Source organism: Streptosporangium sp. OZ121, assembly GCF_051918885.1.
Lineage (GTDB): Bacteria > Actinomycetota > Actinomycetes > Streptosporangiales > Streptosporangiaceae > Streptosporangium.
The window spans coordinates 113,916-169,307 of record NZ_JBPXMC010000001.1 but is presented as its reverse complement, the minus strand read 5'-3'; the positions used below and the strand labels follow the sequence as shown (position 1 = coordinate 169,307).

General features: G+C 70.6%; 53 protein-coding genes (2 of these 53 running past the window's edge). 30 read left to right on the top strand and 23 right to left on the bottom strand.

Annotated features, from left to right (window positions below; genetic code table 11):
• The 7 genes from ACTOQ1_RS00765 to ACTOQ1_RS00735 form a co-directional block, all read left to right on the top strand.
• Positions 1-494 carry the end of a sensor histidine kinase gene (locus ACTOQ1_RS00765; RefSeq protein ID WP_440063635.1) on the top strand. 703 nt of this gene lie to the left of the window's left edge, so 494 of the gene's 1,197 nt are visible here — the last part of the coding sequence; its start codon lies beyond the left edge, outside the window; it ends in the stop codon at positions 492-494.
• 104 nt (positions 495-598) lie between these two features.
• Complete coding sequence (locus ACTOQ1_RS00760; protein ID WP_440063634.1) at positions 599-1,360, top strand: LytR/AlgR family response regulator transcription factor; 762 nt, start codon at positions 599-601, stop codon at positions 1,358-1,360.
• Entirely contained in the window at positions 1,357-1,860 is a 504-nt protein-coding gene (locus ACTOQ1_RS00755; protein ID WP_440063633.1) for a hypothetical protein, read from the top strand. The genes ACTOQ1_RS00760 and ACTOQ1_RS00755 overlap by 4 nt, the downstream gene beginning before the upstream one ends.
• A gap of 139 nt (positions 1,861-1,999) precedes the next feature.
• Positions 2,000-3,499, top strand: coding sequence for a sodium/solute symporter (locus tag ACTOQ1_RS00750; protein ID WP_440063632.1), 1,500 nt, complete (start codon positions 2,000-2,002; stop codon positions 3,497-3,499).
• A gap of 279 nt (positions 3,500-3,778) precedes the next feature.
• Positions 3,779-4,960: an MFS transporter gene (locus ACTOQ1_RS00745; protein ID WP_440063630.1), complete on the top strand. Its 1,182-nt coding sequence runs from the start codon at positions 3,779-3,781 to the stop codon at positions 4,958-4,960.
• 174 nt (positions 4,961-5,134) lie between these two features.
• Positions 5,135-5,464, top strand: coding sequence for a DUF485 domain-containing protein (locus ACTOQ1_RS00740; protein ID WP_440063628.1), 330 nt, complete (start codon positions 5,135-5,137; stop codon positions 5,462-5,464).
• Positions 5,461-7,071, top strand: a complete 1,611-nt coding sequence (locus ACTOQ1_RS00735) for a solute symporter family protein (RefSeq protein WP_440063627.1) — start codon at positions 5,461-5,463, stop codon at positions 7,069-7,071. Before ACTOQ1_RS00740 ends, ACTOQ1_RS00735 begins: the two co-directional genes overlap by 4 nt.
• A 97-nt stretch (positions 7,072-7,168) precedes the next feature.
• On the opposite strand, the gene ACTOQ1_RS00730 is transcribed toward ACTOQ1_RS00735, so the two are convergent.
• The 8 genes from ACTOQ1_RS00730 to ACTOQ1_RS00695 form a co-directional block, all read right to left on the bottom strand.
• Positions 7,169-8,113: an aldo/keto reductase gene (locus ACTOQ1_RS00730; RefSeq protein WP_440063625.1), complete on the bottom strand. Its 945-nt coding sequence runs from the start codon at positions 8,111-8,113 to the stop codon at positions 7,169-7,171.
• A 111-nt stretch (positions 8,114-8,224) separates the two neighbouring features.
• Positions 8,225-9,733 (bottom strand): WS/DGAT/MGAT family O-acyltransferase, encoded by a 1,509-nt coding sequence (locus tag ACTOQ1_RS00725; protein ID WP_440063623.1) that lies wholly within the window; start codon positions 9,731-9,733, stop codon positions 8,225-8,227.
• 330 nt (positions 9,734-10,063) lie between these two features.
• Positions 10,064-11,749: a DNA polymerase/3'-5' exonuclease PolX gene (gene polX, locus ACTOQ1_RS00720; RefSeq protein ID WP_440063622.1), complete on the bottom strand. Its 1,686-nt coding sequence runs from the start codon at positions 11,747-11,749 to the stop codon at positions 10,064-10,066.
• A gap of 105 nt (positions 11,750-11,854) precedes the next feature.
• Positions 11,855-12,532, bottom strand: a complete 678-nt coding sequence (locus ACTOQ1_RS00715) for a cupin domain-containing protein (RefSeq protein ID WP_440063620.1) — start codon at positions 12,530-12,532, stop codon at positions 11,855-11,857.
• 141 nt (positions 12,533-12,673) lie between these two features.
• Positions 12,674-13,513 (bottom strand): PmoA family protein, encoded by an 840-nt coding sequence (locus ACTOQ1_RS00710; RefSeq protein WP_440063619.1) that lies wholly within the window; start codon positions 13,511-13,513, stop codon positions 12,674-12,676.
• Positions 13,504-14,535, bottom strand: coding sequence for a Gfo/Idh/MocA family protein (locus ACTOQ1_RS00705; protein WP_440063618.1), 1,032 nt, complete (start codon positions 14,533-14,535; stop codon positions 13,504-13,506). Before ACTOQ1_RS00705 ends, ACTOQ1_RS00710 begins: the two co-directional genes overlap by 10 nt.
• A 178-nt stretch (positions 14,536-14,713) precedes the next feature.
• A complete protein-coding gene (locus tag ACTOQ1_RS00700) occupies positions 14,714-15,985 on the bottom strand; it encodes a glycoside hydrolase family 30 protein (RefSeq protein WP_440063616.1) in 1,272 nt (423 codons plus the stop codon).
• A 298-nt stretch (positions 15,986-16,283) separates the two neighbouring features.
• Positions 16,284-17,294 (bottom strand): LacI family DNA-binding transcriptional regulator, encoded by a 1,011-nt coding sequence (locus ACTOQ1_RS00695; RefSeq protein ID WP_440063615.1) that lies wholly within the window; start codon positions 17,292-17,294, stop codon positions 16,284-16,286.
• A 174-nt stretch (positions 17,295-17,468) separates the two neighbouring features.
• Here ACTOQ1_RS00695 and ACTOQ1_RS00690 point away from each other — a divergent pair, with 174 nt between their 5' ends.
• From ACTOQ1_RS00690 to ACTOQ1_RS00670, 5 genes are all read left to right on the top strand, one after another.
• Entirely contained in the window at positions 17,469-18,767 is a 1,299-nt protein-coding gene (locus tag ACTOQ1_RS00690) for an extracellular solute-binding protein (protein ID WP_440063614.1), read from the top strand.
• Positions 18,768-18,785: 18 nt separating this feature from the next.
• Positions 18,786-19,766, top strand: a complete 981-nt coding sequence (locus ACTOQ1_RS00685) for a carbohydrate ABC transporter permease (protein ID WP_440063613.1) — start codon at positions 18,786-18,788, stop codon at positions 19,764-19,766.
• Positions 19,763-20,587, top strand: a complete 825-nt coding sequence (locus ACTOQ1_RS00680) for a carbohydrate ABC transporter permease (RefSeq protein WP_440063611.1) — start codon at positions 19,763-19,765, stop codon at positions 20,585-20,587. Before ACTOQ1_RS00685 ends, ACTOQ1_RS00680 begins: the two co-directional genes overlap by 4 nt.
• Positions 20,588-20,623: 36 nt before the next feature.
• Complete coding sequence (locus ACTOQ1_RS00675) at positions 20,624-22,045, top strand: glycoside hydrolase family 5 protein (RefSeq protein WP_440063610.1); 1,422 nt, start codon at positions 20,624-20,626, stop codon at positions 22,043-22,045.
• Positions 22,046-22,510: 465 nt separating this feature from the next.
• Positions 22,511-24,160 (top strand): glycoside hydrolase family 43 protein, encoded by a 1,650-nt coding sequence (locus tag ACTOQ1_RS00670; RefSeq protein WP_440063609.1) that lies wholly within the window; start codon positions 22,511-22,513, stop codon positions 24,158-24,160.
• Positions 24,161-24,262: 102 nt separating this feature from the next.
• Here ACTOQ1_RS00670 and ACTOQ1_RS00665 read toward each other — a convergent pair whose 3' ends face one another.
• The 4 genes from ACTOQ1_RS00665 to ACTOQ1_RS00650 form a co-directional block, all read right to left on the bottom strand.
• Positions 24,263-24,757: a hypothetical protein gene (locus ACTOQ1_RS00665; RefSeq protein WP_440063608.1), complete on the bottom strand. Its 495-nt coding sequence runs from the start codon at positions 24,755-24,757 to the stop codon at positions 24,263-24,265.
• A gap of 469 nt (positions 24,758-25,226) precedes the next feature.
• Entirely contained in the window at positions 25,227-25,724 is a 498-nt protein-coding gene (locus ACTOQ1_RS00660) for an HAD domain-containing protein (protein WP_440063607.1), read from the bottom strand.
• Positions 25,721-25,924 (bottom strand): hypothetical protein, encoded by a 204-nt coding sequence (locus ACTOQ1_RS00655; protein WP_440063606.1) that lies wholly within the window; start codon positions 25,922-25,924, stop codon positions 25,721-25,723. Before ACTOQ1_RS00655 ends, ACTOQ1_RS00660 begins: the two co-directional genes overlap by 4 nt.
• A gap of 231 nt (positions 25,925-26,155) precedes the next feature.
• Positions 26,156-26,623, bottom strand: a complete 468-nt coding sequence (locus ACTOQ1_RS00650; RefSeq protein ID WP_440063605.1) for an SRPBCC family protein — start codon at positions 26,621-26,623, stop codon at positions 26,156-26,158.
• 294 nt (positions 26,624-26,917) lie between these two features.
• On the opposite strand from ACTOQ1_RS00650, the gene ACTOQ1_RS00645 reads away from it, so the two are divergent.
• Positions 26,918-28,348 carry a serine hydrolase domain-containing protein gene (locus ACTOQ1_RS00645; RefSeq protein WP_440063604.1) on the top strand — a complete coding sequence of 477 codons (1,431 nt, stop codon included), beginning with the start codon at positions 26,918-26,920 and terminating at the stop codon, positions 28,346-28,348.
• Positions 28,349-28,478: 130 nt separating this feature from the next.
• Here the strand turns inward: ACTOQ1_RS00645 and ACTOQ1_RS00640 are convergent, their stop codons facing one another.
• From ACTOQ1_RS00640 to ACTOQ1_RS00625, 4 genes are all read right to left on the bottom strand, one after another.
• Positions 28,479-28,805: a hypothetical protein gene (locus tag ACTOQ1_RS00640; protein WP_440063602.1), complete on the bottom strand. Its 327-nt coding sequence runs from the start codon at positions 28,803-28,805 to the stop codon at positions 28,479-28,481.
• Between the two features lie 81 nt (positions 28,806-28,886).
• The gene (locus ACTOQ1_RS00635) at positions 28,887-29,291 is read right to left on the bottom strand and encodes a hypothetical protein (RefSeq protein WP_440063601.1); all 405 of its coding nucleotides are present in this window, start codon (positions 29,289-29,291) and stop codon (positions 28,887-28,889) included.
• Between the two features lie 112 nt (positions 29,292-29,403).
• Complete coding sequence (locus ACTOQ1_RS00630; RefSeq protein ID WP_440063599.1) at positions 29,404-29,769, bottom strand: hypothetical protein; 366 nt, start codon at positions 29,767-29,769, stop codon at positions 29,404-29,406.
• 229 nt (positions 29,770-29,998) lie between these two features.
• Positions 29,999-31,384: a phenylacetate--CoA ligase family protein gene (locus ACTOQ1_RS00625; RefSeq protein ID WP_440063598.1), complete on the bottom strand. Its 1,386-nt coding sequence runs from the start codon at positions 31,382-31,384 to the stop codon at positions 29,999-30,001.
• 279 nt (positions 31,385-31,663) lie between these two features.
• On the opposite strand from ACTOQ1_RS00625, the gene ACTOQ1_RS00620 reads away from it, so the two are divergent.
• From ACTOQ1_RS00620 to ACTOQ1_RS00595, 6 genes are all read left to right on the top strand, one after another.
• On the top strand, positions 31,664-32,446 hold the full coding sequence (locus ACTOQ1_RS00620) for a nucleotidyltransferase domain-containing protein (RefSeq protein WP_440063596.1): 783 nt from the start codon (positions 31,664-31,666) through the stop codon (positions 32,444-32,446).
• A gap of 52 nt (positions 32,447-32,498) precedes the next feature.
• A complete protein-coding gene (locus ACTOQ1_RS00615; RefSeq protein WP_440063594.1) occupies positions 32,499-32,648 on the top strand; it encodes a hypothetical protein in 150 nt (49 codons plus the stop codon).
• Positions 32,649-33,107: 459 nt separating this feature from the next.
• Positions 33,108-34,616, top strand: a complete 1,509-nt coding sequence (arfA, locus tag ACTOQ1_RS00610) for an arabinosylfuranosidase ArfA (RefSeq protein WP_440063593.1) — start codon at positions 33,108-33,110, stop codon at positions 34,614-34,616.
• A 55-nt stretch (positions 34,617-34,671) separates the two neighbouring features.
• Positions 34,672-36,033 carry an extracellular solute-binding protein gene (locus ACTOQ1_RS00605; protein WP_440063592.1) on the top strand — a complete coding sequence of 454 codons (1,362 nt, stop codon included), beginning with the start codon at positions 34,672-34,674 and terminating at the stop codon, positions 36,031-36,033.
• Positions 36,030-36,950 (top strand): carbohydrate ABC transporter permease, encoded by a 921-nt coding sequence (locus ACTOQ1_RS00600; RefSeq protein ID WP_440063591.1) that lies wholly within the window; start codon positions 36,030-36,032, stop codon positions 36,948-36,950. The genes ACTOQ1_RS00605 and ACTOQ1_RS00600 overlap by 4 nt, the downstream gene beginning before the upstream one ends.
• On the top strand, positions 36,947-37,780 hold the full coding sequence (locus ACTOQ1_RS00595) for a carbohydrate ABC transporter permease (protein ID WP_440063590.1): 834 nt from the start codon (positions 36,947-36,949) through the stop codon (positions 37,778-37,780). The genes ACTOQ1_RS00600 and ACTOQ1_RS00595 overlap by 4 nt, the downstream gene beginning before the upstream one ends.
• A 4-nt stretch (positions 37,781-37,784) precedes the next feature.
• Here ACTOQ1_RS00595 and ACTOQ1_RS00590 read toward each other — a convergent pair whose 3' ends face one another.
• Genes ACTOQ1_RS00590 through ACTOQ1_RS00580 form a run of 3 tightly spaced genes read right to left on the bottom strand, consistent with a single transcriptional unit; the run spans position 37,785 to position 40,994 of the window.
• Positions 37,785-38,714 (bottom strand): carbohydrate ABC transporter permease, encoded by a 930-nt coding sequence (locus ACTOQ1_RS00590; protein ID WP_440063589.1) that lies wholly within the window; start codon positions 38,712-38,714, stop codon positions 37,785-37,787.
• 1 nt (position 38,715) lies between these two features.
• On the bottom strand, positions 38,716-39,642 hold the full coding sequence (locus ACTOQ1_RS00585) for a carbohydrate ABC transporter permease (RefSeq protein ID WP_440063588.1): 927 nt from the start codon (positions 39,640-39,642) through the stop codon (positions 38,716-38,718).
• The gene (locus ACTOQ1_RS00580; RefSeq protein ID WP_440063587.1) at positions 39,639-40,994 is read right to left on the bottom strand and encodes an extracellular solute-binding protein; all 1,356 of its coding nucleotides are present in this window, start codon (positions 40,992-40,994) and stop codon (positions 39,639-39,641) included. The genes ACTOQ1_RS00585 and ACTOQ1_RS00580 overlap by 4 nt, the downstream gene beginning before the upstream one ends.
• 355 nt (positions 40,995-41,349) lie before the next feature.
• Between ACTOQ1_RS00580 and ACTOQ1_RS00575 the strand changes: the two genes are divergently transcribed.
• Complete coding sequence (locus tag ACTOQ1_RS00575; RefSeq protein ID WP_440063586.1) at positions 41,350-43,806, top strand: glycoside hydrolase family 3 N-terminal domain-containing protein; 2,457 nt, start codon at positions 41,350-41,352, stop codon at positions 43,804-43,806.
• Positions 43,790-44,839, top strand: a complete 1,050-nt coding sequence (locus ACTOQ1_RS00570) for a LacI family DNA-binding transcriptional regulator (protein ID WP_440063584.1) — start codon at positions 43,790-43,792, stop codon at positions 44,837-44,839. Before ACTOQ1_RS00575 ends, ACTOQ1_RS00570 begins: the two co-directional genes overlap by 17 nt.
• On the opposite strand, the gene ACTOQ1_RS00565 is transcribed toward ACTOQ1_RS00570, so the two are convergent.
• The 3 genes from ACTOQ1_RS00565 to ACTOQ1_RS00555 all read right to left on the bottom strand — a co-directional run bounded on the left by ACTOQ1_RS00565 (position 44,830) and on the right by ACTOQ1_RS00555 (position 48,063).
• Entirely contained in the window at positions 44,830-46,011 is a 1,182-nt protein-coding gene (locus ACTOQ1_RS00565; RefSeq protein WP_440063582.1) for a N(5)-(carboxyethyl)ornithine synthase, read from the bottom strand. The two genes, ACTOQ1_RS00570 and ACTOQ1_RS00565, sit on opposite strands and share 10 nt — an antisense overlap.
• 109 nt (positions 46,012-46,120) lie before the next feature.
• The gene (locus ACTOQ1_RS00560; protein WP_440063580.1) at positions 46,121-46,690 is read right to left on the bottom strand and encodes a DUF4142 domain-containing protein; all 570 of its coding nucleotides are present in this window, start codon (positions 46,688-46,690) and stop codon (positions 46,121-46,123) included.
• A gap of 230 nt (positions 46,691-46,920) precedes the next feature.
• On the bottom strand, positions 46,921-48,063 hold the full coding sequence (locus ACTOQ1_RS00555) for an ROK family protein (RefSeq protein WP_440063578.1): 1,143 nt from the start codon (positions 48,061-48,063) through the stop codon (positions 46,921-46,923).
• 105 nt (positions 48,064-48,168) lie between these two features.
• Between ACTOQ1_RS00555 and ACTOQ1_RS00550 the strand changes: the two genes are divergently transcribed.
• The 9 genes from ACTOQ1_RS00550 (at position 48,169) to ACTOQ1_RS00510 (ending at position 54,919) form a co-directional block, all read left to right on the top strand.
• Positions 48,169-48,897: an amino acid ABC transporter ATP-binding protein gene (locus tag ACTOQ1_RS00550; RefSeq protein WP_440063576.1), complete on the top strand. Its 729-nt coding sequence runs from the start codon at positions 48,169-48,171 to the stop codon at positions 48,895-48,897.
• A gap of 30 nt (positions 48,898-48,927) precedes the next feature.
• Positions 48,928-49,845 carry a glutamate ABC transporter substrate-binding protein gene (locus tag ACTOQ1_RS00545; RefSeq protein ID WP_440063574.1) on the top strand — a complete coding sequence of 306 codons (918 nt, stop codon included), beginning with the start codon at positions 48,928-48,930 and terminating at the stop codon, positions 49,843-49,845.
• Complete coding sequence (locus ACTOQ1_RS00540) at positions 49,845-50,489, top strand: amino acid ABC transporter permease (RefSeq protein WP_362684240.1); 645 nt, start codon at positions 49,845-49,847, stop codon at positions 50,487-50,489. The genes ACTOQ1_RS00545 and ACTOQ1_RS00540 overlap by 1 nt, the downstream gene beginning before the upstream one ends.
• Positions 50,486-51,313 (top strand): amino acid ABC transporter permease, encoded by an 828-nt coding sequence (locus tag ACTOQ1_RS00535; protein WP_440063571.1) that lies wholly within the window; start codon positions 50,486-50,488, stop codon positions 51,311-51,313. Before ACTOQ1_RS00540 ends, ACTOQ1_RS00535 begins: the two co-directional genes overlap by 4 nt.
• Complete coding sequence (locus tag ACTOQ1_RS00530) at positions 51,306-52,256, top strand: asparaginase (protein ID WP_440063569.1); 951 nt, start codon at positions 51,306-51,308, stop codon at positions 52,254-52,256. The genes ACTOQ1_RS00535 and ACTOQ1_RS00530 overlap by 8 nt, the downstream gene beginning before the upstream one ends.
• Complete coding sequence (locus tag ACTOQ1_RS00525) at positions 52,253-52,999, top strand: copper homeostasis protein CutC (protein WP_440063567.1); 747 nt, start codon at positions 52,253-52,255, stop codon at positions 52,997-52,999. Before ACTOQ1_RS00530 ends, ACTOQ1_RS00525 begins: the two co-directional genes overlap by 4 nt.
• A gap of 314 nt (positions 53,000-53,313) precedes the next feature.
• Positions 53,314-53,922, top strand: coding sequence for a sulfite oxidase-like oxidoreductase (locus ACTOQ1_RS00520; protein WP_440064744.1), 609 nt, complete (start codon positions 53,314-53,316; stop codon positions 53,920-53,922).
• Entirely contained in the window at positions 53,892-54,650 is a 759-nt protein-coding gene (locus ACTOQ1_RS00515) for a ferredoxin reductase (RefSeq protein WP_440063565.1), read from the top strand. The genes ACTOQ1_RS00520 and ACTOQ1_RS00515 overlap by 31 nt, the downstream gene beginning before the upstream one ends.
• Positions 54,647-54,919, top strand: a complete 273-nt coding sequence (locus ACTOQ1_RS00510; protein WP_440063563.1) for a DUF6510 family protein — start codon at positions 54,647-54,649, stop codon at positions 54,917-54,919. The genes ACTOQ1_RS00515 and ACTOQ1_RS00510 overlap by 4 nt, the downstream gene beginning before the upstream one ends.
• 157 nt (positions 54,920-55,076) lie before the next feature.
• On the opposite strand, the gene ACTOQ1_RS00505 is transcribed toward ACTOQ1_RS00510, so the two are convergent.
• Positions 55,077-55,392, bottom strand: the 3' portion of a protein-coding gene (locus tag ACTOQ1_RS00505; protein ID WP_440063561.1) for an aldo/keto reductase. Its footprint extends 659 nt past the window's final position; only the last 316 of its 975 coding nucleotides appear in the window; its start codon lies off the right edge, out of view — the gene reads right to left on this strand; its stop codon occupies positions 55,077-55,079.

Sequence of the window (55,392 nt, the reverse complement as noted above, 5' to 3'; positions counted from 1 at the left end):
ACTCCTTCCGGCGGCACGGGGAGTTCACCACGCTGGCCGAGGAGCTGCGTTCCATCGACCGCTACCTCACCTTGGAGCGGGCTCGTTTCGGCGATCAGCTCCAGGTGACGCTGCGCATCGCTCCCGAGGTGCTCGCGGTCGCGGTGCCGTTCCTGTGCCTGCAGCCCCTGGTGGAGAACGCGGTCCAGCACGGGCTGGAGAGCAAGCCCGGGGTCGGGCGGATCTCGATCGTCGCCGAGGACGCCGGGGCCGAGTGCCGGATCAGCGTGGAGGACGACGGTGTCGGCATGGAGCCCGACCGTCTGCGCCGCATCCTGGCCGGTGACGCCGACGAGCGCTCGGGGGCGGGGGGAGTGGGGCTGGTCAACGTGGACGAGCGGTTGCGCCAGGTCTACGGTGACGAGTACGGCCTGGTGGCGGAGACGGCCAAGGGGGCGGGAACGAAGGTCAGCGTCCGCCTGCCCAAGTACCATCCGGGTGTCTCCGCCCGTTGAGCCCGCGCCTGGTCCGGACCTTTCCCCCTACCGAGAAGTTGACAGGCGATGTCTGATTCATCACCCTCTAGAAATTCCCTCGTGAACGATCTGGAGGAGTGACCGTGACCGGCCTGCGCGTCCTTGCGGTGGACGACGAGCTTCCCGCGCTGGAGGACCTGGCCTACCTGCTCCGGGACGACCCCCGTATCGAAGAGGTCTCCCTGGCCAGGGACGGGGCCGCCGCGCTGCGCGTCCTGGATCGGGCGATCGCCGACGGGCGGCCGATCGACGCGGTCTTCCTCGACATCCGGATGCGCGGGCTGGACGGGGTGGTGCTCGGCCGGCTGCTCTCCCAGTTCGCCAACCCGCCCCGGGTGGTCTTCGTGACGGCCTACGAGGAGCACGCGGTCGACGCCTTCGAGATCAAGGCCGAGGACTATCTGCTCAAGCCGGTACGGCCGGAGCGGCTGGCCGAGGCGATCCGCAGGGTGTTCGTCTCCGCGGAGCTGCCGGAGAGCGAGGGGGCGGGCCGCGCCGACCCCGACACCATTCCGGTGGAGCTCGGCGGTGTCACCCGGTTCGTGGCCAGTACCGAGGTCCGGTACGTGGAGGCGCAGGGCGACTACGCCCGCCTGCACACCGCGGGGGGCAGCCATCTCGTGCGCATCTCGCTGGCCACGCTGGAGGAGCGCTGGGCCTCCGCGGGGTTCGTGCGGGTGCATCGCAGCCATCTGGTCGCGGTCAAGCACATCGACGAGCTGCACATCGACTCGGGCCGGTGCGTGGTCCGCATCGGCGAGACCGAGATCCCGGTCAGCCGCCGCCACACCCGCGAGCTGCGCGACCTCCTGGTTCGCAGGGCGCGCAGGGGCAGGTCCGAATGAGCCGTGACCCCGAGCCCGGTGAGGGGGCCGAGCCGCGCCGGTGGATCGCCGACCGGACGCGCAGGGACGCCGACCGATCGCGTAAGGACGCCGAGCGGTCGCGCAGGGACGCCGAGCGGTCGCGCAGGGATGAGCGTCCGCGGCGCGAGGTGGTGACCAGCCCCCGCACGATGGCGCCTCGCCACCCCCGATACCCGGTCACCCGCGAGATCGACGAGCAGACCCGTCTGGGCGAGGTGTACATGCGCTCGCTGGTCCGTACCCAGTTCCGCCTGGCCCTGTTCGTCTGCACGGTGCTGGGGTGCGTGGTGGCGGGGTTGCCCCTGATGTTCCTGCTGGTGCCGGAGCTGCACGCGGTCCACGTACTGGGGATCCCGCTGCCCTGGGCGGTGCTGGGCGGTCTGATCTACCCGGCGTTCGTGGTCGGCGCCTGGCTCTACGTCCGGCAGGCGGAACGCAACGAGCGGCACTTCGCCGAACTGGTGGACAGGGCCCGTTGACCAGGCGACGGGCCGTCCCGGGGCCGGAGCCCGAGATCTTCCGGCCGGAACCTGAGGTCTCCGCGGCGGGAGACGTCACGGGAGGCGTCGAAGAGGACGTCGGGGGAGACGGCATGGAGGACGTCGGGGGAGGCGTCGGATGAGCACGGCGTACGGTGTGACGGCGGTCGTGCTGGTGGTGCTGGCGGCGGTGCTGATCGGCGCGTTCGGGATCAGGCTGTCGCGGACCACCTCCGACTTCTACGTCGCCTCCCGCACGGTCTCCCCGTTGTGGAACGCCTCCGCCATCGGCGGGGAGTATCTGTCGGCCGCGAGTTTCCTGGGCATCGCCGGGCTGATCCTCACCTACGGCGCCGACATGCTGTGGCTGCCGGTCGGCTGGACGGGCGGCTATCTGGTGCTGCTGGTGCTGGTCTCCGCGCCGCTGCGCCGCTCGGGCGCGTACACGCTGCCCGACTTCGCCGAGGCGCGGCTGGAGTCGATGGCGGTGCGGCGGATGGCCGGGGTGCTGGTCGTGCTGATCGGCTGGCTGTACCTGATGCCGCAGTTCCAGAGCGCGGGCCTGGTCCTGCGGGCCATCACCGGGGCTCCCGAATGGGCGGGGGGCCTGCTGGTGGCGGCCGTGGTCGCGGTGAACGTCATGTCCGGCGGCATGCGGTCGATCACGTTCGTGCAGGCCTTCCAGTACTGGCTGAAGCTCACCGCCCTGGCCGTGCCGCTGGTGTTCCTGCTGCTGGCGTGGCGCGACGGCGGCTCGCCGGGGCTGAGCGCGCGGGACGCGGCCACGTGGGCGCTGCCGCTGTCGACCGGCAGGGAGTACGGCCTCTACTCGACCTACTCGCTGATCCTGGCCACGTTCCTGGGCACCATGGGGCTGCCGCACGTGCTGGTCCGCTTCTACACCAACCCCGACGGCCGGGCGGCGCGCCGTACGACGCTGGTGGTCCTGTCGCTGCTGGGCGCCTTCTACCTGCTGCCGGCGGTGTACGGCGCGCTGGGCCGGATCTACGTCCCTGAGCTGGAGGGCAGTGACACGGTGGTCCTGTCGCTGCCCGGGCGGCTGATCGGCGGCGTGGCAGGGGATCTGCTGACGGCGCTGGTGACGGCCGGGGCGTTCGCGGCGTTCCTGTCGACCTCCTCGGGGCTGACGGTCTCGGTCGCCGGGGTCATCGGGCAGGACATCCTCAAGGGCGGGGTGCGGTCGTTCCGGGCGGCGGCGGTGCTGGCGGTGATCGTTCCGCTGGGGCTGGCGGCCTTCGCCCGCTCGCTGCCGGTCGCCGACGTCGTCGGCCTGGCGTTCGCGGTGGCGGCCTCCTCCTTCTGCCCGTTGCTGGTGCTGGGCATCTGGTGGCGGCGGCTCACCCCCGCCGGCGCGATGGCAGGGCTGCTCGCCGGTGGCGGCCTGGCCTGCGGCGCGGTGCTGATGACGATCGGCGGGGGGCCGCACACCGGCCTGGTCGGTGCTCTGCTGGCCCAGCCCGCCGCGTGGACGGTGCCGATCGCCTTCCTCGTCATGGTGGTGGTCTCGTTGCTGACGCCGGGGCGCATCCCGCCGAACGTGGCGCGCACGATGGTGCGCCTGCACACCCCCGAGATCCTCAATCTGGACCGGGGTGACTGGCGGCCCCGGTCCTCTTGACGGCTCCGGCGAGCTATGACGGAATGACGCTTATGGGCCGATATTTCGGTTGTTCTGACTAGGTTTGTTACTCGCCGGTTCCGGTGATGAGGCGCTCGCCGAGGTCGGCGACGCCCCTGCCGTGCTACCCGGGAGCCGGGTGGCACATCGGCCCGCCGTGCCGCGCGGGAGCCGGTCGGAACCTTGGCTCGCCGTGCCGCGCGGGAGCCGGTCGGAACCTCGGTGCGCCGCCGTGTCACATGGGAGCCGGCCGGCACACCGGTGCGCCGGTCAGCGGTGATGCCGGAGGTCCTGCGCCGGCCCCGGTTCCGGCTCGTCTACTTCGGGATGGCCGTCAGCCTGCTGGGCGACGCCTCGCTGCTGCTGGTACCCGGGATCCTGGCCAAGAGTCTCACCGGCTCCGACGCCGCGGCCGGGCTGACCCTGTTCTTCTTCATCCTGCCCCTGTGCTTCTCGCCCCTCTTCGGATACCTGATCGACCGGGTGGACCGCAGGAGGCTCCTGATCGTCACCTGCGTGCTGTCGGGCGCCTCGCTCGCCCCGCTGGTCGCGGTCACCGGGCCGGACACGGTCTGGCTGATCTACCCGGTGTCCGCGGCCATGGGCTGCTCGTACGCGGTGATCTTCTCCGCGCTCGGCGGGCTGCTCAAGGTCATCCTGCCCGAGCACCTGCTGGCCGAGGCCAACGGGGCCCTGCAGACCACCCGGCAGGGACTGCGCCTGTTCGGGCCGCTGCTGGGCGTGGCCGTCTACTCCGCCTTCGGGCTCGGCGCGCTCGTGCTGTTCGACATGATCACTTTCCTGGTCGCCGCGGGGGTCTTCGCGCTGCTCCCCGCGCCGGAGCCCCTTGCGCGCGTCTCGCCGGCCCCCTCGGGGCGCTGGCGCGAGGAGTTCTGGGCCGGGGCCCGCTACCTCTCCGCCGAACCGACGCTGCGCCGCGCGACCGTGGCGCTCTGCCTGATGTTCTCGGTGGCCGGGGCCGCCGAATCGCTGATCTTCGCGGTCATCGAGCACGGTCTCGCCAGGTCGCCGGAGTTCACCGCGTTCACCTCGACCGTGATGGGCCTCGGCGCGATCGCCGGGGGGCTGCGCAGTTCCACGGTGATCGCGCGCAGGGGCGAGCTGTTCGCGATCGGCACGGGCATCGGCCTGTACGGCGTGGCGGTCCTGTGCTGGGTGATCCCCGCGGAGGCGGTCGTGCTGGGGGCGATGATGGTGGCGGGCGCCGGGCTGACCCTGGAGGGGGTGGCCAGGACGACCCTGGTGCAGCGCCGCAGCCCGGCTCACCTCGTCGGCCGGGTCTCCACCGCCCTGGAGTCGCTCACCGGGTTCACCCAGCTGCTGTCCCTGCTCGGCGGCGCCGTGCTGGTGTCGCTCGTCGACTACCGCCTGCTGCTGGCGGTGGTGGGCCTGACGGTCTGCTGTGCCGGCGTTTACGCCCTGCGGGGCGGGCCGTGGTGAGATCGGGCTCCTGCGGGAACCGTTCGTCGTACGAGACGGACCTTTCACCGCAAGCCCGGTCCAACTGAACGCGACGCGGCGGCGCCTCGGCGAAGAGAGCGCGTGCGGGTCTCCTCCAGAGGTAGCGTCCACCCCTACGTTGTCCGTGATCCAGATCACATTTTGGGAGGTCCTGTGACCGCCAGGCAACATGATTCGTCGGTCTACGAAGAAATTCAGACCGACGCACGATTCCAGGAGTTGAAGAGGCGTTTCCGGGCCTGGGCGTTCCCGATGACCGCGGCGTTCCTCGCCTGGTACCTGCTGTACGTCGTCCTGTCCGCCTGGGGGCGCGACTTCATGGGCACGAAGCTTTTCGGCAACATCAACGTGGCGCTGATCTTCGGTCTGCTCCAGTTCGTGTCGACGTTCGGCATCGCCTGGGCCTACTCCCGTTTCGCCGAGAAGAAGCTTGACCCGCTGGCCGACGAGATCCGCCACGGAGTCGAGGGGAAGACCGAATGAGCCACCAGACCCTCTCCACGATCCTGTTCCTGCTCTTCGTCGCGGGAACGCTGGGCATCACCTTCTGGGCCAGCCGCAACACCAAGGACGCCACCGACTACTACGCCGGTGGCCGGTCCTTCAGCGGCGTGCAGAACGGCCTCGCCATCGGCGGCGACTACATGTCGGCCGCGAGCTTCCTGGGCATCGCCGGAATCATCGCCCTGTCGGGCTACGACGGCTTCCTGTACTCGATCGGCTTCCTGGTCGCCTGGCTGGTGGCGCTGCTGCTGGTCGCCGAGCTGATGCGTAACTCCGGCAAGTTCACCATGGCCGACGTGCTGGCCTTCCGGATGAGCCCCCGCCCGGTCCGTACGGCGGCGGGCGTCTCCACCATCACGGTGTCGATCTTCTACCTGCTGGCCCAGATGGTCGGCGCGGGCGCGCTGGTCGGCCTGCTGCTCGGCGTCACCTCGCCGACGGGCAAGGCGCTCACGATCGTCGGCGTCGGCATCCTGATGATCGTCTACGTGGTCGTCGGCGGCATGAAGGGCACCACCTGGGTGCAGATCGTCAAGGCCGTGCTGCTCATGGGCGGCGCGACCCTGGTCACCCTGCTGGTGCTCGGCCACTACGGCTTCAACCTGTCGGGCCTGCTCGGCGAGGCCGCCGCCCAGAGCGGCAAGGGCGCGGCCTTCCTGGAGCCGGGCCTGAAGTACGGCACCGAGGCGCAGGGCCTCGCGGGCAAGATCGACCTGATCAGCCTGGGCCTGGCGCTGGTCCTCGGCACCGCCGGCCTGCCGCACATCCTGATCCGCTTCTACACGGTCCCCACCGCGAGGGAGGCCCGCAAGTCGGTCCTGTGGGGCATCGGCATCATCGGCACCTTCTACCTGCTCACCCTCGTGCTCGGCTTCGGCGCGGCGGCGCTGGTCGGCGGCAAGGCGATCGTGGCGCAGGACAAGGCGGGCAACACGGCGGCGCCGATGCTCGCCGAGGCGGTCGGCAAGGCCATCTTCGGCGACGTGGGCGGCACCGTCCTGCTGGCCATCATCGCGGCGGTCGCCTTCGCCACGATCCTGGCGGTCGTCGCCGGCCTGACGCTGGCGTCGAGTTCCTCCTTCGCCCACGACCTGTACGCGCACGTGTTCAAGCGCGGCAACGTCACCGACAAGGAGGAGGTCCTGGTCGCCAGGATCTCGGCCTTCGTCATCGGCGCGGTCGCCATCGGGCTCGGCATCCTCGCCCAGGGGCAGAACGTGGCCTTCCTGGTCGCGCTCGCCTTCGCCGTGGCGGCCTCGGGCAACCTGCCCGCGATCCTCTACAGCCTGTTCTGGAAGAAGTTCAACACGGCGGGCGCGGTCTCGGCCATCTACGGCGGCCTGGTCTCCGCGCTGCTCCTGGTGATCTTCTCGCCGGTCGTCTCGGGCAGCGCCACCGCGCTGTTCCCCGACGCGAACTTCGCCTGGTTCCCGCTGAGCAACCCCGGCATCGTCTCGATCCCGATCGGCTTCCTGGCCGGGTTCATCGGTGCCCGCCTCAGCAAGGAGTACAGCGCGGAGAAGTACGCGGAGATCGAGGTCCGCTCGCTCACCGGCATCGGTGCCGAGAAGGCCACCCCGCACTAAACCCCTACCGTGCCCCCCGTACTGTGACCCCCCGTACGAACCGTGTGCGGAAGTGCGGGGACCCGGGGCCCGGCCGCGACGCGGCCGGGCCCCGTCGTCATGCGCGCCCGGCGGGCTCCTGGCGGGAGGCCTCGTCCAGCAGGGCCAGCTCGTCCCGCGACAGCGTCATGTCGGCGACCGCGAGCAGCGGCCGCAGCTGCTCGACGTTGCGGGCGCTGGCGATCGGCGCGGCCACCGTGGGCTGGGCGGCCAGCCAGGCGAGCGCGACGGTGGCCGGCACGGCGCCGTGGGAGGCGGCCACCTTGTCCAGGGCGTCGAGCACCCGCGGGCCGCGCTCCGTCTCCAGGTAGCTGGCCGCCTGGCCCGCGCGCGGGCTGTCCACCGTGGTCCCGGGCCGGTACTTGCCGGTCAGGAAGCCGCGGGCCAGGCCGAAGTACGGGGTGCTGGTCAGCCCCGCCTCGGTCACCACGTCGCGCAGCGCCCCCTCGTAGTCGCGCTCGAGCAGGTTGTAGTGCTGCTGCAGCACCCCGTACCGCGCCAGGCCGGCCTCCTCGGAGATCGACAGCGCCTCCGCGAGCCGCTCGGCGCTGTAGTTGGAGGCGCCGATGTTGCGGACCTTGCCCTCGGTGACCAGCTCGTCGAACGCGCCGAGGGTCTCCTCCAGGGGGGTGGCCGCGTCGTCGACGTGGGCCCAGTACAGGTCGATGTAGTCCGTGCGGAGCCGCCGGAGCGAGTCCTCGGCCGCCGCGCGGATGTTGGCCGCCGACAGCCCGGTGCGACCGCTCAGCGAGCCCACTTTGGTCGCCACCACGATCCGGTCGCGGTTGCGGCGAGAGGCCATCCACTCGCCGATCACGGTCTCCGACTCCCCGCCGGCGTGCCCGGGAGCCCACGCGGAGTAGACGTCCGCGGTGTCGACGAGGTTTCCGCCCGCCTCGGCGTAGGCGTCCAGGACGGCGAACGAGTCGTCCCGGTCGGCGGTCCAGCCGAATACGTTGCCACCGAGGCAGAGAGGGAACAGGTTCAGCTCAGAAAAGCTCATGGGCCAACTCTATTTCTTGACCAATCGCGCGGTTGCGGGACATCGGCGGTGATTCTCCAAGAGGCGTCCCCGCCCCCCAGTCCGGCTCTTCTCCGGGAGGCGCCCCCGCTCTCAGACGGGTGCCATCTCCCTGGCCGGCACGGGCGGCCCCACCGGGTCGATCCGCCCGGCCGGGGGCGGCTCGACCTGCTCCATCAGCTCGTCCATGGCCTCCCGCAGGTGGCCCATGAGCCGCCACACGTCGGCCACCCGGTCCGGGCAGGACAGGATGCCGAAGTCGAGCGAGCCGTCGTAGGAGAAGCAGGTGATGTTGACCCCGCCGCTCACGTCGGTGAGCACCGACATGGGGTGGTAGGCGAGCACCCTGGCCCCGCACAGGTACAGCGGGAGCTGCGGCCCCGGCACGTTCGAGACGATCAGGTTGATCGGCGGCAGCACGATCGAGGCCAGCCGGAACACCGCGGAGGTCGCCAGCGCGGTGACGGCCGAGGGCAGCATCGACGACAGCTCGCCCAGCCAGGCCGTGGGGGCGCCGGCGAAGCGCCGCTTGGCGCTGAGCATCGTGCCCGCCATGACGCGCAGGCGCTCGCGGGGACAGGCCAGGTCGGTCGGGATCGGGGTGACCATGACGGAGATCTGGTTGCCGACCACCTCCCGCGCGCTCGCGGTGCGGACCGCGACCGGGACCGCGGCGATCAGCGGCCGGTCGGGCAGCGCGTCGCGCTCGCGCAGCCACGCGCGCAGCGCCGAGGCGCACAGCGTCATGACCACGTCGTTGACGCTGGCCCCCGCGCTCCTGGCCACCCGCTTGACGTCCGCGAGCGGGATCGACCCGTAGGAGAAGCGCCGCTCGGCGCCGATCGGGCCGTTGAACGGGGTGCGCGGCGCGGTCAGCATGGGCGGCTCGGGCGGCTCGGTCTCCCTTCCCGCGATCAGCCGGGTGGCGGCGGCCACCTGCCGGGCGCCGGGCAGCGCCGAGGTCAGTGGCATCGTGTCGAGCTCGGCCGCCATGCGGCCCAGCGAGTACAGCGTCCTGGCGGGCTGGAGCACCGTCCTGGCCACGGCGCCGGCGAGCATGCCGGCCAGGCCGGGGGCGGTGGTCCGGGGTCCGGGCGCGGGCCGCTCGACGGCACGGGGTTCGGGCGTGAGGTCCAGCAGCGCCGCGAGCAGCTCCGCCCCCGACACCCCGTCGATGGCGCAGTGGTGGACCTTGGCGTACAGGGCGACGCGGCCTCCGGTCAGGCCCTGGATGAGGTGCATCTCCCACAGCGGGCGGTCCCGGTCGAGATGCCGCTCGTGGATCCTGGCCACCTTCTCGGCGAGCTGGGCGTCGTCGCCGGGGCCGGCGAGGGTCACCTCGTGGACGTGGCCGGCGACGTCGAGATCGGGGTCTTCCGTCCAGTACGGCCGGTCGAGGCCGAACGGCACGGTGGCCAGGCGCAGCCTCAGCGCCGGGGCCAGGTGCAGCCGCTCGCGCAGCAGCCGGACCAGGCACTCGCGGGTGACGGTCCCGAGGCTGGAGCAGGCGGGGTCGAGGATGGCCAGCCCCGCGACATGGGCCGCCGTGGTCGCCGACTCGGCGTGAAGGAACTGCGCGTCGAGCGCGGTCAGCTGGCGCATCGGTCGGGCCTCCTGGCGGAAAATGCGAGAAATCGGAGAACACGTGTTGCCATCATCACGTCGGCACGTTTCCCTCTCGTTTCCTCCGTAGGACCTCCGGCGTCTTTCGGGCGTCTTCTCTGGCGAGGTGCGGAGGCCCGCCGATCATCACTTTCCGTAACCTTCCCATTTCACACGGTAGGCATGCCTTCCGGGCGGGGTGATCCCGGCGATCTTTTCCGAAGGCGATACCCGTCCGTGGGCGTCCGGCGCCGCCTATATTACATATATTTCCTACCAAATAACTAGGCAATAAGTGAGGATGACACGCCCCCGCCTCCGGCCGTCGCCTCAGCGGCCGAGGAAGGCCAGCAGCCGCTTCAGCGGCCAGGTGTTGATCACATCGTCGGTGGTGAGCCACCCGCGCTGCGCGACGCCGATGCCGAACCGCTGGTTGTCGAGGTGCGGGACCGCGTGGGCGTCACTGTCGACGGAGAACTTCACGCCGTGGTGGTGCGCGAGCCGCACCAGGTCGGCGGGGAGGTCGGAACGGTCGGGGAAGGAGTCGATCTCCATCGCGGTGCCGGTGCGGGCCGCGGCGCGGAACACCTCGTCCCAGTCGGCGTCCACCGGCGGGCGGATGCCGATCCTGCGAGTCGTCGGGTGGCCGATGATGTGCACGTGGGGGTTCTCGCAGGCGGCGACGAACCGCCGGGTCATCTCCGCGCGTGACTGGTTGAAGTGCGAGTGGACGCTGGCCACGCACACGTCGAAACCCTCCAGCACCTCGGCCGGCCAGTCGACCGAGCCGTCGGGGGCGATGTTCAGCTCGCTGCCGTGCAGCAGCCGCATCTTCGGGTACTTCTTCTGCAGCGCGTGGATGCGCTCGCGCTGCTCCAGGGCCTTTTCCAGCTTCATCCGGTGCATCGCCAGGTCGGGCGCGTGGTCGGTCACCGCGTAGTAGGAGTAACCGCGGGCCGCGGCGGCGGCGACCATGTCCTCGAGGGAGGCGATGCCGTCGGTGAGGTCGGTGTGGGTGTGCAGGTCGCCCCTGAGATCCTCGACGGTGACCAGCTCGGGCAGCTCGTGCTTGAGCGCGGCGGCGATCTCGCCGCCGTCCTCGCGCAGGGCCGGCGGGATCCACTCCATGCCGAGCGCCTCGAAGACCTCCTCCTCGGTCGCGGCCGCGATCACCCGGTCGCCGTCGAACAGGCCGTACTCCGACAGCTTCCAGCCCTTCTTCACGATGATCTCTCGCAGGTGCACGGTGTGCTCCTTGGAACCGGTGAAGTACATCATCGCGGCGCCCCACGACTCGGCGGGGACCAGGCGCAGGTCGACCTGGACGCCCTGGGCGGTGCGGATCGAGGTCTTCTTCTCCCCCGAGGCGACGACCTCCGCGACGTAGGGCTGGGCCTTGAAGTCGTCCATCAGCGACTCGGGGCCGACCACGAGGACGTCGATGTCGCCGACGGTGTCCTTCATCCGGCGCAGCGACCCGGCGTAGGCGATCCGCTCGGCGCCCGGCAGCGAGGCGATGACCCGCTCCGCGAGGTCCATCGCCGTCCCGGTGTGCATCCTGGCGCTGTGCTCGGCCAGGTGCTCGACACCTTTGAGGAGGTTCTCCACGGTCTTGGCGCCGAAGCCCTTGACGCCGTCGAGGCGCCCCTCGCCGATGGCCTTCACCAGGGCCTCGGGAGAATCGATGCCCAGCTCCTGGAAGAGGAAGACGGCCTTCTTCGGCCCGAGCGAGGCCACCCGGGTCAGCCGGCGCACCCCCTGGGGGACCTTCTCCCGCAGGTCGTCGAGCTGGCGGAAGCTGCCCCGCTCCAGGTATTCCTCGACCTTCTTGGCGATCGCCTCGCCCACCCCGGACACGCTCCGCACGGGCACGGTCGTGATGTCGTCGGGGAACCCCGCGATCGCCCTGGCGGCCTTCTGGTAGCTGCGGACCCGGAACGCGTCGCCGCCGTTCATCGCGAACAGCTCGGCGTACTCCTCCAGGGCGGCGGCGACGTCATCGTTAGCTCGTGCCATGTCCCCAGCCTAGAAGATCGCACCGACATTTCCCGGTTCCGGCCGTCACGTGACACCGGGCGGCGCGCGCCGCCGCGCCGCCCGGTGTCACGCCCCCCGGCTCCCTCAGGCCCCGCCCCGGTCCGGCAGGTCCTGAAAGTCCGCCGGGTAGGTCATCAGGTGGCCGCACATGCCGTCGCGGGGTACGGCGGGCACCTGGGTGACCGCGGCCTCGCGCAGGTGGGCGAGGTCGCCGCCGCGCAGCGCGGCCAGCTGGGCGCCCGTCGTCTCGGCGGCGCGCAGCGGGCCCTCGCGCCAGCGGGACTCGAAGGCGTCCAGGCGGGGGGCGACGATCGCGGCGGCGGCCTCCAGGAAGGCGGCGAAGCCCGTGCGGCCCTCGGCGCGCAGCCGCAGGAACCCCTCGACGGCCAGGTCGCGGCGCTCGCGCGGGGCCGAGCCCGCGGCGGCGGCGTACCGGGCGGGGTCGGCGAGGACGTCGGGGGGGAAGGTCAGGACGGCGTCACCGGCCTCGGGCAGGCCGCTGTTCTGCATGAGGACCACGATGCGCAGGCCGCCGCCGTTGACCAGGCGGTGGACCGTGCCGGGGGTGAACCGGACGACGGAGCCGGGAGCCAGCGCCGTCTCCTCGTACCCGTTCCAGGTCAGGGTCTGCACGCTTCCGGAACCGGCCACCACGGCGTAGGCCTCCGCGCACAGCGTGTGCAGGTGGGGCGAACCTCCGCGCAGGCCGTCCTCGGTGGGCCAGTCGTAGACGGTCAGATCGCTCACGCCTGTGCCGAACACGGGTGCTCCTCACTCCTGCCGGACATCTCCGCCGGACACTTCAGCCGAGCTTCGGTCGAACATCTCCGCCGGCCGTTTCGGTCGGACATCCCGGCCGGACGTCTCTGCCGGACATCTTCGCCGGACGCGGCGCCGGGCCGGTCACGCCGGTTCCGGGTACGGGTGCTCCTTGACGTACGCCTCCAGCCGGGGACGGTCCCACGCGCCGGTGGCCACGACCGTCCGGTAGCTCAGGCGCAGCGTCGCGCCGGGCGGCAGGACCATCTCGCGGTGGAACGCGATGGACGGGTTGACGGCCGCGAACGGCGTCGTGCGGACGAACCAGACGGTGGGCAGGGCACTTTGGAACAGCAGGGTGGACGAGCGGTCCACCTCGTCGTGGCGGCCGGTGTAGGCCAGCCACGCCGACTCCTCGCCCATCATCCGCGGCCCCTCGCCGCTCTCGGCGATCACCTCCCCGTGCTCGAAGGAGCGGGGCCCGCGCCAGAACAGGCCGCAGTACCCGGCCATCGGGCGGCCGTTGGTGGTGGGGCTGCCGAAGACCAGGTCCCTGCCGCGCACGTTGGTGATCGAGGTGGACAGCTCCAGCGCCCAGGAGTCGTCCAGCACGTCGCGCACCTCGAAGGTCCTCACCTCGTCCACCCAGTGCTCGCCGCCCTGGGTGTGCCAGGTCAGGCGCTCCACGCCGGGAGAGAGGAACTCCTCGTGCCGCATGGTCCCGTTGTTCGGCAGGTCCACGTACCCGGCGGCCTCGCGGACGTAGCTGCCGCCGCCCCAGAAGTTCTCCCCCGACAGGTCCGAGACGGTCATCTGCAGGCCCTTGTGCCAGCGGTGGTCGTGCGGGCGGAAGGTGCTGACCACGTCTCCGGCCAGGGTCCTGATCGGGTGGAAGTACGGCTTGGGCGACTCGAAGACCGGGGTCTTCGGAAGGTAGACGTAGCGCAGGATCTCGACGCCGCGCTCGGTGAAGGTCAGCTCCATGCGGTTCCGTCCAGCCGGTGGTAGAAGGGATGGTCGGGGGTGAGGTCGGAGCGGAGCACGGGACGGCCGGTGAACGCCGACGCGTACAGGCCGGTGATCAGCTCCAGCGCCTGGCGCCCCTCGGGGCCGCTCATGGGCGGTCGCTCGCCGCGCTCGTAGGCGTCCAGCAGCTCCGCCAGCTGCGCCTCGTGCGAGCTCGGCAGGTCCTCGGGAGGGTTCCAGCGCGCCGAGGTGGAGGTCCAGTCGGCGTTGCGGTAGCCGTACAGGTGGCGCAGCTCCACGGTCGCCTCGGTGTAGTCGAAGCGCAGGTAGCTCTCCTCGCGCGGAGACAGCACGCTGTTGACCACCGAGGCCATCGCACCGGAGTCGAAGCGGACGGCGGCCATCGAGACGTCCTCGGTCTCGATCCGGCGGTCCAGCGTGCCGGTCATCGCGCGGATCTCCGACCAGTCGCCGAGGACCGACAGCATCAGGTCCATCTGGTGGATGCCGTGCCCCATCGTGGGGCCGCCGCCCTCGGTCTCCCACCGGCCGCGCCAGGGCACGTCGAAGTAGGCGTGGTCGCGGTACCAGGCGGTCACGCAGAGCGCGACGAGCGGGCGGCCCAGCTCGGGGGCGAGGGCGCGCAGGTGCCGCGCGCCGGAGCCGAACCGGTGCTGGGAGACGACCGAGGCGTGGCCGGGCCCCTCGGCCGCCGCGATCAGGTCGTACTCGGCCAGCGACAGGCAGGCGGGTTTCTCGGTCCACACCCAGGCGCCCGCCTTCAGGCAGGTCACCGCCTGGGCGGCGTGCAGGTGCGGCGGGGTGCACAGGTGGACGAGGTCGGGCCGCTCCGCGTCGAGCATCGCCTCCAGGGAGGTGTACGCCCCCGGGATCGCGTGCTCGGCGCAGAACGCCCTGACCCGCGCCTCGTCCACGTCCACGGCGGCCACCACCCGCGCCCGGTGCGCCTGGGCGCGCAGCGCGGGCAGGTGGCAGATCCCCGCGATGCCGCCGGTGCCCACGATCGCCACCCGGATCATCTCGGTCCTTCCGTCTCAGAGGGTCCAGAGGGTCCAGAGGGTCCGGAGGGTCCGGAGACGGACGGCCCGGATCCGGGCCGTCCGGGCCGTCCGGGTGGCTCGGGCGAGCTCCCGGCCTCCGGTCGCGGGGAGCACGATGCGCGACCGGAGACCCGGAGACCGCCCGCGGGCGGGTGCGTCACCGTACGACCACCGTCGTCAGGGAACGCGGGGCGAGGGTGAGGGTCCTGCCGGATCTCAGCCCGGAGAGCGGGGTGGCGGCGAGCGAGTGGTCGGCGTCGGTCAGGTAGGCGGTGGCCCGGCCGGGGCGGGTGGTGATCTTGGTGGTGACGGGGGCGGTGGAGGTGTTGAGGATCTCGACGACCTCCGAGCCCCCGGTGTTGCGGAAGGCGGTGACCTTCAGCGCGGGGTCGGCCGAGGCGACGGAGAGCCGGACCGCGCCGGGGCGGACGAAGCGGCTGTAGGCGGCCAGCGCCCACAGGCGTTTGGAGACGCGGTAGGTCGAGGTGGCCTCGTCGATCTGGATCAGTCCCCGGGTGGTGCCGCGCGAGGCGCCGAACCAGAAGATGTAGCCGTTCGCCCTGCCCAGGGTGAGCGAGTCGTGGATCTGCTGGGCGACCGCGAAGCCGTCGTAGCCGCTGCCGTCGTCCCACGCCTCGTTCCAGGTGGTCCCGTTGGGCGACCACTCCGACATCCACACGGGCCGGTCGGTGGGCAGCGGGCCGTCGACCGGGCTGACGTAGGGGTGCCCGGCGTGCGTGGCGACCCACCGCCGCGCGACGGGGTCGGCCTCGATGGCGGCGGTGTACTCGCGCTGCTGGGACCAGCCGGCGGCGTCGCAGCAGACCACCTTGAGCCCGGTACGGGCCGCGGTGGGGCCGAGCACCTTGACGAACTCGGCGGCCTCCTGGGGGGTGAACCGCATCGAGGCGTACGAGACGGTGAGGTCGGGTTCGTTGGTGAACCCGATGTCGGTGATCCTGATGCCCTCGGTGGCGTAGAACTTCGCGTACTGGACCAGGTAGTTCGCGTACGCCTGCCGCCACTCGGGAAGCAGCGTCCCGCCGTTGCTGTCGGAGCCGTTGTCCTTCATGTAGCCGGGGGCGCTCCAGGCGTCGGCGTAGAAGCGGGTCACGCCGTAGCGCCTGGCCTCCTTGGCCAGCCAGACCTGGCCGCCGTCGTCGCCGTCCCAGACGTACTTCGGGGGCGCGCCCGGCCCGCCGGGGTCCTCGGGCTGGATGGAGGTCATCAGGTCGTACGGGCTGCCGGTGGGGGAGGAGCCGATGCCCAGGCGCAGGATGCTGAGCCCGGCGCCCTTCTCCGGGCTCAGCCACAGGTCGAGGATCTCCCGCTGCTTGGCGGCGGGCAGCGCGCGGACCAGCTCGTTACGCCGGAACGCCTGCGAGAAACCGAAGCCGTCGATCCGCTGGAGAACGCCGTGGTGGTCCACCCGGATAGGGGAAGCGCTTTCCGCCGGGGCGTGACTGAACCCGAGGAGGGGAAGGATGAGGACCGGTGTCAGCAGCGCCCTGTGACGTCGAGACATGCGGAAACCCGCTTTCCGAAAGTTTCACAAGATTACCGAGACATTTCGTGACAAGTACCGTAAATGTTTCGAGAGCAGCCGTCAACAGCCCCTCGCGCCGCGGGTGGGGGGTCGCCGGGCGCGGGCCCGCCGGGCGAAATCGGTCGGGCAGGGCCGGTCGGGCGGCGGCCGGGTGGGGCAGAGCGGGACCGGGTGGGGGCGGTCAGCCGGTCGGGCGGGCGGTGCTCTCGCGGACGAGGAGGTCGGTGGCCAGCTCCACCCGCCGGGGCTCGTGCCCGCCGCGGTCGAGGCCGAGCACCATCCGGGTGGCCAGCGCCGCCATCTCCTGGAGCGGCTGGCGCACGGTGGTGAGCGGAGGCCACGCGGAACGTGCCAGCGGCAGGTCGTCGAAGCCCACCACGGACAGGTCGTCCGGGACCCGCAGGCCGCGCTGCCTGGCCGCCTCGAAGACGCCGAACGCCTGCATGTCGCTGCCGGCGAAGATCGCGGTGGGCGGCTCGTCCAGGGACAGCAGGTCGTGGCCGTGGTCGCGGCCCGAGCCGACCAGGAAGTCGCCGTACCTGATGAGCGCCGCGTCCACCGCGATCCCCGCGGTCTCCAGCGCCGCCCGGTAGCCGTCGACGCGGGCCCGGCTGCACAGCATGTCGGCGGGGCCGCCGATCATCCCGATCCTGCGGTGGCCCAGCTCCAGCAGGTGGCGGGTGGCGGCCAGGCCGCCGTTCCAGTTGGTGGCGCCGACCGAGGCGACCCCGGGCGGCGGCTCGCCCTCGGGGTCCACCACCACGAACGGGATGGACCTGGCGGCCAGCTGGCCGTGCTGGTCGGCGCTGATCCGGGAGCCGACCAGGATGGCCCCGTCGGTGCGCCGGGCGGCGATCCGCTCCACCCAGTCCCTGCCGGGCCCCGCGTGGCTGTGCAGGACCGAGACGACCACCCCGGCGTCGACCTCGCGGGCCGCGGTCTCCACGCCGCGCACCAGCTCCATCGCCCACGGGCTCTCGATCTCGGTGAAGACCAGGTCGACCAGGCCGACGGGGGCGTCGCCCTGGCCGGTCCTGCGCCGGTAGCCGTGCTTGTGCAGCAGGTGCTCGATCCGCTGCCTGGTCTCGGACGCGACCTCGGGCCGCCCGTTGATGACTTTCGAGACCGTGGGCGCGGAGACCCCGGCCTCCTCGGCGATCAGGGCGATCGTCACGCGCGGCTTGGTTGGCATGCGGCGAATACTAACTGAAACCTTTCGGAGGCTTTCCCCGGGAGGTGGTTCTCGTGGTCCGGGATCACTACCGCGGGGCTATTGACGCGTAACCGCGAGTTTACCTATTCTCCGGAACACGAAATATTCGGGGAATATGTGAAAATTTCAAGCAAACTCCCGAAAGGGGATCCCATGCTGAGTCGGCGAGGCGTGGTAGCTCTGGCGGCATCCGCTCTGCTTCTCGGAGCCTGCAGTACGAGCGGAGACGGCGACGGGGCCCAGGCCGGCGCGACCACCGGCTCGGAGAAGGTCACCTTCGAGTTCTGGAACCTGGCGACGGCGGACCCCATGAAGACGTTCTGGGCCAATGCCATCAAGGAATACCAAACAGCCCATCCGAACGTCACGATCAAGAACATCTCCATCGAGAACGACTCATACAAGCCGAAGCTCGCCACGCTCACCCAGTCGGGCAAGGCACCCGATCTGTACTCCACCTGGGGCGGCGGCGTCCTGAAGCAGCACATCGAGGCGGGCCTGGTGAAGGACCTGTCGTCCGAGGCCGGCGACGTCATCGACACCATCACGCCGGCGGCCCTGTCCGCCTACCAGTTCGACGGCAAGACCTACGGGCTGCCCATCGACATCGGCATGGTCGGCTTCTGGTACAACAAGGCGCTGTTCAAGAAGGCCGGCATCACCACCCCGCCCGCCACCTGGACCGAGTACCTGGACGCGGTCAAGAAGCTGAAGGCGAGCGGGACCACCCCGATCGCCCTCGCGGGCAAGGCCAAGTGGCCAGGCCACTACTACTGGGCCTACCTGGCCATGCGGGTGGCCGGGCTGGACGCGCTCAAGCAGGCCGGCACCACCAACGACTTCACCGGTCCCGACTTCGTCGCCGCCGGTCAGAAACTCAAGGAGCTCGTCGACCTCCAGCCGTTCCAGAAGGGCTTCCTGGGCGCCGACTACTCCACCCCCGACGGCCAGTCCGCGAACGTGTCGAACGGCAAGGCCGCCATGGAGCTGATGGGCCAGTGGGCCCCGTCCGTGCAGAAGGACTCCGGCAAGGGCCTCGGCGACGACCTCGGCTTCTTCCCCTTCCCGGCGGTGGAGGGGGGCAAGGGCGCCGCGGGCGACGCGTTCGGCGGCGGGGGCGGCCTCGCCGTGAGCGTCAACGCCCCGCCCGCCGCGCTGGACTTCCTGAAGTTCGCGCTCAAGCCGGAGAACCACAGCAAGGCCGTCAAGGCCGGAGGAGTCCTGCCCGTGCTCAAGACGGGTGAGGAGGATGCCGTCACCGACCCCCACATCAAGACGGTCTCCGAGACCCTCGCGGCCGCCAGCGGCTTCCAGCTCTACCTCGACCAGGAGTACCCGCCGGCCGTCGGCCAGGAGGTCAACGACGTCGTGGCCGAGCTGATCGGGGGCACCAAGACGCCGGAGGAGGTCGTCCAGGCCATCACCGAGACGGCCAAGTCGGAGTCGGAGTAGCCGCCCGGTATGAAAACGGTGACGACGACGACAGGGCCGGACGCACGTCCGGCCCCTCCCTCCGAGAGACCCGCCGCGAGGCGGGGGCGGGGCGGCTCTCGCCGAGGTCGCGGCTGGGTCACCGCGATCCTGTTCGTCCTCCCCGCGCTGATCCTGTTCGCCCTCCTGGTGCTGCTGCCGATCCTGGTGGCCGGCTACACCAGCCTCTTCAAGTGGAACGGCATCGGCCCGCCGAGCAACTTCATCGGCCTGGACAACTTCACCCGGCTGTTCGCCAGCGACATCTTCGCCGGCGACCTGCGCAACGGCGCCATCCTCATCGTGCTGGGCCTGGCGGTGCAGTTGCCGCTCTCGCTGGGCCTGGCGGTGATGCTGAACCAGCGGATCCGCGGGCGGGCCTTCTACCGGCTGCTGTTCTTCGCGCCGTACATGCTCTCCGAGGCGATCATCGGCGTGCTGTTCTCGATGATCCTGTCGCCCGAGACGGGCATGGCCAACCAGCTGCTGGTCTCCTGGGGCCTGGAGCCCTGGACCTGGCTGTCCGAACCGGACACCGTGATGTTCTCGCTGTTCTTGGTGATCACCTGGAAGTACTTCGGGTTCCACATGATCATCTATTTGGCCGGCCTGCAGGGCATCCCCAAGGAGCTGAGCGAGGCGGCCAGGATCGACGGCGCCGGCGGCTGGGACGTGTTCCGCCACGTCACCCTGCCGCTGCTCGGCCCCACCATCCGGGTCAGCGCGTTCCTGTCCGTCATCGGCACGATCCAGCTCTTCGACCTGGTCTGGATCCTCACCGGCGGCGGCCCGTCGCACGCCTCGGAGACCATGGCCGTCAGCATGTTCGAGTACGGCTTCAAGCGGTCCCAGATCGGCTACTCCAGCGCGATCAGCGTCGTCATGTTCCTGATCAGTCTCGTCTTCGCCCTCGGTTACCAGCGGTTCGTCCTGCGCCGGGACCTGGAGGGGGCCAGCACCACCATGGGGGACCGCCGATGATCGCCCGGCTCCGCACGTACCCGATCCACGCGGTCATCTGGGTGGCGGCCGTCTTCATCGTCGTCCCCTTCCTGTACGGCCTGCTCGGCGGCTTCAAGACCTCCAGCCAGCTGTCGAGCAACCCGCTGGGCCTGCCCTCCCCGTGGGTCACCGAGAACTACACCGACGTGATCGTCTCCGGCGCGTTCTGGCGCCAGCTCCTCAACAGCCTGTTCATCGCGGTCGCGACCACCGTGCTGGTCGTGGGGCTGTCGGCGATGGCCGCCTTCGCCTTCGCCCGGTTCGCCTTCCGGGGGCGGGAGTTCCTGTTCACGCTGTTCGCCATCGGGCTGATGTTCCCGTTCGCGGTGGCGATCCTGCCGCTGTTCGTCCTGCTGCGCACGTTCGGCCTGCTGGACAACCCGCTCGGGGTGATCCTGCCGCAGGCCGCGTTCGGCCTTCCGCTCACCGTGATCATCCTTCGGACGTTCTTCCGGTCCATCCCCAGGGAGATCGAGGAGGCCGCCATCATCGACGGCTGCACCCCCTTCGGCTTCTTCTGGCGGGTGCTGCTGCCGATAGCCAAGCCCGCCCTGGCCACCGTCTCGGTGCTGGCGCTCGTGGCGAGCTGGAACAACTTCTTCCTCCCGCTGGTGGTCTTCAACGACCCCGGCCTGTGGACCCTGCCGCTCGGCGTCCAGCAGTTCCAGGGGGAGTACATGACGGACATCGCCAGGGTCCTGGCCTACGTCATCGTCGCGATGGTGCCCGCCCTGGCCTTCTACGCCGTCGCCGAGCGTCAGTTGATCAGCGGCCTCACCGCCGGTGCCACCAAGGGCTGACCCGAATCTCATCGCCTGAGTAGAGAGTGAGACACCATGACCCTGAGTGTCGCCGGATCGCGTCTCGTCGATTCGGCCGGCACCCCGGTACGGCTGCGTGGAGTGGGCCTCGGGGGCTGGCTGAACATGGAGAACTTCATCACCGGCTACCCGGCCAACGAGTCCGCGATGCGCGAGGCCGTCCGGGAGGTCCTGGGGGAGGACCGGGCCGAGCTGTTCTTCGACCGGCTGCTCACCTCCTTCTTCGGCGCGGACGACGCCGCGCTGCTCGCCGGGCTCGGCACCAACTGCGTCCGCATCCCGATCAACTACCGCCACCTGGAGTCCGACGACCGCCCCTTCGAGATCGTCGAGCACGGCTTCCGCCACCTGGACCGGGTGATCGGACTGCTCGCCGAGCACGGCATCCACAGCGTCATCGACCTGCACGCCCTGCCCGGCGCGCAGAACCAGCACTGGCACTCCGACAATCCCACCCACGTCGCCGCGTTCTGGCAGCACCGGCACTTCCAGGACCGCGCCGTCCACCTGTGGGAGGCCGTGGCCGACCGCTACCGGGACAACCCCTGGGTGGCCGGATACAACCCGATCAACGAACCGGGTGACCGGAGCGGGCGGGTCGTCGGCCCCTTCTACGACCGCCTGGTCAAGGCCGTGCGCGCCGTCGACCCGAAGCACGTGCTGTTCCTGGACGGCAACACCTACTCCACCGACTTCTCGATCTTCCGTGAGGTGTACGAGAACACGGTCTTCGTCTGCCACGACTACGCCCTGGCCGGGTTCGCGCACGGCGGCCCCTACCCCGGTCACACCCGCGGCGAGTGGGTGGACCGGGCCCAGCTGGAGCTCTCCTTCGAGCGGCGGACCACCTTCCAGCGCGAGACCGGCACCCCCATCTGGGTCGGCGAGTTCGGACCCGTCTACACCGGCGACCCGGAGATCGACCGGCAGCGCTACCAGATCCTCCGCGACCAGCTGGAGATCTTCGACTCCTACGAGGCCGGCTGGTCGCTGTGGACCTACAAGGACGTCGGGCTGCAGGGCCTGGTCAGCGCCGGCGAGCCGTACATGAGCCGGTTCGGCGACTTCATCGCCAAGAAGGGGCGGCTGGGCGCCGACCGGTGGGGTTCGACGATGGAGGAGTCGGCGAGCGAGCTGGCCCCGCTGCACCGGCTGATGGAGACCGAGTTCCCGTCCTGGGACCCCTACCCGTGGGGCGCCCGCTACCAGACCGACGACCTGATCCGGCACATCCTCATCGCGCAGGCGCTGCTTCCCGAGTACGCGGAGCTGCTGCGCGGCTGCTCCGACGAGGAACTGACCGCCCTGGCCGACTCCTTCGCCCTCGCCCGCTGCGTCCGGCGGCAGCCGCTGCTCGATCTGCTCGCCGAGAACCTGCGCGGCGAGGACGCGCGCGGCGAGGACGTACACGCCGAGGAACCGCGTGGTGGCGCCTGACGCACGCCCCGCTCGGCTTCGACGTCCAGGTCGACGACGCCACGGGCACCGCCCGCACGGCCGCCGCGAACTGGGACGACCCGACCGGGCGGAGCCACGTCGACACGTCGAGGTGGGGGTGTTTCAGCTCGCCAGGTAGACACGACCGCCAAGCTGCCGGGTCCGTCCTCCTCCAGAGGACAGGGCCTGGCTCCGGGGGGTGCCGGGCCCGGCCTTCAGGGGGGTGGGGGTCCGGCACCCCTTTCGGATCCGTGTTCGGAGGGCCACCCGTCTGCAGGGAATCTCCGTGACGATCGAAGGCCCGGGACAGGTCCCTGACACGTCCGCCCACGCCGGCCTCGCGCGGGCCATCCCCAACCCGCTCCGGAACCTCACCGGGGCAGGTCCCTGACACGTCCGACCACGCCGAGCCCGCCCCGGGTCACCGGGGCCCTCGAAGGAAGATCTGGACACCGAGGGAGTCCCATGTACACCAACCCCGTCATCCCCGGCTTCCACCCCGACCCCTCGGTGTGCCGGGTGGGCGAGGACCACTACCTCGTCACCTCGTCCTTCGAGTGGTTCCCCGGAGTGCCGATCTTCCACAGCCGCGACCTCGTGCACTGGCGGCAGCTCGGCCACGTCCTGGACCGGCCGTCCCAGCTCGACCTGGACGGCGTACGGCCGTCCGGCGGCATCTACGCCCCCACCCTCCGGCACCACGAGGGTGTCTTCTACATGATCACCACGCTGATGGACGAGCCGGGCAACTTCCTGGTCACCGCGACCGACCCGGCCGGGCCGTGGAGCGAGCCGGTGTGGTTCCCCGAGACCAGGGGCTTCGACCCCTCGCTGTTCTTCGACGACGACGGCCGCGCCTGGATGACCGGCACCCGGCCGAGAGACGCCGGGCGCTACGACGGCGACAGCGAGATCTGGCTGCGCGAGTTCGACCCGGCCACGCTCAAGCTGCTCGGTGAGGAGCACGTGATCTGGGAGGCGGCGCAGCGCGGCGGCGTCTGGTGCGAGGGCCCGCACATCTACCGGATCGGCGCCTTCTACTACCTGCTCACCTCGGAGGGCGGCACCGCCGAGGACCACGCCGTGATGGTCGCGAGAGCCGAGCGGATCACCGGACCCTACCTGGGCAACCCGCGCAACCCCGTGCTCACCCACCGCCACCTCGGGCTGCGCCACCCCATCACCAGCGTCGGCCACCCCGACCTGGTCCGGAACGCGGAGGGCGAGTGGTGGTCGGTCCTCCTCGCCACCCGTCCCTACGGCGCTCTCCCGGCTCCTCTCGCTCCCGCCGCTCCCGCCGAGGATCGTCCTCACACCGGATCCGCCGGCTCCCCGGACGGCGGCTCCCGTGGTGAACCCGCCGGCGACCAGCCCACGACGGCCGCCGTCCGCGCCTCCAAGGGCTACAACCTGGGCCGCGAGACCTTCCTCACCCGCGTCCGCTGGGAGGACGACTGGCCGGTCTTCGACCAGGTGGAACCGTACGCGCAGGCCCCCTCGACCCCCGCGCGCCGCTGGCCCGCCACCCCCGCCTGCGACCACTTCGACGCCCCACGCCTCGCACCGGTGTGGAACCACCTGCGCACGCCCCGCGAACCGTACTGGAACCTGGCCGACAGCCGTCTCACCCTGCGGCTGCGACCGCAGAGCCTGCGCGAGCGGGCCGCGCCCAGCCTGGTCGCCCGGCGGCAGCAGCACATCGCCTTCGCGGCCCACACGGTGATGGAGTTCCGCCCGCGGGGGGAGGAGTGCGCCGGGCTCGTCCTGTTCCAGAACGACGACTTCCACATCACGCTCGTCCTCACCGCGCACGGCCTGGAACTCACCCGCCGCTCCGGCGGCACGGACACCCTCCTGGCCCGCGCCGACGTCGTCCCGTCCGGCCCGCTGTGGCTGGGCGTGGAGGCCCACGGCCAGGACTACCAGGCCCGCTACGCGCTGCGTCCCGGCGAGTGGACCGACCTCGCGGCCCCGGTGGACGGCCGCGTCCTCGGCTCCACCGTCGCCGGAGGCTTCACCGGCGCCATGATCGGCCTCTACGCCTCCTCCAACGGCCACCCGAGCACCAACACGGCCGCCTTCGACTGGTTCGAATACCTGCCGCTCCCGGGATGACCGTTGGCACTCAGGCCAGCTCGGACGGACGTGGTGCCGGTGAGCGGCGGGTGTCCCGCTCACCTGGCCGGCTCACGCGTCCCGAGGCGGGTCGCTCGTGGGTCAGCGGTACCCGCCGTACAGGGAAACCCGCTCGTCCTTGTCATGGTCTATCTTCTCCGTCAGGAAAAGGTCGCGCCGCCATGGCTCGTGAGCGATGTTGACGGTCCATTGCTCGTAGTACCACTGGGTGCCGTAGCCGCTGAAGCGGAAGTTGGCCCGGTAACGCGCACGTTCTCCCGGGTGGAGCAGGAACACCCGGCTGGGGTGACGGTTGGTCGGGTACGCGGCCCACACCGGGGTTCGCTCCACCGCGACCGCTGCTCCGGACAGCTGGAACCGCAGTCCGTTGAGCCGCGCCGGGAACGAATGACCGTCTACCGTCGCGGTGGGCGCGTATCCGGTCCGTTCGTCGGCGAGAAGGTCGTGGACGACCAGCGGCGCGTCGGGCGTCGGCGGCAGCTCGAACGCCGAGGGAATCTCGCGCCGGCGCGTGGCCTCCTCGGCGCCGCGCGCTTGCTTGGTCCACCGGATCACGATCCGCTGCACGATCACCACGCCGTCATCCCTCGTGTCTGTCCGGCAAGCATGGATGCTAGCCAAACCGCGTCAGCAGCTCTGGTCCTGCCCGTCCCGATCGCTTCGGCCTGAACCAGCGGGCGCGCCCGGTCCGTCCGGAACGGCACGGGACGGCGCCGGACCGCGACCCGAACCGGCCCCTCGCCCGCCTGTCCATCCCGGATCCCGAGGGCCCCCGACGGAGACAGACGCCGCGCGAGGTCGTGAGGCACTGAAGGGTGGCGTGGTTGTCGGATCTGATCGTTACCGTGGCGGCACATCCGGAGCATCCGTAGGGAGCGCACACGTGAAGATCAGTCACGCCGACGTCGCCTGGCTCGCCAATGACCATGGGTTGGGCGACCTGCGGTGCCTCACCTTTGTGCGTGGGCTCGATGAGGCTGAGGCGCTTCGGCGGGTGAGCGACCACGTGGAGAGCGATTGTCAAACCCCGTGGATCGCGGGTGATTCACAGGGCTCGAAGCCATTGATCGAGGACTGTGAAGTCTTCGTCGGTGAGTCCCCGATATGACTCCACGTGGTGGAGGAGAGCCCGGCCGCTATGGTGCGCGGAGACCCACTCCCTGTCGGCGTCGGTGATCTCGTCGTCGACCCAGGCGAACGGGCGTCCTCCCGCCCAGTTCACCAGGGTCCGGGTCTTCCAGCAGAGCCCGAACCATTGGTCCTCACGTTCATGCTGGTCGGTTGGCTCCGGCCAGCTCACGACGGGCAGCCGCGGCAGCCCGATCCGGGGTGCTATCTCGGCATTCGCCTCCTCTTCCCAGGTCGTCGCCCAAACAAGTTCGCAGGGCAGCGCCGCCAGCCGACGCCCCACCTCGCAGGTGAACCGCGCCGGGCGCGAGTCCGGTGTAGTAGCTCGCGGTGCGCGGTGCGGATCCTCGCCGAACGGGAGAAGCGGCCCGTCGACGTCAAGGAAGAGCAGCGGGCGTTCGGTATGGTCGGTCATCCTGCGCCGATCGGTTTGAACAGCACTTCGATCGTGGTCTCGTGCTTCCTGCCCTGCCTGCCCGGTCCGGCCGTGCTGCGAAGCGGTGGCTGGCCGTGGCTGGCGGTATGGCCCCAGAGTTGGAACCTGCGCTCACTTTGAAAAAGCTCTGTACCGGGCTCCATCTGAGATTCGGCATCGAACCATGCCTTTGTTGCCATGCAGGCAAGGTTCTCGATCTGCGGCGGTGACCGTCAAGGCGTTCCGATCCGTCTGGTTCAGTTCATGATCGCCTGTTCGAGTGGCTCCCCAAGTAGCCCCCGGAAAGCTGATGAGCCATCACCTGCCTGCCGGGTGACGCTTCTGCGTGTCCCTGCTGTTGCGCATGAGGCGAGCTTGGCAAGTGTGGGCCGGTGGTCCCGTTACACGCGGCACAGGTAACGGGGATACCTTCAATCAGCCGCGAGAGTGGCTTCGGCGACCTGCTTGATGTGCTGATTGCGAACCCGGATCAACTTCGGCATGTAGTGACGGAGAGCCAGCATCTCGGCGATCCTTCCGAGAGGGCCGAGAGGCGCGGCGAATTCGATGACGTCGCGCATTGCCGTGCCGCCCTGGTCGTAAGGTTGAAAATGGTGAGCGTGGTACCAGTGCTTGAAGGGTCCTGACACCTGCTCGTCGACGAAATGACCAGGGCGATCGTAAGCGCTGATCGTAGACGTCATTCGCCGGCGTATGCCGAAGTGTCGCGCCCGCCATGTAACGGTATCGCCCAGCTTCAAGCCACCGGTGGTCACACCTCCGACCGCTTTCTCGGAAGATCCCGCCATTGAGGCCGCGTGAACATCCACGTCCAACGAGATGTCGAAAACTCGTTCCGGTGGCGCCATGACATGCGTGACAATCTCAAAGCCTGGCATGCGTCAAGCCTAAGCCGGCGCACTCCAGTGGAACCTTCTGGGTTGCTCCCTGTCATGGCTGACCAGATGTCGCACGGGAAACACAAACCGCGTCAGCGGTTCTGCTCCTGCCCGTTCAGATCGGTTCCATCTGGACCAGCGGGCGCAGCCGGTCCCTCCGGAACGGGGCTGAACGGGGGTTGGATCGCAACGAGAACCCTGGGAACCGGCGTTCGCCCGGTACGGGCTTCGCGTGGCCGGCGGCTCCGAGCCATGTCTCGTAACTCGATCGGGCGGTTTTGTTAGGGTACCCGGATGCCTTCTCAGCGCGCTCTGCTGCCGCGCTCGGCACCGGCCGCCTCGGGGATGTCGTCCCGCGCGGTCACCACGCTGCTGGACCGGCTCGAAGCGCGATCCGTCGAGTGCCACTCCGTCATGGTCGTACGCCACGGTCACGTCGTCGCCGAAGGCTGGTGGGCGCCGTACTCGGCTGATCGCCCGCACCTTCTCTACTCGATGACCAAGTCGTTCACCTCGATCGCCGTGGGGCTCGCGATCGCCGACGGGCTGCTCTCGCTGGACGATCGGGTGGTGGACGTGTTGCCCGACCACGTTCCGGCCGGCATCTCGGAGCGGGGACGCCGCCTCACCGTTCATCACCTGCTGTCCATGACGGCCGGACACCGCACGGACAGCCTCGCCGAGGCCTGGCGCCTGGAACCGGGCGACCTGGTGAAGGGCTTCCTGCGCGTACCGTTTCCCGAGGCCGAGGGAACACGGCACGCCTACGACAATCCGACCACCTTCGTCCTGGCCCGGATGGTGGAACGGGTCACGGGCCGCGGCCTGCCGGAACTGCTCGACGAGCGCCTCTTCACGCCGATGGGCGTCGACCACGCCGAATGGGACCGGGTGGCGAGCGGTGCCGCCTTCGGATTCCACGGCCTGCACCTCACGACCGAGGCCGTCGCAGCCTTCGGCGAACTGCTGCTGCGCGGAGGCCTTTGGGGCGACCGGCGGCTCGTCCCGCGCGAATGGGTGGAGCTCGCGACCAGACGGCACATCGAGACGCTGCGGTTGGAGGACGGATCGGGGGACGCCGACTACCTTTGCGGTTACGGCTACCAGTTCTGGGTGTCGCGTCACGTTTACCACGGTGACGGCTCTTTCGGCCAGCTGTGCGTGGTCGTCCCGTCGCACGATCTCGTGGTCGCCGTGACCGGCGCCCACACGCAGGCACAGGCGGTGCTCGACGCGATATGGGAGTGCCTGCTGCCCGGTACGGACCACGCGGGAAGCACCCGGGACGACGAGGTCCTCGCCGATCGGCTGCGGCGGCTGTCGTTCGCGCCGGTGCCGGGTTCGGCCGCCCCGGAGCGTTCCGTCAAGGCGAGACTCGACGCCTCCGGCGAGGATTCGGCTCTGCCCGACGGAACCACGGTGATCGTCGATCCCGTGGACGGTGGATGGCTGCTGCGATTCGGGTCGTTTCTCGACGTCGAGGTCGGCCACGGCGACTGGCGGGAAAGCTCGCCGCTCGGCCGCCCTGTCGTCGCGGCCGGCGCCTGGCGGGGCGACACGTTCGTCGCCGAGCCCTACGTCATCACCACCCCGCACCGGGTCCGGCTGGTGGTCGACACCGCCGCGGGGACAGCGACGGCGACGTGGAGCACCGTGCCCCTGACCGGTCCCAGTCTGGCGTCGCATCTGCGGTCGCCGCTGATGACACGGCCTGATGTCGCGTAGGTGACGTTGTCCGAACCGATGGTCTCCGGCCCGGTTCGACTTCTGGTGAGCACGCTGAAAGGGCGGGTTCGGTCGCGGTGAACCCTTCGAGCCGCCGCATCGACCAAAGGACGCGTGCTCTGAGGAGTGATCACGCTCGGGTGTGGCGGTGTTTGGCGCCGGGCGGGAAGTGGTCGGGGTCGCCCGTCTCGCGGAGGTGGACGACCGGGGGCTGCTTCGCCGGGGGCACGTAGTTGGCGAACTCGCTGTTGAGGCGGCGCAGCTGGGTCAGGATCGAGCGGCCGACCAGCTGTGCGCTCTCGTCGGAGCCGCGCAGGCCCGGGGCCAGCTCGACGGTCACCGTCAGATGCCGGTCGCGCTCGGCGTCCTCGGTCACCTCCAGCACGAACTTGCCGGTCACCAGGGTGTTGACCTCGGGCTGCTCCAGGCCGATCGCGATGTTCTCCGGGTACGACATGAGTTGAGGCTGTGATTTCCGGGCGTCGGTTTGCGGGATATTCGCCGGACGATCATCTGTGGGTGAGATCGACGTTCCGGCTCAGTCGAACAGGTCGGTCAGTACCGCTCGCGCTCGCGGGGAGACCTCTTCGCCAGGAAAGAACTGTCCACACAGATGGAGCGCGTCCTCCGATGACGCGATGCCGGCGAGACCGGCCAGGTGTCGAAGATCGTCTACATCACGTGTACGGGCAGCCATCGCCTTCATCGCGAAGATGTGTTCCGGCGAAGCCGCCATCACACGTAGCCCCGGGTGGTCGAAGACCCTCCGCTTTCCCGGGTCGTCCTTGCCGGAGATGTAGACACTGGCCTGCTCGTTCAACCACCAGGGGGGCAGGTCGAGGTCCTCGGCCACCCGACGGGCCTCCTCCAGCACCACTCCGTGCGGCACGAAGAGCGCATCGACATCGCGGGTGACTCTGACAGCGTCGTAGGCGAGTGCCATCGCGGCTCCACCACGACAAAGAGATCCGCTACGACACCACGGCGCACCAAACGCTCTCCCAGCGCCGTGAACGCATGCTCAAGCTCAGCCCGGCCGAGCAGTCCGTCGTCGCTCACGCGGCCTCTAGATCCTTGCTCGAAAGGTAGACGCCGTGCTTGCGGAATGCCGCCGGTGCCCAGACGAGAGCGTCAGTTCGCTGGCTGGCCAGTTCCGCCGGGAACCAGGGGCGCCGCAACACTCGTAAAGCGGTCCACGAAGGTGGGGCAAGATCATGTTTGGCGGCGAGGTGTTCCGCGAGAGCGGCTAGAAGCGCATCCCATCGCTCGTCGCCCACGGGTTCGGGTTCGGCCTGCAGCAACGACGGCTGAAGGCTCGGCGACTCCCAGCGGTATTCCTCCAGGAACTCCCACACGAGCTTCCATCGGATCTTGTCGCTGGTATTCGCCGCCAGGCGCGGGGCGAGGTCGGAAAGCGCCATCGGGCGGTAAGTCATCCTCTTCCCCTTCCGCTCGCACTTGGTTCGATGCTATCGCCTTCGCCCATGCGATCCAGGCTCACGGACTTGTCGGCTGGTCGGCCGCTTTCTGCCATCAGTTGATCTTGAAAGGATGTCGTTGAGGTAGCCGTCGGCGTTCTGGTCGCAGAAGATCGGCCTTGCATTTTGTCGGCTCTCGGCGAGCGAGAAGGACGTATGGGCCGGTGGAGGATCAGCCTCGGGTGTAGCGGTGTTTGGCGCCGGGCGGGAAGTGGTCGGGGTCGCCCGTCTCGCGGAGGTGGACGACCGGGGGCTGCTTCGCCGGGGGCACGTAGTTGGCGAACTCGCTGTTGAGGCGGCGCAGCTGGGTCAGGATCGAGCGGCCGACCAGCTGTGCGCTCTCGTCGGAGCCGCGCAGGCCCGGGGCCAGCTCGACGGTCACCGTCAGATGCCGGTCGCGCTCGGCGTCCTCGGTCACCTCCAGCACGAACTTGCCGGTCACCAGGGTGTTGACCTCGGGCTGCTCCAGGCCGATCGCGATGTTCTCCGGATACACGTTGGCCCCGTAGTAGGAGACCGTGAAGTGGCCGCGGCCGAAGACGTACGCGAACGGCAGGTCCGGCCCGTCGTCGCCGGGGTGGAAGCCGTGCTCGGCGAGGAAGGCGAGCATGCGGTCGTGGGGGATCAGGCCGCCCTCGTCGGCGATGTGGTAGCGGATCAGCGGGATGCCGTTGTCGCCGGAGAACAGCAGGGTGCCCTCGTGCTCCTCGAAGAAGCGCACCCGCGGGTCGTACTGGACCAGGGTCGGCAGCCGGGAGGCGCCGAACAGCTTCTTGGCCGTTTCCGGGTGGGCGGCGAGGAAGCGGCGGACGCGGATGGACAGCGGGGTCTCGTTGCCGAGGACTCCGGCGTCGGCGGTGCCGTAGAGAGAGGCGGTGTCGCGCGCGGGATCGGTCATGCCGGTCCGTTCGGCGACGAGAGTGCGCCACTCCTCGCTGAACACCTCTCCGGCGGTGACCAGTTTGACCGAGTGGTCGGCCCAGGGCAGGCCCTGCGCGACCCCGGTGTCGATCACGTCCTTGAGGAACGGCGGGTAGCCGAGCAGCACGACCTGGTCGAAGTGCGGGGCCAGCTCCGGGATCACCCGGAGGATCTCGCGCCGGTCGCTGCCGGGGGCGACCGCGGTGATCGGGTAGCCCTTCGCGGCGAGGTGGCGGCAGCAGGCGAGGGTGAACAGCCCGCCCACCCAGGTGCCGAGCGCGAAGCAGACCACGGCGAGCGTCCTGCGCCCGGCGGCGTCGAAGGCGTCGCGGAAGACCTGCTCGAACCGCTCGGCGATCACCTCCTCGTCGGCGGCCGAGCGCGGCCAGAACGACGGGGTGCCGGTGGAGCCGGACGACACCGCGATCATGTCCCCGACGGTGCCGTCCCTGCACAGGTCGGGCAGCGGGTGGCGGCGGGTGTAGTTGTCCTTGGTGGTCAGCGGCAGCCGGGTGAAGTCCTCATAGGTCTCGACCCGCTCGGCGACCACGCCGTGCTCGGCGAGAAACGCGCGGTAGGCGGGCACCGAGGCCGCCACCCGATGAAACAGCTCGACCACGCCGTCACGAGGATCCATCCGCCGAATGTACGGCCTGCGCCTCTCTCCCGTCACGGGAGGCGCACGGCGGGCCGTCCTGCGGTGCTCCGGCGTGTCCGGCGTCAGGCGTCCGGGTCCTCGTACTCGCCGACCGCGCCGCTCACCATCCGCGCCACCGGCCCGGGGAGGCCGCGTACCTGGTCGGCGGTGACCTCCTCGTTGGAGGCCGCGGTGAGGTAGCGCCTGGCGAGATGGCGGATGATCGTCGTGGCATCCGTTTCGAGGTCCGCTCCGTTGCCCGGCGGTTAAGGTGCGAAAGTGGTGAACAGCCTCGGCGAGATGCCCTCCCGTATGTGCGCGACCTACCTGGAGCTGGCCGACCGGTACGCGCCGGGCCTGGTCGAAGGTCTCTACCTGCAGGGCTCGATCGCCCTCGGTGACTACCGGCCGGGCAAGAGCGACATCGACTTCGTCGCCGTGGTCGGCGCTCCCCCTGACGCGCGGATCCTGCGCGGGGTGCATGCCGAGTTGAAGAGCCGGTACGCGAAGCCGTACTTCGACGGTCTCTACGTCACGTGGGACGACCTGCGCCGCGACCCCGAGCTGACCCCGGCGAGGCCGGCCGTGCACGAATGGCGCCTCGAGGAGGAGAGCAGGTCCGAGCGGCACCTGGTGACCTGGCACGTGCTGGCCCAGGGCGGGGTGGCGGTGCGGGGGCCCGCGGTCGCGGAGCTGGGGATCCACACCGACTGGGACGCCCTGGCCCGGCGGACGCGGGAGAACCTGGACGGCTACTGGACGCGCTGGGTCGAGCGCGGCTCCCGATCGGCGTCACTGTGGGGAGTGGCCGCGCTCAGCGGCCACCAGACCACGTGGGGGGTGCTCGGTGTCACCCGGCTCCACCACACTCTCGCGGCGGGCGAGGTCACCTCCAAGACGGCCGCGGGCGAGTACGCGCTGAAGGTGTTCGACGAACGCTGGCACCGGATCATCCGGGAGGGGCTGCGTCTGAGGGCCGGCGGCCCGCCGCTGTATCGCGATCCGTTCCGCCGCCGTGCCGACCTGCTGGCCTACATGTCCATGGTGCTGCGATCACGGTGAATCCCCGGAGGCCGTCGCGCGGTGCCGGGCGTCAACGCCGGCCGGTCCGGTCGTGGTCGTGCACCGGCCCGGCCACGAGGTGACCGTCGCGCTCGTCTTCCGGGCGATGACGCTGGGACCGCAGCTGTTGCCGCGACTGCCGGCCGCCGACGCGCTGCCGGAGGAAGGCAGGGAACGGGCCCGCCGGCGCGCCGACGCGTGAGATCTCGGTGATCACGCGGTGCGGGGGGCGAGGCCGGAACCTGCGTGCGACACCCCATCGTCCGGTGCTTGGCAGCCAAGTGGACTCCCGGTCGATAACGCTGTCAACAGCCCCCTGAGGATTTCCTTAATTTGCCGGTAAGCGCCCGCTTTTATTCGGGCACGAGAGGCGTGGGGCGGGTTCCGGTCACGTCGCGTGTCCGGGGCGGAGCGGATCGTTCACGGCGCGCGGAGGTGAAATCAGCAGGTCGGACGGCACATGCGATGAGCTGGGAATCTTTCGTAGTTACCGGATCGTGATTTGACCGGCGATGTCAGGGGCGTTAACACTCACTCCAGGTAACGGTTGGCCTTTTTTCATGTTAACGCTCACAAATGGAGTCGCCCAACTTCCCGTTCGTCCACGAGCCTGGCGATCTCGCGCCGGAGGCCGGCGCGGGCCGCGTATGAGGAGACCTTCGTGCTGTCCGCGCACCTCACCCTTGACCCCGCGTTCAGGGTGGCCCCCGTCCACCGGCGCACCTTCGGGACGTTCGTCGAGCACCTCGGCCGGTGCGTCTACACCGGCCTCTACGAACCCGGCCACCCCACCGCCGACGAGGAGGGCCTCCGGCGCGACGTGCTGGAGCTCACCCGCGAGCTGGGCGTCACCACGGCCCGCTACCCCGGCGGGAACTTCGTGTCCGGATACCGCTGGGAGGACGGCGTCGGCCCCCGGGCCGGGCGGCCCCGGCGGCTCGACCTGGCCTGGCACAGTACGGAGACCAACGAGTTCGGCCTGGACGAGTTCGTCGCCTGGACGCGCAAGGCCGGGGTGGAGCCGATGATGGCCGTCAACCTCGGCACCCGGGGCATCGCCGAGGCGCTGGACCTGCTGGAGTACTGCAACATCGAGTCCGGGACCCACCTGTCGGACCTGCGGGTCGCCCACGGCGCCAAGAGGCCGCACGACGTCCGGATGTGGTGCCTGGGCAACGAGATGGACGGCCCGTGGCAGATCGGCCACATGAGCGCCCGCGAGTACGGGCGGCTCGCCGCCGGCACCGCCCGTGCCATGCGCATGATCGACCCGAGCCTGGAACTCGTGGCCTGCGGGAGCTCCGGTTCCGCCATGCCGACCTTCGGCGCGTGGGAGGCAACCGTGCTGGAGGAGACCTACGACCTGGTGGACTTCATCTCCTGCCACGCCTACTACGAGGAGCACGACGGCGACCTGGCGAGCTTCCTCGCCTCGGCGGCGGACATGGACCACTTCGTCGACGCGGTGGTGGCGACGGCCGACAGCGTGGGCGCCCGGCTCAGGAGCAAGAAGAAGATCAACATCTCGTTCGACGAGTGGAACGTCTGGTACCTGTCCCGCTTCCAGGGCGCCGAACCGCCGCGCGACTGGCCGGTCGCCCCGCCGCTGCTCGAGGACCACTACCACCTGGCCGACGCGGTGGCCTTCGGCGGGCTGCTGATCTCACTGCTGCGGCACAGCGACAGGGTGACGGCCGCCTGCCTGGCCCAGCTGGTCAACGTCATCGCCCCCATCATGACCGAACCGGGCGGCAGGGCCTGGAGGCAGACCACCTTCCACCCGTTCGCCCAGGCCTCCCGGTACGCGGCGGGCCAGGTGCTGCGGGTCGAGCCCGCCTCTCCCACCCACGAGACCGCGAGGTTCGGTCAGGTCGCCGCCCTCGACGCCGTCGCCACCCACGACGAGGAGACCGGCGCCACCACGCTGTTCGCCGTCAACCGCTCGACCGACCGGCCGCTCACCCTCACCGCCGACCTGCGCGCCCTCGGCCCGGTGGCGCTCGCCGGCGCCACGGTGCTGTCCGGTCCCGACCCCTACGCCCGCAACACCGCCGACGCCCCGGACACGGTGACTCCCCGTACGAACACCGAGGTCCGCCTCGACGCCGGGACCCTGGAGACGACGCTGCCCGCCGTCTCGTGGAACGTGATCCGTCTCATCCGCCCGTAGATCCATCCGGCCGTGGCTCGTCGGGGAGGCGCGGCCTCGCCCCCTGGAGACAGCAGTGGACGACATCCCATCGACCCCACCCCGGACTCCGTCGACCCCGTCCCGGATCACCCGCAGGAACCTGCTGGGCGGCGCCCTCGCCCTCGGGCTCCTCGGCTCCGGATGCTCCCTCCCCGTGGACCTGGGCTCCTCCCGGACCCGCATCAGGTACTGGCACTTCCTCGGCGCGAGCGACGGGGTCGTCATGAACGGGATGGTCGGCGCGTTCGCCAAGGAGAACCCCGGCCTGTTCGTCGAGGAGAACGTCCTGCAGTGGGGCGAGCCCTTCTACACCAAGGTCGCGATGGCGGGCGCCGGGGGCCGTTCCCCCGATCTCGCGACCTTCCACCTCGCCCGGCTGCCCGGTATCGGCCCCGGCCTGATCCTGGACCCGATCAACCTCGACCTGCTCGCCGAGAACGGCCTGCGGGCCGAGGACTTCAGCCCCCCGATCTGGGAACGCGCCCACGTCGACGGGGTCCTGTACGCGGTGCCCTTCGACGCCCACCCCATGGTGCAGTACCACAACACCGACGTCTGCGGCCGTGCCGGGCTGCTCGGCGGCGACGGCAAGCTGCTGCCGACCAAGGGCGCCGACCAGCTGCTGGAGGCACTGCGCAAGGCCAAGGACGTCCTCGGCGGCAAGCCTCCGCTGACCTTCGACGCGCTCGGCCTCGGGACGGTGGGGCCGTGGCGGGTGTGGTGGTCGCTGTACCCCCAGAGCGGCGGCACCCTCCTGTCGGAGGACGGCACCCAGATCACGATCGACGACGCCAAGGCGCTGGAGGCGCTGTCCTTCATGCGCACGCTGGGCGCGGAGGGACTGTGCGACCCCACCACCGACTACGCGGCGTCGGTCGCCGCCTTCCAGAACGGCGACGCGGCCTTCCTGTGGAACGGCGACTGGGAGATCACGACCTTCAAGCAGGCGAAGACGCCGTTCGACATGACGCGCTTTCCCTCGGTCTTCGGCGGCGCCTCGGCCCAGGCCGACTGCCACGTCTTCGTCGTGCCCCACCAGCGCGACCGCGATCCGCGGATCGAGCGGGAGACCTACCGGTTCATCGCCTACCTGGTCAAGAACAGCGCCGACTGGGCGGTGGCCGGTCACGTGCCCGCCTACCTCCCCGCACTGGAGGAGCCGGAGTACCTGGCGCTGAGCCCGCAGTCGGAGTACCGCTCGGTCATCACCGACGTGGCACTCGACCCGCAGGTGTGGTTCACCGGATCGGCGTCGAGGCTGTGGATCGAGTTCGGTGAGGCGTTCTCCCCGGTGATCGCCGGAACCCGCACGCCCGAGCAGGGCCTGGCCCTGGCCAAGGCCGCCCTGCGCGGGCTCATGGAGGCCCCCAACCCCTTCCCCGAGGAGCCCCGATGACGACCACCGTCGCCGCCCCCGCCGGCGCCGCGCCGGCCGCGAAGACCGGTGCGGGACACCGCTGGACCCAGCACGGGCTGCTGTTCGTCGCGCCCTTCCTCGTGATCTACGTGGCCTTCCTGGTCTGGCCGCTGCTGCTGGGCCTGAGGATGAGCCTGACCAGCGTCAACATCGCCGGGGCCAACGCCGGGTTCGTCGGCTTCGCCAACTACGCCGAGGCGTTCGCCGACCCCAGGATGTGGCGCTCTCTCTGGAACACCGTGCTGTTCACCGTGCTGAGCACCGTGCCCCTGGTCGTCCTGGGGCTGGTGTTCGCCCTGCTGGTGCACAACCTGCGCTTCATGCGCTGGCTGTGGCGGCTGTCGTTCTTCGCGCCGTTCCTGCTGCCCTCCGCCGTGGTCTCGCTGCTCTGGCTGCAGATGATCTACCAGCCCGGCTTCGGCCTGCTGAACGGGACGTTCGGGACCGACATCCTCTGGCTGGGCGATCCGGACCTGGCGATGTGGTCGGTCGTGATGACCACCGTCTGGTGGACGGTCGGCTTCAACTTCCTGCTCTACCTGGCCGCCCTGCAGAGCATCCCCGAGCAGCTCTACGAGGCCGCCTCGATCGACGGCGCCTCGGCCTGGCACAAGCTGCGCTCGATCACGCTGCCGCTGCTCCGCCGCACCACCGGCCTCGTCGTGGTGCTGCAGCTGCTGGCCTCGCTGAAGGTCTTCGACCAGATCTACCTGATGACCGGCGGAGGCCCGGAGAACTCCACCCGCCCGATCATCGAGTACGCCTACGACATCGGCTTCACGGGGTACCGCGTCGGCTACGCCTCGGCCGTCTCCTACATCCTTTTCATCCTGATCGTCGCCGTGTCCCTGGTGCAGTTGCGGCTGTTCCGCAAGCGTGAGGAGTCTCTCCGATGACCAAGAGGTTCGGCCCCGGCCAGCTGGTCCTGCTCGCCGTCACCGGGGCGCTCGCCGTGGTCTGGCTCGCGCCCCTCGCCTGGGCGGTCGCCACCTCGCTCAAGCCCGAGGCCGACACCAACAAGGTCCCCCTGCAGTGGGTCGGCAGCGAGGTCACCCTCGACGCCTACCGCCTGGTCCTGGGCACCGGCGGCATCGTCAAGTGGGCGATCAACTCCACCGTCACCGCGGTCATCGTGACGTTCATGACCGTGCTGTTCTCGGCGATGGCGGCGTACGGCTTCGCGCGCACCCGGTTCCGCGGGCAGCGCGTGCTGCTCGCCGTGATCCTCGCGGGGATCATGGTTCCCCCGCAGGTGCTGATCGCCCCGCTGTTCGCCGAGATGGTCGCGCTGGGACTGGTCGACACCTGGTGGGGCGTCATCCTTCCGCAGGTCGCCGCGCCCGTCATCGTGTACATCCTCTACAAGTTCTTCCAGGCCGTGCCGCCGGAGCTGGAACAGGCCGCGTTCGTCGACGGGGCCGGCCGCTGGCGGGTGTTCTTCACCATCGTGCTCCCGCTCTCGCGCCCGGTGCTCGCCGCGGTGGCGATCTTCACGTTCATCACGACCTGGAACAACTTCCTCTGGCCGTTCCTGGTCTCCACCGACCCGAACACGATGACCCTGCCGGTGGGACTGGCCAACGTGGTGCAGGGCACCTTCGGCGTGCGCTACGCGCAGATCATGGCCTCCGTGGTCCTGGCCGGCCTGCCGCTGCTCGTCGTCTTCGTGCTCTTCCAGCGCCAGATCATTCGCGGCGTCGCCCACACCGGCCTGGCCGGGCAGTGACCGGTCACTTGCTGAAGCCGGCCGTCAGGCCGCTGAGCAGCTGGCGGCGGCCGACCACGTACAGGATCAGGATGGGGAGCGTGGTCAGCACCACGGAGGCGAGCACCGCCGGCACGTTCACGCTGTACTGCCCCTGGAAGGTCCACAGCGCGAGCGGCAGCGTGCGCTTGTCGGGGCTCTGGGTGAGGATCAGCGGCAGCAGGAACCCGTTCCAGATCGTCAGCGCGTTGTAGATCGTCACCGTCACCACGGCCGGCATGGTGAGCGGCAACGCCAGGCGCCAGAGTGTCGCCAGCTCGCCCGCGCCGTCCAGCCGCATCGACTCGAACAGCTCCTTGGGCACGTCACGGATGAAGTTGGTCAGGACCAGCACCGACAGCGGGATCGCGAAGGCGATCGACGGGAGGATCAGCCCCGTCAGAGAGTCGTACAGACGCAGCCGGATGATGATCAGGTAGACGGGGATGATGGTCGCCTGCAGCGGGATGGCCAGGCCCATGAGGAAGAGCGCGTTCACCCCGCGCAGGAAGCGGAAGGCGGTGCTGCCCCGGACGATCGCGTACGCCGCCATGAACGCGACCGCGACCGCCGGGACGACCGCGCCGACGGTCACGATGAGGCTGTTGAGGAAGTACAGCGGGAAGTCGGACTCGACGACCAGCCGGTAGTTGTCGAGGGTCGGCTCGGTGGGCGGCGCGAGCGGGTTGGTGGCGTAGTAGCTGCTCTGCGCCTTGAAGCTGGTGATGACGATCCAGTAGATCGGCACGATCACGATCACCAGCCACAGCCAGCTCACGGCCCCGCCCAGCCAGTTGGGGCGCTCGCCGAGCGAGCGCCGCTCGCCGTGGGCTGGCGGGCGGCGCCGCCGGTGCCGGCGCGGATGCGGTCCGAGCGTCTCGGTCCGCTTGACCCCCGTCGTGTGGGTCACGCTCATGTCAGACCCCTTCCATCTGGCTGGCGTTGGCGTCGCGGCCGCCGAGCCGGCGCAGGAGCAAGGCGAGGGCGAGACCCACCAGGACGAGGATGACGGCGATGGCGCTGGCCGGTCCCATGAGGTTGGCCTGGAACCCGCGCTTGTACATGTCCAGGGCGAGCACCCGGGTGGCGTCGCCGGGACCGCCCGCGGTCAGCACGAAGATCAGGTCGAAGAAGGTCAGCGACCCGACGACCATGAGGGTGGAGGACGTGATGATCGTGTACTTGAGCTGCGGCAGCGTGATGCTGAAGAACTTGCGGACGCGGCCCGCGCCGTCTATCTCGGCGGCCTCGTACATGGAGTGCGGGATCTGCCGCACGCCGCCCTGGTAGATCAGCGAGTGGAAGGGGACGAACTGCCACGACACCACGAAGATCACGGTGCCGAAGGCGAGAACGGGCTCGCCGAGCCAGTCCTGCACGAGCAGGTCGATGCCCAGCCCGGCGCCGAGCCCGAAGTTGGGGTCGAGCAGCGCCTTGTAGGCGATCGCGATGGCGGCCTGACTGAGCAGCAGCGGGATGAAGTAGATCACCGCCAGCAGCGAGCGGTAGCGCTGCCGCCCGGCCAGGAACACCCCGATCAGGATGCTGATCGGGGTCTGGACCGCCCAGGAGACGGCCATCACCAGCAGCGTTATCCACAGCGCGTGCAGGAGACCGGGGTCGGCGAGCACGGCCCGCCAGCTGGTGAACCCGGACATCTGGATCTCGCCGAGTCCGTCCCAGGACGTGAAGCTGAGGAACAGGACCCCGACCAGCGGAATGACCCCGAAGGCGACGAAGATCACCAGGGCCGGCACGGCCAGCCAGGGCAGAAGGCGGCTGTACGCCCTCTGCCTGGCGGCCGGCGGCCTCCCTGTCCGGGCGGGGGTGGCGAGCGCGCTCAACTGCCGATGACCGCGTTCATGTTGGACACGAACTGCTCCGGTGTGATCGACAGCTGGAACAGCTTGGCGATGTTGTCCAGCAGCACCTCGGCCGCGGTGGGGCTGAGCGCCTGGTCCCAGGACTGGGCGAAGGACTTGGCGTTGCTGGCGATGCCGTAGACGAAGTTCAGGAAGTCCGCGTCCTTGGCGCCGGCGAACGCGCTGTCGGCGCCGTTGACGATCGGCACCGCGCCGGTGCCCGCCCACTCCTTGACGTCCTCGTCGTTGAGCACGGCGGTCGCGAAGAACTTCTTCGCGATCTCCTTCTGCTCGGGGGTCGCCTTGGAGGAGATCGACAGGTACTGGCCGGGGTTGCCGACGGTGTTGCTGGGGTCGCCCTTGCCGCCCTCGACCGGCGGGAAGTTCATGTAGCCGAGGTGGCCGCCGGAGACGAAGTCGCCGCCGTCGGTCGACATGGCGCCGTACGTCCAGCCGCCGTGCAGCATCATCGCGGCCTTGCCGGTGTAGAGCAGTGCCTGGTCGGCGTTGGAGTCGGCCGTGATCGAGGAGAAGCCCTTGATGAACCCGTCCGCCTTGACGAGTTCCTGGATCTTGGTCAGGGCGTCGAGGGCGGCGGGGTGGGACCAGGCGTCCTTCTTGGCGTCGAACACGGCCTGGAACACCTCGGGGCCGCCGATGCGGTCGAAGAGGAACTCCAGCCACATCATGTTCGTCCAGCGGGACTGGCCGCCGAGCGAGAACGGGGCGATGCCGGCGGCGTTGAACTTGGGGACCAGGGCCATGATGTCGCCCCACGACTCCGGCGGCTTCACGCCGACCTGGTCGAAGACCTTCTTGTTGTAGTACAGGACGATGGGCTGCATGGTCTCGGCCGGCATCGCGTAGATCTTGCCGTCGATCGTGGCCGCCCCGAAGGAGGAGGCGAACAGCCGGTCCTTCACCGCCGGGTTCTGCTCGAACCACGGGGTGAGGTCCTCCACCTGGCCGGCCTGCACGTACGTGCGCAGCGTCCCGCCACCCCAGCCCCAGATGATGGTGGGCGCCTGTCCCGCCCCGATCGCCGTCTTGATCTTCGTCTTGTAGGCGTCGTTCTGCATGGCCGTGAACTCGATCTGCCCGTTGGGGTTGGCCTTGTTGAAGCGCTCCACGGCCCTGGTGCGCACGCCCTCCTGCGGCTGGGTCGACAGGAACCAGTAGCTGGCCTTGCTGGCGGCGTTCCCGCCGCTCGCGCCGGTCGAGGCTCCGCCCGCCGGGGCGGGGCCGGACGTGCCGCAGGCCGCCAGCGCGGCGCTGAGGGGGATGCCCATGGAGAGGGTGAGGAAGGTGCGGCGGGATGGTGTCGTTGACTCCACGCTGATCTCCGTATGTCGAATGCCGAGGCGGGGCGGGGCTTCAGGTGAAACATGAGTGGCGGTGGCCGTCTGGTCGTGGATCGGCACCTCTGCTACCAGGCGTCCGTCCCCCCCGAGCCCAGCATGTCGAAACATTTCCGAAACAGGCCGCGTGGCACGTCAATTTAGATTTCAGCTACCTGCCTGTCAAGAGGTGATCCCATGTCGGCATGAGCTTGGTATGTGAGGGACCTGGGGTACTCTCATCTGGGACTTTCCTGGTCACCTCGGGTGCGCCAGGATGTGAGCAGAGCTACCGCAACTCACCGAAATGTTTCGGGCAGTTGCCGGGGCGGGTTTTTCTTGAGGAGAGCAGATGACGGCGCTAGATGGGACCCCCGCGACCGGCCGGACCCTCCGGTCGTGGCAGGACCCGGCACTTCCCGTGGCCGAGCGGGTCGACGCCCTCCTCGCGGAGATGACCCTGGAGGAGAAGATCGGCCAGCTCGGCAGCCGGTGGCCCGGCAACGCCATGCAGGCCGACCGGGACGGGGAGCCCGAGGAGAAGTCCGAGGGCACGGCGAACGTCGCCCCGCTGCAGGACGTCTTCGCGGCCTCGGGGCGGGTGCCCTTCGAGGAGACGATCCGCCACGGGCTCGGCCACCTGACGCGGGTGTTCGGCAGCGCTCCGGTGACCGCGGCGGAGGGCGCCGCGGAGGTGGTGCGGCTGCAGTCCGAGGTGGTCAGGCACTCCCGGCTCGGCATCCCGGCGCTGGTCCATGAGGAGTGCCTGACCGGTTTCACCACCTACGGCGCGACCGTCTACCCGGCGGCCATCGCCTGGGGCGCGACGTTCGACCCGGACCTGGTGGAGCGGATGGCCGCCGCCATCGGGCGGGACATGCGCGCCGTGGGCGTCCACCAGGGCCTGTCGCCGGTGCTGGACGTGGTGCGCGACTACCGCTGGGGCCGGGTCGAGGAGACCATGGGCGAGGATCCGTACCTCGTCGCGATGCTCGGCGCCGCCTACGTGCGCGGCCTGGAGGGCGCCGGGGTCATCGCCACGCTCAAGCACTTCGCCGGTTACTCCGCCTCCCGGGCGGCCCGCAACCACGGGCCGGTGCCGATGGGCCGGCGCGAGCTGATGGACATGATCCTGCCGCCGTTCGAGACCGCCGTCGTCGAGGGCGGCGCGCGTTCGGTGATGAACTCCTACTCCGACCTGGACGGCGTCCCTGCCGCGGCCGACCCGTGGCTGCTGACCGACCTGCTGCGCGACGAGTGGGGGTTCACCGGGACGGTGGTGTCGGACTACTGGGCGATCCCGTTCCTGGCGACGATGCACCAGGTCGCCGCGGACACCGACGAGGCCGGGGTGCAGGCGCTGACCGCGGGCATCGACGTCGAGCTGCCCGACACGCTCGGCTTCGGCCTGCACCTCGCCGAGCGGGTACGGCGGGGCGAGCTGCCGGAGTCCCTGATCGACCGGGCCGCCCGGCGCCTGCTCACGCAGAAGGTGGAGCTCGGCCTGCTGGACCCGGACTGGACGCCGGAGAGCTCGGTGGCCGGGGCGCGGGCCGTGGACCTGGACTCGCCGGCCAACCGGGCACTGGCCAGGGAACTGGCCGAGCGGTCGATCGTGCTGCTCGACGCGGGCACCGCGCTGCCGCTGCTCGGCGAGGGACGTCCCGAGCCGCGCAGGGTGGCCGTGGTCGGCCCCTGCGCCGACGACCCGCGCACGTTCATGGGCTGCTACGCCTTCCCCAACCACGTGCTGCCCCGCCACCCGGGGCTCGGGCTCGGCGTGGCCGCGCCCAGCCTGCTCGACGCGCTGCGGGCCGAGCTGCCCGACGCCGAGCTGGTCCACGAGCGGGGCTGCGACGTGCGGGGCGAGGACCGCTCCGGCTTCGCCGCCGCGCTCCGGGCGGCCCGCGAGGCCGACGTGTGCGTGGCCGTCGTCGGCGACCTGGCGGGGATGTTCGGGCTGGGCACCTCGGGCGAGGGCTGCGACGCCGAGGACCTGCGGCTGCCCGGCGCGCAGGAGGACCTGCTCGCCGAGCTGGCCGCCACCGGCACGCCGGTCGTGGTGGTCGTCGTCTCGGGCCGCCCGTACGCGCTGGGCGGCGTGGCCGGGACGGCCGCCGCGCTCGTCCAGTCGTTCATGCCGGGCCAGGAGGGCGGGGCGGCCGTCGCCGGGGTCCTGTCCGGCCGGGTGCAGCCCAGCGGGAAGCTGCCGGTGCAGATCCCGCGCGGCCCCGGCGGGCAGCCGGGCACCTACCTGCAGCCGCCGCTGGGTGCCGACAGCCACGGCATCAGCAACCTCGACCCGACCCCGCTGTTCCCGTTCGGGCACGGCACCTCGTACACCACCTTCGCGATCGACGACCTGCGAATCAGCGACGCCGAGGTACCCACCGACGGCGAGTTCACCGTGTCGGTGCGCGTGCGCAACACCGGCGGCCGGGCGGGTGAGGAGGTCGTCCAGCTCTACCTGCACGACGTGCTCGCCCAGGTGACCCGGCCGGTGCGGCAGCTCACCGGGTTCGCCCGGGTCAGGCTGGAGCCCGGCGCGAGCGCCGTGGCGACCTTCACCGTGCCCGCCGACCGGACCGCCTTTACCGGGCGTGACCTGCGGCGCGTCGTCGAGCCTGGGGATCTTGAGGTGTTCGTCGGCGCGTCGGCGTCCGACCTGCCCTGCCGGGGCCACATACGATTGACCGGCCCGCTGCGTCACGTCGGCGTGGGCCGACGGCTGGTCACCCGCATGGACGTGGAACCGGCGCCGGGCTCTTCCGCCGCACAGCAGGGAGGAACAGATGCCGGCCAGTCCTAGACGGGCCACGCTGGCCACGGTCGCGGCCTCGGCGGGCGTGTCGATCGCGACCGTGTCGAAGGTGCTCAACGGCCGGGACGACGTCTCCCCGGGGACCCGCTCCCTCGTGGAGTCGTTGCTGGAGCAGCACGACTACGTCGCGCCGCCGCAGCGCCGCCGGAGCGACCGGGGCGACACAGCCGTGCCGGCCACGATCGAGGTGGAGCTCGACGCCGACCTCAACCCGTACTCGACCGAGATCGTCCAGGGCGCGGTGCGGGCCGGGGCCGAGGCCGGCGCGGCGATCGTGGTGAGCATCCGGACGACCGCCGACCGCGCCGGAGCCTGGGCCCGCGGCCTGGCCACGGCCGGACGGCGGGCCGTGATCGCCATCACCAGCGATCTGACCGCCGGGCAGCTCGCCGCCCTGTCCCGAGCGGGCCTGCCCCTGGTCGTGATCGACCCGCTGAACCTGCCGCAGACCAGGGGGGTCACCAGCGTCGGCTCGACGAACTTCGCCGGGGGCCTGGCCGCCACACAGCACCTGCTCGCGCTCGGGCACCGGCGCATCGCCTACCTCGGCGGACCGGCCACCGCCGCCTGCGAGCAGGCCCGGCTGCACGGCTACCGCGCCGCCATGGAGGCCGCGGGCGCCGCGGTCCCCCCGAGTCACGTGCGGGAGGGACCCTTCCACTACCAGGAGGGGGTCGCGGGCGGCGCGGCCCTGTTCGACCTGCCCGAGCCCCCCACGGCCATCTTCACCGGCTGCGACGACATCGCGCTCGGCGTGCTGGAGGCGGCCAGGGCGCGGGGGCTGCGCGTGCCCGAGGACCTCAGCATCGTCGGCTTCGACGACACCCAGGTCGCCCGGATGGCCTCGCCCCCGCTGACGACCGTACGCCAGCCGCTGCGGGAGATGGGCGGCGTCGCGGTACGCACGGCCCTGCGCCTGGCGGCGGGCGAACGGGTCGACTCCCATCACGTCGAGCTCGCCACCGAGCTGGTGGTACGCGGCTCCACCGCCCCGCCCGGAGGTTCAGCCGGTCACGGCTGAGCGCCGGCCGCGAGTGCCGGGGACGCGCTCTGCTCGCGCGGGTACGGGTAAACCGGCGAGCGGTGCTGGAAGGACAGGACGGCGGGGTTCTGCACGACGCCGTCGCGGATCTCGACGGCCCGCCGGATGGTGTCGTCCGCGTCCCACGCGGCCCGGCCGTCGAGCACCGTCCTCAGGTGGGGCAGCAGGGCCTCGCTGATCTCCCAGGTGGCCGAGTCCCACAGATACGACGGGCTGTGGTCGACGCCGTAGTAGTGGACGTTGTCGCCCACCTCGAACATGGGGTCCGTGAACGTCGTGGGCCGCGCCCAGCTGAACCCCATCCCCTCGTCACAGGACACGTCGACGACGAGGGTGCCGGGCGCGAAGGCGGCCAGGTCCTCCTCGTCGGCGAACATCAGCGGGGCACCGGTGTCCTGCAGCACGCAGTTGACGACGACGTCGTGGTCGGCGATGAAGGCCGCCAGCGGTACCCGCCCGCTCTCGGTGAGCGCGTAGCTGCGGTTGGGGTCGCCGGCCTCGTGCTCGAAGCGCACGATGCGCGCCGAGTGGATCGGCGAGGCGACCGCGGTGACGTCCCGGAAGGTGAGGAGGTCGATGTCGTTCACGCCGTGCGCGTTGAGCGCCGTCACCGCGCCGCGCCCCGTCGCCCCGAAGCCGATGACGACCGCCCGCAGCCTCCGGCCGTAGACGCCCGTCGTCCCAATGAGCTCCAGGGCGTGCAGGACCGAGGAGTAGCCCGCCAGCTCGTTGTTCTTGTGGAAGACGTGCAGGTTGAACGCGCCCTCGCCGGTCCAGTGGTTCATCGCCTCGAAGGCGATCAGCGTCAGCCGCCGGTCGATCGCGAGCTGCGTCATCCTCTCGTCCTGGACGCAGTGCGGCCAGCCCCAGACGATCTGCCCCTCGCGCATCCCCTCGAGGTCCTCGGCCAGCGGCTTGGGGAGCAGGACGACGTCGCACTCCGCGAGGAGCCGCTCCCGGGGGAGCAGGCCGGCGACGTACGGTGCCAGCTGCCCGTCGGAGACGCCGAAGTGCTCGCCGTAGCCGCGTTCGAGGTAGACGCGCCCCCGGAGGTCGGGGGCGATCCGCTCCAGGTGCAGCGGGTGGATCGCCAGCCGGTGCTCGTTCTCCTTGCGTGATCGTGACACGATTCCGAGACTGAGCTGATCCATGGGGCTCCCTTTGATTGGCTCCCTGTCTAGCACAGGCCCCGCTTCGAACAGGCGCCTGGTTCTGCCCGCCCTCGGAACCGGGCGGGCCGCGGACGGGTCTCGGCTCGCCTCAGCTCTCCGAAGGGCTGGGGACGGGGGGCTCCTGGAGATGGAGGAACATGTCCAGGTGGGCCCGCACGACCTGCTCGACGGCGAAGGCGAGTTTCCTTATCCTGGGGTCGGAGCTGTTCTCCACCTGCTGTCTCACGAGGGTGACCCCGTGGCGGTGGCTGGCGATCTCCATGTCGATCCAGGCCCTGTCGAACTCCGCTCCCTCCAGCGCCATCACCTCTTCGAGCTGCCTGCGCTGCGCCGCACTGGGCTCGTCGGGGAGCTTGACGCCCACCTCCCCGGCCACCTGCTGGATGAGCCTGTCGAGTCTCATGTGGTCGACGATGAGCTGCTCTCCCAGCTCGCGGACGGCCTGGCCGACCTTCCCGTCCTGGTCGTCGGCCTTCCGCCGGACGGCCAGGCCCGCCTCGATCTCGGCCAGGCTGCCCTGGTGCGCCTTGATGAGGAACTCCCAGTCCTGCTGGCTGACAGGCCGGGGGGTGGGGGAGGCGGCGGCACCGGCGGCACCGGCCGTGCCGGCCATCGCGGCCATGATGATGGCGAGCAGGACGATCATCATTCGAACCATCGGATCCTCCGTCGATCAGCCCACGGGCAGAGCTGGTACCTTCCTCCCTTTCATCTACGCACATATAGGTCTATATGGCGCTATTAGTGGTAAAGCCTGCTAAAAAGACATATTTAGCCCCGTTGGGTAAAGGGGTCCGCCGCGCCTCCTCCGTACCGCCGGTGGTCCCTCGCGAGAGGGCGTACCGCCCGTGGTCCCTCGCCTGAGCGGGGCGTACCGCCGGTGGTCCCTCAGCTGAGGACGGCGTCCAGCAGGAGGGAGCCCGCGCCGAGGAGGGCGGCGTCGGGGCCGCCCCGGGTGACGGCGATCTCCAGGTCGCGGGTGGCCAGGGGCAGGCAGCGCTCGTAGACGGCGGCGCGGATGGAGGAGATCAGCGGCTCGGCGGTGGAGAGGCTGCCGCCGACGACGATGGCGTCGGGGTTGAGGAAGTTGACCAGGACGGTGAGCACCTCGCCGATGAGGCGGCCCGCGTTCCTGACCAGGGCGGTGGCCTCGGGCACGCCGTCCTCGACCAGGGCGACGACGTCGGCGGGGCGCCGCGTCGCGATGCCGAGCCCGGACAGGGCGTCCATGAGCGCGGCGCCGCTCGCGTAGGCCTCCAGGCAGTCGGGGTGGCCGCACGAGCACATGGTGGAGGAGTCGGTCCTGACCCGGACGTGGCTGATGTCGCCGGCCGCGCCCCTGCCCCGGTGCAGGCGGCCGTCGACGATCACGCCGCACCCTATGCCGCTGCCGGCCTTGAGCACCATGAGGTTGTCGAAGCCCGGCCACGAGCGGGCCTCGCCGACGGCCAGGAGGTTGGCGTCGTTCTCGACGAGCACGGGCAGGTCGTAGTGGGCGCCGAGGTGCTCGGCGACGGGGAAGTTGTTCCAGCCGGGCATGCGCGAGGGGGACACCACCCGGCCGCTGCCAGGGTCGACGGGGCCGGGAACGCCGGTGGCGACGCCGCGCAGCGGGACGCCGGCCGGGCCGTGGGAGAGCAGCAGCTCGTCGAACGCGGCGGCCATCCAGTCGAGGGTCGCCTCGGGGCCGAGCGCTATGTCGCAGGCGCGCTCCTCGACGACGAGGGGGACGCCGCTGAGGTCGAGCAGGCCGAGGCGGGCGTGGTGCGCCCCGAGGTCGGCCACCGCGAGCAGGCCGGCGGTCGGGCTGACCCGCAGCCGCCGGGGCCGCCGCCCGCCGCTGGAGGTCCCCGAGCCCTCCTCGACGAGGAGCCCGGTGTCGATCAGCTCCTCGACGCGGAGGGAGACGCTCGACGCCGCCAGGCCGGAGACGCGGGCCAGCTGGGCGCGCGACTCGGCGTGACCGGTGGCGACGAGACGCAGAAGGTCACCCTGTGCTCCCCGCACCAGCAGCCGCTCTTTGCCTGACATGAACTAGAGGAATACCACGTCTGTACTTACTACGGCAACGTGTTGACTTGCGTGAGAATCATCCGTTACCTTCCGCTTTATCTTCGATTTCGAAGGAAGATGGCAATGATTCAGGTCAAAGGGTTGAACAAGTGGTTCGGCGACCACCACGTGTTGCGCGACATCGACCTTGATGTGGCGCGGGGCGAGGTCGTCGTGGTGGTCGGCCCCTCGGGGTCGGGCAAGTCCACGCTGTGCCGCTGCCTCAACCGGCTGGAGACCGCCGGGTCCGGCGACATCCTCGTCGACGGCGTGCCCGCCCCGGTGGAGGGCCGCGAGCTGGCCCGGCTCCGGGCCGACGTCGGCATGGTGTTCCAGTCGTTCAACCTTTTCCAGCACAAGACCGTGCTGGAGAACATCGTGCTCGCGCCGATGAAGGTCCGCGGCGACGGCCGCGCCGAGGCCGAGGCGGCGGCGCGGGCACTGCTGGAGCGCGTCGGCATCGCCGAGCAGGCGGGCAAACTGCCCGCTCAGCTGTCCGGCGGGCAGCAGCAGCGGGCCGCCATCGCCCGCGCGCTGGCCATGCGGCCCAAGGTGATGCTCTTCGACGAGCCCACCTCGGCGCTCGACCCGGAGATGGTCGGCGAGGTGCTGGACGTGATGGTCCGGCTCGCCGCCGACGGCATGACCATGGTCGTCGTCACCCACGAGATGGGCTTCGCCCGCAGGGCCGCCGACCGCGTGGTCTTCATGGACGCGGGCCAGATCGTCGAGACGGGCGAGCCCGGCGCCTTCTTCGAGGCTCCCAAGACAGACAGGGCCAGGGACTTCCTGGCCAAAGTTCTCACTCATTGATCAGATCGATCGAAAAGGATGGTGGGCCCGATGGTGTCCATGAAGCGGCTGGCCGCTGTCGCCGCTGTGTCCATGCTCGGCCTCTCGGCCTGCGCCGGTACCGACTCGGGAAGCCCGGCCGTACCGGGTGAGGCCAAGGGGAACGACCTGATCGCCTCGGCGCCGGTCGCCGCCGCCGCGGACATCCTGCCCGGCTCCACGATGGAGAAGATCAAGCAGCGCGGCGAGCTGATCGTCGGCGGGTCGCTCGACGCGCCGCTGCTGTCGCAGCAGAACCCGACGACCGGCGAGGTCGAGGGGTTCGACGCGGACATGGGCAAGGCGCTCGCCAAGTACATCATCGGCGAGCCCAAGGTGAAGATCGTCAACTCGGCCTCGGAGACCCGCGAGGCGCTGCTGTCCAACGGCACCGTGGACGTCGTCTTCCAGACCTACACGATCACCCCGGAGCGGGCCGAGCAGGTCGCCTTCGCCGGGCCGTACTACTCCTCAGGGCTGAGCCTCGCGGTCAGGAAGGGCACCACGGGCATCGCCAAGCCCGAGGACCTGAACGGCAAGACCGTCATCGCCGGCGCCAACACCCCGGCCGTATCGGCGATCAAGAAGCTCGCCCCGCAGGCCAAGATCGTGACGTTCGGCAGCGACCCCGAGTGCATGCAGGCCCTCAAGCAGGAACGCGGCGACGCCTACGTCCAGGACGAGACGCTCCTGGTGGCCAACGCGCAGAAGGACCCCTCGGTCCAGGTCGTCGGCAGCCCGTTCACCGAGGACCCGTACGGCATCGGCCTCAAGCACGGTGACGACCAGTTCAAGAAGTTCGTCAACGACTGGCTGAAGAAGATCCAGGCCGACGGCCTCTGGCAGAGGACCTGGAAGAACTCCCTCGGCACGGTCGTGCAGGGTGAGGCTCCCGCCCCGCCGCAGATCGGATCGGTGCCGGGGTCCTGATGTCCGCCCTCCTGGACCACCTGCCCGAGTTCTGGCAGGGACTGGTCGTGACCCTCCAGCTGACCGCGGCGTCCTTCGCCGGCGCCGCGGTCGTGGGGCTGGTGATCACCGCCATGCGGGTCAGCCCGGTCGGCGTCCTGCGCGGGATCGGCACGGCCTACGTGGAGACCTTCCAGAACCTGCCGCTGCTGGTGCTGCTGGTGCTCGCCGTCTTCGGCCTGCCCGAGATCGGGCTCAAGGCCGACCTGCTGGTGACGGCCATGATCGTCATCGCGCTCTACGAGGCCGCCTACATCGCCGAGGCCCTGCGCTCCGGCGTCAACGCGGTCTCCGCCGGGCAGGGCGAGGCGGCCCGCGCGCTCGGGCTGACCTTCGGCCAGTCGCTGCGCCACGTGGTCCTGCCGCAGGCGCTGCGCACGGTGATCCAGCCGGTCGGCAACATCTTCATCGCGCTGACGATGAACACCTCGCTCGCCGCCGCGGTCGGCGTCGTCGACCTGACCGCCGCGGCCAACCGGGTGAACCTCGCGGAGGCGCAGCCCATTCCGATCTTCGTCGGGGCTGGCCTGGCCTACGCGCTGATCGCCGCCTGCGCCGGGTTCGTCACCGGGCGGCTCGAACGACGGCTGGTGGTGGTCCGGTGAGCAATCTCCTCTTCGACCAGCCGGGGCCGCGTGCCCGCCGCAGGATAAGGATCGCGACCGCGGTGGGGGCGGTCGCGGTCCTGCTCCTGCTGGCGCTGGCGCTCCGCCAGTTCGCCGCCAACGGCCAGCTCGACGCCGACCGCTGGTCGCCGTACGCGACCTGGCCGATGTGGCGCTACCTGCTGAACGGGCTGTGGGCCACCGCGCTCGCCGCCGTCGTCTCGGCCGCGCTCGCGATGGCGGCCGGGGTCGCCCTCGCCCTCGGGCGGCTGTCGCGGCGCAGGTGGGTCCGCGTGCCCGCCGCCGCGTACGTGGAGGTCGTGCGGACCGTCCCGGCGCTGCTGCTGGTCTACGTCGTGCTGTTCGCGCTGCCCCGCTACGGGCTCGACCTGCCGCTGTTCTGGAAGCTCGTGGTGCCGCTGGCGATCTCGAACGCCGCGGCGTTCGCGGAGATCTTCCGCGCCGGGATCCTGTCCGTGGAGCGCGGCCAGGGCGAGGCCGGTCTCGCGGTCGGGCTCACCCAGGGCCAGACCATGCGCCTGATCGTGCTGCCGCAGGCGGCCAGGCGGGTGCTGCCCTCGATCGTGAGCCAGTCGGTCGGCCTGCTGAAGGACACCTCGCTGGGCTTCGTGGTCAGCTACGCCGAACTGCTCTACAGCGGCAAGGTCCTGGCGACCTTCAACGGCCTGCTCATCCAGACCTACCTCGTCGTCGCGCTGATCTACCTGGTGGTCAACGCGTCGCTGTCCAAACTCGCCCGTACCCTCGACGCCCGCGACACCCCGGGGGCCCGCCGGCTCAGAAGGAGACCCGTCCGTGCCTGAACTCGTCCCGCTCGCGGAGGTCGTGCGCTCCGGATTCGTGGAGAGCGTGCACTTCGGCAGCGCCGTCGCCCTGGCGCCCGACGGCGCCGTGGCCGTCGCCAGGGGAGCGGTCGGCGCGCCGGTGCTGCCGCGCTCCTCGGCCAAGCCGTTCCAGGCGCTGGCCTGCCTGTCGTCCGGCGCGGACCTGCGCGGTCCCGGCCTGGCGATCGCCGCCGGCAGCCACACCGGCGAGGACTTCCACGTGCGGCTGGTCGCCGACATCCTCGCCGGGGCCGGGCTCGGCTTCGAGGCCCTCGGCTGCCCCGAGGACTGGCCGGAGGACGAGGCCACCCGGCACACGCTGATCCGGGCGGGCCTGAAGGCCTCGCGCGAGCGGATGAACTGCTCGGGCAAGCACGCCGCGATGCTCGCCGCGTCCGCCGCCTCGGGCTGGGAGACCGCCTCCTACCTGGACGCCGACCACCCCCTGCAGCGGCGGGTGCGTGCCGTGACCGAGGAACTGTCGGGGGAGAGGGCGGCCCACGTCGCCGTCGACGGGTGCGGCGCCCCGCTGTTCGGGCTGTCGCTGACCGGGCTGGCGCGGGCCGTGAGGGCCCTGGTCGTCGCCGAGCCGGGCACCCCGCCGCGCGCGGTCGCCGACGCGATGCGCGAGCACCCCGAGTACGTCGGCGGGACCGGGCACGTGAACACCTCGCTGATGCGGGCGCTGCCGGGGGCGGTGGCCAAGGGCGGGGCCGAGGGGGTCCTCGTCGTCGCGCTCGCCACCGGGCACGCGGCGGCCGTCAAGGTCATCGACGGGAGCCCGCGGGCCACGAGCGCGATCGCGCTGGCCGCGCTCAGGGCGGCCGGCGGGGACGTCGCGGGAGCGGCGGACTTCGCGAGCGTTCCGGTGCTGGGCGGGGGCCGACCAGTCGGTGAAATCCACGCTTTGGAGGAAAAATGAGTCTTAGCTATGAGATCTGCATTGACAGCACCGCGGGCGCGCTCGCGGCCGAGCAGGCCGGGGCGCACCGCGTCGAGCTGTGCTCGGCCCTCTTCGAGGGGGGCCTGACCCCGACCCTCGGCACCGTCGAGGCGACCCTCGCGGCGGTCTCGACGATCCGGGTCCACGTGATCGTCCGCCCCCGGGGCGGCGACTTCATCTACGACGAGTACGAGGTCGCGGCCATGGAGCGCGACGTGGCCACGATCAGGGACGCGGGCGCGCAGGGCGTGGTGATCGGGGTGCTGACGCCCTCGGGCGAGGTGGACGCCGAGGTGGCCAAGCGCCTCATCGGCGCGGCCGGAGACCTGTCGGTCACCTTCCACCGGGCCTTCGACATGACCGCCGACCCGTTCGCCGCCCTGGACACCCTCGCCTCCCTGGGCGTCGACCGGGTTCTCACCTCCGGCCAGGACGTCACCGCCCTGGAGGGCGCGCCGCTGATCGCCTCCCTGGTCGAGCGGGCGGGCGACGACCTGATCGTCATGCCCGGCGGCGGCATCACACCCCGCAACGTGCACCGCGTGGTCGAGGCGACCGGGGCCTCCGAGATCCACTTCGCCGCCCTGGTTGACGCGCCCAGCCCCGCCGTGCACCGCAATCCCCACCCGTTCATGGGTGGAGAACTGCGCCGGCCCGAGTACAGCCGCCTGATCACCTCCCCGCGCCTGGTCTCCGAGGTGATCGCCGCCTCGGGCACCTGAACCCCGGAGAGCCGGTCGCCGTGTCCGCCGCGTACGTGCGCAGGGGCCACGTCCGCCGCGCACGCGAACGGGCGTCCAGGGAGAGCCGCGGGCCGTCAGGGGCCCCGCGCGTGCCTTCGAGAGCTCACGGGCCTTCGCAGGCTTTCACGGGCCCGGAGAAGGTCCGGACCGGCGCGCGGAAACCCGCCGGAGTCCGCCCTGATGACGTGAGACGCGACCGGATGTGATGAGATTTACCTAGTTCTCGTGACTCGTCGGCTCGTGATTGATTCGAGGGACGTGTCGCGGTTGTCGTTATCTGCCGGACAGTGGAGGTGGGCGTCATCGGCATCGTCTCGCCCGGATTCTTCGGCCGCCGTCGCACCGGCAACCCGGACCTGCCGCCGGGGCAGTACCTCACCGAGGACTTCCCCGTCCTCTCGGCCGGGCCCACGCCCCTGATCTCCACCGACGACTGGAGCCTCGGCGTCACCACCGAGACCGGCGAGGTCGTCCGCTGGAACTGGGCGGAGCTCAACGCCCTGCCCGTGGAGCGGTTCACCGTCGACCTGCACTGCGTCACCAAGTGGTCCAAGCTCGGCACCACCTGGGAGGGCGTGTCGCTGGACACCCTCCTCGACGGCGTGGAGACGTCCGCCGAGTACGCCCTGGCGACCTCCTACGGCGGTTACACCACCAACCTCCCGCTGGAGGACCTCCTCGACGGCCGGGCCTGGATCGCCGTCCGCTACGAGGGCGAGCCCATCACCCCCGAGCACGGCGGGCCCGCCCGGCTGCTCGTGCCGCACCTCTACCTCTGGAAGAGCGCCAAGTGGGTGCGCGGCCTCCGGCTCCTCGACGAGGACCAGCCGGGATTCTGGGAGGGCGTCGGTTACCACAACTACGGAGACCCATGGCGCGAGCAACGGTACTGGGGCGACTGACCTGGAGGGTCGCCACGGTCACCGCCGTGCGCGACGAGACCCCCGGAGCACGCACGATCACCCTGGACGTCCCCGGCTGGCCCGGCCACCTCGCCGGCCAGCACGTCGACGTACGGCTCACCGCCCCCGACGGCTACTCCACGCAGCGCTCGTACTCCATCGCCTCGGCGGCCGACGGGGACCGCGTGGAGCTCACCGTCGAGCTGCTGCCCGACGGCGAGGTCTCCCCGTACCTCGCGCGGGTCCTCTCGCCGGGAGACCCGCTGGAGGTACGCGGCCCGATCGGCGGCTGGTTCGTCTGGCGGCCCGAGACGCCCGAGCCGGTGCAGCTGGTCGCGGGCGGCTCGGGGGTGGTCCCGCTCATGGCGATGATCCGCGCCCGCGCCTCGGCCGGGATCCGCACGCCGTTCCGGCTCCTGTACTCGGCGCGCGGGCCGCGCTCCGCCCTCTACCGCGCCGAGCTGGACCGCCAGAGCGCCGACGGCTCCGGCCTGGACGTCACCTACGCCTACACGCGCGAGGTGCCCGACGGCTGGGGGCGCCCGCCCGCGCGGGTCGACGCCGCCCTGCTCGCCGAGGCCGTCTGGCCCGCCGACCGGGAACCGGCCGTCTTCGTGTGCGGGCCCACCGGCTTCGTCGAGACCGCCGCGGGCCTGCTCGTCTCCGCCGGGCACGACCCCCGTCTGATCCGCACGGAACGCTTCGGCCCCAGTGGAGGACAACGATGAGCCAGGACCACCTCGACGGGAACGCGGCGGGCGGAGCCCTGCGCGACGTGTTCGCCGTCGACCTGACCGCCGCCACCGGCCGGTGCTCCGGCTGCGCGCGGAGCCTCGCGCTGGCCGAGGCGCTCCTCTACACCCACGCCCCGGGCCTGGTGGCCCGCTGCCCCGGGTGCGAGGAGGTCGTCTTCCGGCTCGTACGGGCGCAGGGACGGGCGTGGCTGGACATGCGCGGCATGACCTGCGTCCAGTTCGAACTGCCCGCCGACTCCTGACGGCCCCGCCCGCCTCCCGTTCCCCGGGCCGTCCCGGGACCGCGGTCCTGCCGCGATCCCCGGACGGCGGTGCCCGGCACCGGCGCTCCCCGGCACCGGGGTTCTCCGGTGCCGGGGTACGCAGGGATACGGAGCCTTCCCGGCCGGGCCCGAGAGGTCAGTGCTTGACGACCCGGGGGCGGTACGGCTCGGCGAGGAAGGCGAGCTCCTTCTCGGTGAGGGACAGGTTCACCGCGGCGACCGCGTCGTCCACGTGCACGTCCTTGGTCGCGCCCACGATCGGGGCCGACAGGCCGGGCTGGTGGAGCAGCCAGGACAGCGCCACCCGCGCGGGAGCGACCTCGCGCTCCCTGGCCACCTGGGCGACCCGGTCGAGGATCAGGCGGTCGTTGTCGGCGTCGTCGTAGAGGGACTCGATGCGGGGGTCGCTGCCCGCCCGGGTGGTCTTCTCCTCGGATCCGGCGCGGGCCAGC

What these genes read in the sequence shown, in the direction of transcription:
- ACTOQ1_RS00690 (WP_440063614.1), top strand. Translation starts at nt 17,469, where the DNA reads ATGCTGAGTCGGCGAGGCGTGGTAGCTCTGGCGGCATCCGCTCTGCTT.
- ACTOQ1_RS00735 (WP_440063627.1), top strand. Translation starts at nt 5,461, where the DNA reads ATGAGCCACCAGACCCTCTCCACGATCCTGTTCCTGCTCTTCGTCGCG.
- ACTOQ1_RS00745 (WP_440063630.1), top strand. Translation starts at nt 3,779, where the DNA reads ATGCCGGAGGTCCTGCGCCGGCCCCGGTTCCGGCTCGTCTACTTCGGG.
- ACTOQ1_RS00600 (WP_440063591.1), top strand. Translation starts at nt 36,030, where the DNA reads ATGACGACCACCGTCGCCGCCCCCGCCGGCGCCGCGCCGGCCGCGAAG.
- ACTOQ1_RS00695 (WP_440063615.1), bottom strand. Translation starts at nt 17,294, where the DNA reads ATGCCAACCAAGCCGCGCGTGACGATCGCCCTGATCGCCGAGGAGGCC.
- ACTOQ1_RS00710 (WP_440063619.1), bottom strand. Translation starts at nt 13,513, where the DNA reads ATGGAGCTGACCTTCACCGAGCGCGGCGTCGAGATCCTGCGCTACGTC.
- ACTOQ1_RS00670 (WP_440063609.1), top strand. Translation starts at nt 22,511, where the DNA reads ATGTACACCAACCCCGTCATCCCCGGCTTCCACCCCGACCCCTCGGTG.
- ACTOQ1_RS00510 (WP_440063563.1), top strand. Translation starts at nt 54,647, where the DNA reads ATGAGCCAGGACCACCTCGACGGGAACGCGGCGGGCGGAGCCCTGCGC.
- ACTOQ1_RS00575 (WP_440063586.1), top strand. Translation starts at nt 41,350, where the DNA reads ATGACGGCGCTAGATGGGACCCCCGCGACCGGCCGGACCCTCCGGTCG.
- ACTOQ1_RS00570 (WP_440063584.1), top strand. Translation starts at nt 43,790, where the DNA reads ATGCCGGCCAGTCCTAGACGGGCCACGCTGGCCACGGTCGCGGCCTCG.
- ACTOQ1_RS00645 (WP_440063604.1), top strand. Translation starts at nt 26,918, where the DNA reads ATGCCTTCTCAGCGCGCTCTGCTGCCGCGCTCGGCACCGGCCGCCTCG.
- ACTOQ1_RS00730 (WP_440063625.1), bottom strand. Translation starts at nt 8,113, where the DNA reads ATGAGCTTTTCTGAGCTGAACCTGTTCCCTCTCTGCCTCGGTGGCAAC.
- ACTOQ1_RS00675 (WP_440063610.1), top strand. Translation starts at nt 20,624, where the DNA reads ATGACCCTGAGTGTCGCCGGATCGCGTCTCGTCGATTCGGCCGGCACC.
- ACTOQ1_RS00725 (WP_440063623.1), bottom strand. Translation starts at nt 9,733, where the DNA reads ATGCGCCAGCTGACCGCGCTCGACGCGCAGTTCCTTCACGCCGAGTCG.
- ACTOQ1_RS00560 (WP_440063580.1), bottom strand. Translation starts at nt 46,690, where the DNA reads ATGGTTCGAATGATGATCGTCCTGCTCGCCATCATCATGGCCGCGATG.
- ACTOQ1_RS00655 (WP_440063606.1), bottom strand. Translation starts at nt 25,924, where the DNA reads ATGGCAACAAAGGCATGGTTCGATGCCGAATCTCAGATGGAGCCCGGT.
- ACTOQ1_RS00555 (WP_440063578.1), bottom strand. Translation starts at nt 48,063, where the DNA reads ATGTCAGGCAAAGAGCGGCTGCTGGTGCGGGGAGCACAGGGTGACCTT.
- ACTOQ1_RS00635 (WP_440063601.1), bottom strand. Translation starts at nt 29,291, where the DNA reads ATGGCACTCGCCTACGACGCTGTCAGAGTCACCCGCGATGTCGATGCG.
- ACTOQ1_RS00650 (WP_440063605.1), bottom strand. Translation starts at nt 26,623, where the DNA reads ATGCCAGGCTTTGAGATTGTCACGCATGTCATGGCGCCACCGGAACGA.
- ACTOQ1_RS00625 (WP_440063598.1), bottom strand. Translation starts at nt 31,384, where the DNA reads ATGGATCCTCGTGACGGCGTGGTCGAGCTGTTTCATCGGGTGGCGGCC.
- ACTOQ1_RS00515 (WP_440063565.1), top strand. Translation starts at nt 53,892, where the DNA reads ATGGCGCGAGCAACGGTACTGGGGCGACTGACCTGGAGGGTCGCCACG.
- ACTOQ1_RS00525 (WP_440063567.1), top strand. Translation starts at nt 52,253, where the DNA reads ATGAGTCTTAGCTATGAGATCTGCATTGACAGCACCGCGGGCGCGCTC.
- ACTOQ1_RS00590 (WP_440063589.1), bottom strand. Translation starts at nt 38,714, where the DNA reads ATGAGCGTGACCCACACGACGGGGGTCAAGCGGACCGAGACGCTCGGA.
- ACTOQ1_RS00680 (WP_440063611.1), top strand. Translation starts at nt 19,763, where the DNA reads ATGATCGCCCGGCTCCGCACGTACCCGATCCACGCGGTCATCTGGGTG.
- ACTOQ1_RS00565 (WP_440063582.1), bottom strand. Translation starts at nt 46,011, where the DNA reads ATGGATCAGCTCAGTCTCGGAATCGTGTCACGATCACGCAAGGAGAAC.
- ACTOQ1_RS00660 (WP_440063607.1), bottom strand. Translation starts at nt 25,724, where the DNA reads ATGACCGACCATACCGAACGCCCGCTGCTCTTCCTTGACGTCGACGGG.
- ACTOQ1_RS00750 (WP_440063632.1), top strand. Translation starts at nt 2,000, where the DNA reads ATGAGCACGGCGTACGGTGTGACGGCGGTCGTGCTGGTGGTGCTGGCG.
- ACTOQ1_RS00705 (WP_440063618.1), bottom strand. Translation starts at nt 14,535, where the DNA reads ATGATCCGGGTGGCGATCGTGGGCACCGGCGGCATCGCGGGGATCTGC.
- ACTOQ1_RS00595 (WP_440063590.1), top strand. Translation starts at nt 36,947, where the DNA reads ATGACCAAGAGGTTCGGCCCCGGCCAGCTGGTCCTGCTCGCCGTCACC.
- polX (WP_440063622.1), bottom strand. Translation starts at nt 11,749, where the DNA reads ATGGCACGAGCTAACGATGACGTCGCCGCCGCCCTGGAGGAGTACGCC.
- ACTOQ1_RS00640 (WP_440063602.1), bottom strand. Translation starts at nt 28,805, where the DNA reads ATGTCGTACCCGGAGAACATCGCGATCGGCCTGGAGCAGCCCGAGGTC.
- ACTOQ1_RS00545 (WP_440063574.1), top strand. Translation starts at nt 48,928, where the DNA reads ATGGTGTCCATGAAGCGGCTGGCCGCTGTCGCCGCTGTGTCCATGCTC.
- ACTOQ1_RS00550 (WP_440063576.1), top strand. Translation starts at nt 48,169, where the DNA reads ATGATTCAGGTCAAAGGGTTGAACAAGTGGTTCGGCGACCACCACGTG.
- ACTOQ1_RS00540 (WP_362684240.1), top strand. Translation starts at nt 49,845, where the DNA reads ATGTCCGCCCTCCTGGACCACCTGCCCGAGTTCTGGCAGGGACTGGTC.
- ACTOQ1_RS00755 (WP_440063633.1), top strand. Translation starts at nt 1,357, where the DNA reads ATGAGCCGTGACCCCGAGCCCGGTGAGGGGGCCGAGCCGCGCCGGTGG.
- ACTOQ1_RS00630 (WP_440063599.1), bottom strand. Translation starts at nt 29,769, where the DNA reads ATGGCGCTTTCCGACCTCGCCCCGCGCCTGGCGGCGAATACCAGCGAC.